53 protein-coding genes (2 of these 53 running past the window's edge) are annotated in these 57,671 nt (G+C 34.5%); 29 read left to right on the top strand and 24 right to left on the bottom strand.

The window, feature by feature from the left end; translation table 11 throughout:
* Nucleotides 1–978, bottom strand: partial view of a molybdopterin cofactor-binding domain-containing protein gene (locus P2W75_RS09540; RefSeq protein ID WP_276380199.1) — the 5' end (the start) only. 3,609 nt of this gene lie to the left of the window's left edge; the window shows 978 of its 4,587 coding nt (coding positions 1–978); its start codon is at nt 976–978; its stop codon lies off the left edge, out of view.
* A 528-nt stretch (nt 979–1,506) separates the two neighbouring features.
* Here P2W75_RS09540 and P2W75_RS09535 point away from each other — a divergent pair.
* Nucleotides 1,507–5,556 (top strand): PAS domain S-box protein, encoded by a 4,050-nt coding sequence (locus tag P2W75_RS09535; protein WP_276380198.1) that lies wholly within the window; start codon nt 1,507–1,509, stop codon nt 5,554–5,556.
* 2 nt (nt 5,557–5,558) lie between these two features.
* Here the strand turns inward: P2W75_RS09535 and P2W75_RS09530 are convergent, their stop codons facing one another.
* The 3 genes from P2W75_RS09530 to P2W75_RS09520 all read right to left on the bottom strand — a co-directional run bounded on the left by P2W75_RS09530 (nt 5,559) and on the right by P2W75_RS09520 (nt 7,401).
* Complete coding sequence (locus tag P2W75_RS09530; protein ID WP_276380197.1) at nt 5,559–6,308, bottom strand: DUF72 domain-containing protein; 750 nt, start codon at nt 6,306–6,308, stop codon at nt 5,559–5,561.
* A gap of 135 nt (nt 6,309–6,443) precedes the next feature.
* Nucleotides 6,444–6,800, bottom strand: coding sequence for a hypothetical protein (locus tag P2W75_RS09525; protein ID WP_276380196.1), 357 nt, complete (start codon nt 6,798–6,800; stop codon nt 6,444–6,446).
* 223 nt (nt 6,801–7,023) lie between these two features.
* Nucleotides 7,024–7,401, bottom strand: coding sequence for an STAS/SEC14 domain-containing protein (locus P2W75_RS09520; protein ID WP_276380194.1), 378 nt, complete (start codon nt 7,399–7,401; stop codon nt 7,024–7,026).
* Between the two features lie 210 nt (nt 7,402–7,611).
* On the opposite strand from P2W75_RS09520, the gene P2W75_RS09515 reads away from it, so the two are divergent.
* Nucleotides 7,612–8,241 carry a ferritin-like domain-containing protein gene (locus P2W75_RS09515; RefSeq protein WP_276380193.1) on the top strand — a complete coding sequence of 210 codons (630 nt, stop codon included), beginning with the start codon at nt 7,612–7,614 and terminating at the stop codon, nt 8,239–8,241.
* Nucleotides 8,242–8,330: 89 nt separating this feature from the next.
* On the opposite strand, the gene P2W75_RS09510 is transcribed toward P2W75_RS09515, so the two are convergent.
* On the bottom strand, nt 8,331–9,461 hold the full coding sequence (locus P2W75_RS09510) for a glycosyltransferase (protein ID WP_276380192.1): 1,131 nt from the start codon (nt 9,459–9,461) through the stop codon (nt 8,331–8,333).
* Nucleotides 9,462–9,700: 239 nt separating this feature from the next.
* Here P2W75_RS09510 and P2W75_RS09505 point away from each other — a divergent pair, with 239 nt between their 5' ends.
* Nucleotides 9,701–9,946: a hypothetical protein gene (locus tag P2W75_RS09505; RefSeq protein WP_276380191.1), complete on the top strand. Its 246-nt coding sequence runs from the start codon at nt 9,701–9,703 to the stop codon at nt 9,944–9,946.
* A 43-nt stretch (nt 9,947–9,989) separates the two neighbouring features.
* Here P2W75_RS09505 and P2W75_RS09500 read toward each other — a convergent pair whose 3' ends face one another.
* Nucleotides 9,990–10,163 carry a hypothetical protein gene (locus tag P2W75_RS09500; protein WP_207296441.1) on the bottom strand — a complete coding sequence of 58 codons (174 nt, stop codon included), beginning with the start codon at nt 10,161–10,163 and terminating at the stop codon, nt 9,990–9,992.
* 298 nt (nt 10,164–10,461) lie between these two features.
* Between P2W75_RS09500 and P2W75_RS09495 the strand changes: the two genes are divergently transcribed.
* Together P2W75_RS09495 and P2W75_RS09490 are read left to right on the top strand one after the other, a co-directional pair.
* Complete coding sequence (locus P2W75_RS09495) at nt 10,462–10,701, top strand: hypothetical protein (protein ID WP_276380190.1); 240 nt, start codon at nt 10,462–10,464, stop codon at nt 10,699–10,701.
* Between the two features lie 184 nt (nt 10,702–10,885).
* Nucleotides 10,886–12,055 (top strand): zinc-dependent alcohol dehydrogenase, encoded by a 1,170-nt coding sequence (locus P2W75_RS09490; protein WP_276380189.1) that lies wholly within the window; start codon nt 10,886–10,888, stop codon nt 12,053–12,055.
* 130 nt (nt 12,056–12,185) lie between these two features.
* Here P2W75_RS09490 and P2W75_RS09485 read toward each other — a convergent pair whose 3' ends face one another.
* Together P2W75_RS09485 and P2W75_RS09480 are read right to left on the bottom strand one after the other, a co-directional pair.
* Nucleotides 12,186–12,857 carry an SRPBCC family protein gene (locus P2W75_RS09485; RefSeq protein WP_207296438.1) on the bottom strand — a complete coding sequence of 224 codons (672 nt, stop codon included), beginning with the start codon at nt 12,855–12,857 and terminating at the stop codon, nt 12,186–12,188.
* A gap of 53 nt (nt 12,858–12,910) precedes the next feature.
* Nucleotides 12,911–13,489, bottom strand: a complete 579-nt coding sequence (locus P2W75_RS09480; protein WP_276380188.1) for a flavodoxin family protein — start codon at nt 13,487–13,489, stop codon at nt 12,911–12,913.
* Nucleotides 13,490–13,727: 238 nt separating this feature from the next.
* On the opposite strand from P2W75_RS09480, the gene P2W75_RS09475 reads away from it, so the two are divergent.
* Complete coding sequence (locus tag P2W75_RS09475; RefSeq protein WP_276380187.1) at nt 13,728–15,125, top strand: MFS transporter; 1,398 nt, start codon at nt 13,728–13,730, stop codon at nt 15,123–15,125.
* Between the two features lie 9 nt (nt 15,126–15,134).
* On the opposite strand, the gene P2W75_RS09470 is transcribed toward P2W75_RS09475, so the two are convergent.
* Entirely contained in the window at nt 15,135–15,764 is a 630-nt protein-coding gene (locus P2W75_RS09470; RefSeq protein ID WP_276380185.1) for a DNA-3-methyladenine glycosylase, read from the bottom strand.
* A 227-nt stretch (nt 15,765–15,991) separates the two neighbouring features.
* Here P2W75_RS09470 and P2W75_RS09465 point away from each other — a divergent pair, with 227 nt between their 5' ends.
* Nucleotides 15,992–17,017, top strand: coding sequence for an SDR family oxidoreductase (locus P2W75_RS09465; protein ID WP_276380184.1), 1,026 nt, complete (start codon nt 15,992–15,994; stop codon nt 17,015–17,017).
* 13 nt (nt 17,018–17,030) lie between these two features.
* Here P2W75_RS09465 and P2W75_RS09460 read toward each other — a convergent pair whose 3' ends face one another.
* Nucleotides 17,031–17,555, bottom strand: coding sequence for a hypothetical protein (locus P2W75_RS09460; RefSeq protein ID WP_276380182.1), 525 nt, complete (start codon nt 17,553–17,555; stop codon nt 17,031–17,033).
* Between the two features lie 153 nt (nt 17,556–17,708).
* On the opposite strand from P2W75_RS09460, the gene P2W75_RS09455 reads away from it, so the two are divergent.
* A complete protein-coding gene (locus tag P2W75_RS09455) occupies nt 17,709–19,133 on the top strand; it encodes an amino acid permease (RefSeq protein ID WP_276380181.1) in 1,425 nt (474 codons plus the stop codon).
* A 373-nt stretch (nt 19,134–19,506) separates the two neighbouring features.
* On the opposite strand, the gene P2W75_RS09450 is transcribed toward P2W75_RS09455, so the two are convergent.
* Together P2W75_RS09450 and P2W75_RS09445 are read right to left on the bottom strand one after the other, a co-directional pair.
* On the bottom strand, nt 19,507–19,785 hold the full coding sequence (locus tag P2W75_RS09450) for a type II toxin-antitoxin system RelE/ParE family toxin (RefSeq protein ID WP_276380180.1): 279 nt from the start codon (nt 19,783–19,785) through the stop codon (nt 19,507–19,509).
* The gene (locus P2W75_RS09445; protein WP_276380179.1) at nt 19,778–20,023 is read right to left on the bottom strand and encodes a CopG family transcriptional regulator; all 246 of its coding nucleotides are present in this window, start codon (nt 20,021–20,023) and stop codon (nt 19,778–19,780) included. The genes P2W75_RS09450 and P2W75_RS09445 overlap by 8 nt, the downstream gene beginning before the upstream one ends.
* Nucleotides 20,024–20,435: 412 nt before the next feature.
* On the opposite strand from P2W75_RS09445, the gene P2W75_RS09440 reads away from it, so the two are divergent.
* The 5 genes from P2W75_RS09440 to P2W75_RS09420 all read left to right on the top strand — a co-directional run bounded on the left by P2W75_RS09440 (nt 20,436) and on the right by P2W75_RS09420 (nt 24,183).
* The gene (locus tag P2W75_RS09440) at nt 20,436–21,068 is read left to right on the top strand and encodes a ribonuclease H family protein (RefSeq protein ID WP_276380177.1); all 633 of its coding nucleotides are present in this window, start codon (nt 20,436–20,438) and stop codon (nt 21,066–21,068) included.
* 182 nt (nt 21,069–21,250) lie between these two features.
* Nucleotides 21,251–22,231 carry a hypothetical protein gene (locus P2W75_RS09435; protein WP_276380176.1) on the top strand — a complete coding sequence of 327 codons (981 nt, stop codon included), beginning with the start codon at nt 21,251–21,253 and terminating at the stop codon, nt 22,229–22,231.
* A gap of 80 nt (nt 22,232–22,311) precedes the next feature.
* On the top strand, nt 22,312–22,740 hold the full coding sequence (locus P2W75_RS09430; RefSeq protein WP_276380175.1) for a hypothetical protein: 429 nt from the start codon (nt 22,312–22,314) through the stop codon (nt 22,738–22,740).
* Between the two features lie 11 nt (nt 22,741–22,751).
* The gene (locus tag P2W75_RS09425) at nt 22,752–23,438 is read left to right on the top strand and encodes a hypothetical protein (RefSeq protein ID WP_276380174.1); all 687 of its coding nucleotides are present in this window, start codon (nt 22,752–22,754) and stop codon (nt 23,436–23,438) included.
* Nucleotides 23,439–23,445: 7 nt separating this feature from the next.
* Nucleotides 23,446–24,183 carry a hypothetical protein gene (locus tag P2W75_RS09420; RefSeq protein ID WP_276380173.1) on the top strand — a complete coding sequence of 246 codons (738 nt, stop codon included), beginning with the start codon at nt 23,446–23,448 and terminating at the stop codon, nt 24,181–24,183.
* 70 nt (nt 24,184–24,253) lie between these two features.
* Here P2W75_RS09420 and P2W75_RS09415 read toward each other — a convergent pair whose 3' ends face one another.
* Entirely contained in the window at nt 24,254–24,658 is a 405-nt protein-coding gene (locus P2W75_RS09415; RefSeq protein ID WP_276380172.1) for an XRE family transcriptional regulator, read from the bottom strand.
* A 182-nt stretch (nt 24,659–24,840) separates the two neighbouring features.
* On the opposite strand from P2W75_RS09415, the gene P2W75_RS09410 reads away from it, so the two are divergent.
* Nucleotides 24,841–25,401: a hypothetical protein gene (locus P2W75_RS09410; RefSeq protein WP_276380171.1), complete on the top strand. Its 561-nt coding sequence runs from the start codon at nt 24,841–24,843 to the stop codon at nt 25,399–25,401.
* 13 nt (nt 25,402–25,414) lie between these two features.
* Here the strand turns inward: P2W75_RS09410 and P2W75_RS09405 are convergent, their stop codons facing one another.
* Nucleotides 25,415–28,609 (bottom strand): CheR family methyltransferase, encoded by a 3,195-nt coding sequence (locus tag P2W75_RS09405; RefSeq protein WP_276380169.1) that lies wholly within the window; start codon nt 28,607–28,609, stop codon nt 25,415–25,417.
* A 710-nt stretch (nt 28,610–29,319) separates the two neighbouring features.
* Here P2W75_RS09405 and P2W75_RS09400 point away from each other — a divergent pair.
* The 4 genes from P2W75_RS09400 to P2W75_RS09385 all read left to right on the top strand — a co-directional run bounded on the left by P2W75_RS09400 (nt 29,320) and on the right by P2W75_RS09385 (nt 33,212).
* Nucleotides 29,320–30,507: an ATP-binding protein gene (locus P2W75_RS09400; RefSeq protein ID WP_276380167.1), complete on the top strand. Its 1,188-nt coding sequence runs from the start codon at nt 29,320–29,322 to the stop codon at nt 30,505–30,507.
* A 9-nt stretch (nt 30,508–30,516) separates the two neighbouring features.
* Nucleotides 30,517–30,879 (top strand): PleD family two-component system response regulator, encoded by a 363-nt coding sequence (locus P2W75_RS09395; protein WP_276380166.1) that lies wholly within the window; start codon nt 30,517–30,519, stop codon nt 30,877–30,879.
* 2 nt (nt 30,880–30,881) lie between these two features.
* The gene (locus P2W75_RS09390) at nt 30,882–32,828 is read left to right on the top strand and encodes an ATP-binding protein (protein WP_276380165.1); all 1,947 of its coding nucleotides are present in this window, start codon (nt 30,882–30,884) and stop codon (nt 32,826–32,828) included.
* A gap of 135 nt (nt 32,829–32,963) precedes the next feature.
* Nucleotides 32,964–33,212, top strand: a complete 249-nt coding sequence (locus tag P2W75_RS09385) for a hypothetical protein (protein WP_207296425.1) — start codon at nt 32,964–32,966, stop codon at nt 33,210–33,212.
* Between the two features lie 380 nt (nt 33,213–33,592).
* On the opposite strand, the gene P2W75_RS09380 is transcribed toward P2W75_RS09385, so the two are convergent.
* Complete coding sequence (locus P2W75_RS09380; protein WP_276380163.1) at nt 33,593–33,757, bottom strand: hypothetical protein; 165 nt, start codon at nt 33,755–33,757, stop codon at nt 33,593–33,595.
* On the opposite strand from P2W75_RS09380, the gene P2W75_RS22600 reads away from it, so the two are divergent.
* The 11 genes from P2W75_RS22600 (at nt 33,705) to P2W75_RS09330 (ending at nt 44,338) form a co-directional block, all read left to right on the top strand.
* Nucleotides 33,705–33,842: an SPW repeat protein gene (locus tag P2W75_RS22600; protein WP_373921637.1), complete on the top strand. Its 138-nt coding sequence runs from the start codon at nt 33,705–33,707 to the stop codon at nt 33,840–33,842. The genes P2W75_RS09380 and P2W75_RS22600 overlap by 53 nt on opposite strands.
* A gap of 141 nt (nt 33,843–33,983) precedes the next feature.
* On the top strand, nt 33,984–36,176 hold the full coding sequence (locus tag P2W75_RS09375; protein WP_276380162.1) for a hypothetical protein: 2,193 nt from the start codon (nt 33,984–33,986) through the stop codon (nt 36,174–36,176).
* A gap of 108 nt (nt 36,177–36,284) precedes the next feature.
* Nucleotides 36,285–36,827, top strand: coding sequence for a ferritin-like domain-containing protein (locus P2W75_RS09370; protein WP_276380161.1), 543 nt, complete (start codon nt 36,285–36,287; stop codon nt 36,825–36,827).
* A gap of 98 nt (nt 36,828–36,925) precedes the next feature.
* Nucleotides 36,926–37,714 carry an SDR family oxidoreductase gene (locus P2W75_RS09365; protein WP_276380160.1) on the top strand — a complete coding sequence of 263 codons (789 nt, stop codon included), beginning with the start codon at nt 36,926–36,928 and terminating at the stop codon, nt 37,712–37,714.
* A gap of 233 nt (nt 37,715–37,947) precedes the next feature.
* Entirely contained in the window at nt 37,948–38,754 is an 807-nt protein-coding gene (locus tag P2W75_RS09360) for a phytanoyl-CoA dioxygenase family protein (protein ID WP_207296420.1), read from the top strand.
* 153 nt (nt 38,755–38,907) lie between these two features.
* Entirely contained in the window at nt 38,908–39,594 is a 687-nt protein-coding gene (locus P2W75_RS09355; RefSeq protein WP_276380159.1) for a CDP-alcohol phosphatidyltransferase family protein, read from the top strand.
* Nucleotides 39,594–40,025 (top strand): GtrA family protein, encoded by a 432-nt coding sequence (locus tag P2W75_RS09350; protein WP_207296418.1) that lies wholly within the window; start codon nt 39,594–39,596, stop codon nt 40,023–40,025. The genes P2W75_RS09355 and P2W75_RS09350 overlap by 1 nt, the downstream gene beginning before the upstream one ends.
* Before the next feature lie 14 nt (nt 40,026–40,039).
* Nucleotides 40,040–40,612: a DUF4833 domain-containing protein gene (locus P2W75_RS09345; protein WP_276380158.1), complete on the top strand. Its 573-nt coding sequence runs from the start codon at nt 40,040–40,042 to the stop codon at nt 40,610–40,612.
* A 231-nt stretch (nt 40,613–40,843) separates the two neighbouring features.
* Nucleotides 40,844–41,527 (top strand): SDR family NAD(P)-dependent oxidoreductase, encoded by a 684-nt coding sequence (locus P2W75_RS09340; protein WP_276380157.1) that lies wholly within the window; start codon nt 40,844–40,846, stop codon nt 41,525–41,527.
* A 12-nt stretch (nt 41,528–41,539) separates the two neighbouring features.
* Nucleotides 41,540–42,964 (top strand): SDR family oxidoreductase, encoded by a 1,425-nt coding sequence (locus tag P2W75_RS09335; RefSeq protein ID WP_276380156.1) that lies wholly within the window; start codon nt 41,540–41,542, stop codon nt 42,962–42,964.
* A 261-nt stretch (nt 42,965–43,225) separates the two neighbouring features.
* Nucleotides 43,226–44,338, top strand: coding sequence for a S41 family peptidase (locus P2W75_RS09330; protein ID WP_276380155.1), 1,113 nt, complete (start codon nt 43,226–43,228; stop codon nt 44,336–44,338).
* 522 nt (nt 44,339–44,860) lie between these two features.
* Here P2W75_RS09330 and P2W75_RS09325 read toward each other — a convergent pair.
* From P2W75_RS09325 to P2W75_RS09285, 9 genes are all read right to left on the bottom strand, one after another.
* Nucleotides 44,861–45,526 (bottom strand): outer membrane beta-barrel protein, encoded by a 666-nt coding sequence (locus P2W75_RS09325; RefSeq protein WP_276380154.1) that lies wholly within the window; start codon nt 45,524–45,526, stop codon nt 44,861–44,863.
* A 15-nt stretch (nt 45,527–45,541) separates the two neighbouring features.
* Complete coding sequence (locus P2W75_RS09320) at nt 45,542–46,834, bottom strand: TolC family protein (RefSeq protein WP_276380153.1); 1,293 nt, start codon at nt 46,832–46,834, stop codon at nt 45,542–45,544.
* A gap of 10 nt (nt 46,835–46,844) precedes the next feature.
* Complete coding sequence (locus tag P2W75_RS09315; RefSeq protein ID WP_276380152.1) at nt 46,845–49,958, bottom strand: efflux RND transporter permease subunit; 3,114 nt, start codon at nt 49,956–49,958, stop codon at nt 46,845–46,847.
* A gap of 162 nt (nt 49,959–50,120) precedes the next feature.
* Nucleotides 50,121–51,263 (bottom strand): efflux RND transporter periplasmic adaptor subunit, encoded by a 1,143-nt coding sequence (locus P2W75_RS09310; RefSeq protein WP_276380151.1) that lies wholly within the window; start codon nt 51,261–51,263, stop codon nt 50,121–50,123.
* A gap of 10 nt (nt 51,264–51,273) precedes the next feature.
* On the bottom strand, nt 51,274–53,973 hold the full coding sequence (gene mgtA / locus P2W75_RS09305) for a magnesium-translocating P-type ATPase (RefSeq protein WP_276380150.1): 2,700 nt from the start codon (nt 53,971–53,973) through the stop codon (nt 51,274–51,276).
* An 11-nt stretch (nt 53,974–53,984) separates the two neighbouring features.
* Nucleotides 53,985–54,545, bottom strand: coding sequence for a hypothetical protein (locus tag P2W75_RS09300; protein ID WP_276380149.1), 561 nt, complete (start codon nt 54,543–54,545; stop codon nt 53,985–53,987).
* Between the two features lie 2 nt (nt 54,546–54,547).
* A complete protein-coding gene (locus tag P2W75_RS09295; RefSeq protein ID WP_276380148.1) occupies nt 54,548–55,291 on the bottom strand; it encodes an MgtC/SapB family protein in 744 nt (247 codons plus the stop codon).
* Nucleotides 55,292–55,691: 400 nt separating this feature from the next.
* Nucleotides 55,692–57,059 carry a HAMP domain-containing sensor histidine kinase gene (locus P2W75_RS09290; protein WP_276380146.1) on the bottom strand — a complete coding sequence of 456 codons (1,368 nt, stop codon included), beginning with the start codon at nt 57,057–57,059 and terminating at the stop codon, nt 55,692–55,694.
* Nucleotides 57,056–57,671, bottom strand: the 3' portion of a protein-coding gene (locus tag P2W75_RS09285; RefSeq protein ID WP_276380145.1) for a response regulator transcription factor. The gene runs 68 nt beyond the window's last position; only the last 616 of its 684 coding nucleotides appear in the window; the start codon falls outside the window, past its right edge; its stop codon occupies nt 57,056–57,058. The genes P2W75_RS09290 and P2W75_RS09285 overlap by 4 nt, the downstream gene beginning before the upstream one ends.

The following is a 57,671-nucleotide window of genomic DNA, read 5'->3' as shown; positions in this document are numbered from 1 at the left end:
AAATGTGGTGTCCAAATATTCATTTTTGTAAATTCCGTAAGAAGTGTTAGCATGAACCAGACGGATATTTTCGTTATTTTTTAGAATTTCAGCTAATTCCGATAATGTAGCAGGAGTTGCCCATCGATTAGTGGAAACTCCAGAAGCTGGCTGTTGAGCTTCAATAGGAAAGGGAATTTCTAGATTGCCAGGAAGCTGAGCTTTACTGACAGGATCTAATTTACAATCCATTTTCTTTATTTCATCAGTTTTACTCCAGTCAGAAGCAAAAGTTTTCATTCCCGTAAGTATGGAGCGATAACCTGTACAACGGCATAAATTTCCATCAAATGCCTGTTCTATTTCTTTTTTAGTTGCCTTTGGATTATTGTGTATGAATTCAGACATGTTCATTACAAATCCTACACTGCAGTAACCGCACTGGCTTCCATTGTTTAATGCCAATTGATAGGCCACGGGATTTATACCTGAATGTGTTTCTTCGGATGGAAATTCAGCGATTTCTTCTACGATTTTTACTTCAGCAACAGAAGTTCCGCTTTGAGTACTTTTGGCAATAGCTTCTTGAACAGCAATACGTTTGTTTTCGGCTTCTTTTTTGGCTTCATCGAGTACTGGAGAGTCGTCTTCGTCAAGCGTAACATTAGTACGTGTCGAACTGGATTTTTGCACTAAATGTTTAGGATCGGGTTTACGAGCGGCACCAGTTCCTTCGATAGTGGTAACCGAAAGTCCGCCTATTGCACAAACGGGTCTAAGGCAAGAGTTTATCGCTAAGTGATTGGCTTTTTGTTCTTTATCATCCCATTCAGATAAAATAACCGTACAACCGCCGCAGCCTCCTTGTCCGCATGGTTTTTTGGGTCCGCAAAGACCAACATTTGGAGATCTCAAATAATCAATTAATAGCAAATCTGGTGAAGGATTTTCTATGGTGGTAGGTTTTCCATTTAGAAAAAAATGTACAGTATTTTTCATAGCAATAGATTTGGTTTTTATTCTTTTGTTTTTTGAAAGTGTAATAGAATTGAAAAACTTGTAATACTGAAATAGCTATTTATGGGCTTATAGTTTAATTATTTATATCACCGTTTTTTGATTGAGATTTTAAATAATTAATTGGTAAGGGGATATAGAAACTAAGATGTAATTAATCTGTTTTTATTCAGAAGTATTATATCTAAACTTATTTAAAACCGTTGCTTTATTGAACCAGCATTGCTGGATTCCGTAAATATTTGATTGTTAAATAATAACAAATATAATATGGTGTTTTAAATGGAAACCAAGTACTAATACCTGTTTTAAGAATAACTCTAATAAAAAATATGTTCCTGAACATAAGGGAAGTAATTAGAAATTACATTTGTTCAAACTCAAATAAAAACTATATATAGATCACATAAACTATCTTTTTTTTCTATAATTTCCTCGTGATATTTTCTTTAATTAAGCGTTTTAATTTTTAAGAATTAGGCTGCTTATTAAATAAACACTACCTTTCCATTGAATTTAATAAATAGCAGTACGGTGGAGTCATTAGATATTACAGATTATAAGTATACATTTTTAAAAACGGGTGGTGATTTAGGTAGACTTATTAATGATTTCAAATGGCACAATACAACTCTTGGATCTATTGAATTTTGGAGCGAAAATCTTTGTTCTTCGCTAAGTATTCTGCTTGGTTCTTCTGTTCCTTCATTTTTGGTATGGAGCGATGAACATTATTTTTTTTACAATGATTCCTTTCGTCCCTTCTTAAAAAATTTCGTTGTTGATTCTGATATTTTAGGCAGCCCTGTAAATGAGGTGCTGCACTCAGAATGGAAAACGGCTGCTTCTACATTGAATACTATGGCAGCTAGTAAAATAGCGAAATATGAAGACAATATTACCACATCGCTCATTCAAAATGCTATTGTAAAAGATGTCTATTTAACTCTTAGTTATAGGGCTGTATTTGATAAAAAAGGAGCCACAAAAGGTTTTTTTGTAACCTGCATCGAAAGTTCTGCAGCTATACCGGCGCTTATACAATCCAGCAGCGCTAGATCACAGCTAAACAGCGTATTAATGCAGTCTAATGCTGGAATCGCACAGGCGAATATAGAAGGCCGTATTATTGAAGTTAATGAACGTTACTGCCAGATGCTTGGTTATAGCCGTGAAGAGATTCTAAAAATGAATTTAGGAGAACTTACACATCCTGATGATTTAGAACAAAATAAGATTTTACTGCAAGACTGTATTGTGAATGGGAATGATTTTTTGATGACAAAACGGTATGTGTGTAAAAACGGAAATGAAATCTGGGTCAATAATAGTGTTTCTCTCGTTATTGATTCTGAAAATAGAAAATATTTAACGGCAATTGCTATTGATATTACAGAGCAGAAAGAAAAAGAAAAAAAACTGATTGCCAGCGAAAATCGCTTTAAAAGCCTCGTGGGCAAAGCACCTGTTGGGACTGCTTTATTTCGAGGCAGAGAATTTTATCTAGATCTTGCCAATGATGTAATGCTTGGTTACTGGAAAAAAGACAATGCTATAATTGGAAAGAAAATAACAGACGTTCTTTCCGATATTACCAATAATGAGTTTTTTGAACGTTTAACACAGGTGTATGTTTCAGGTTCCGTTTACAAAGCTTCTGGTGCTTTAATTGTAAATAAAAAAACAGGCGAAAAGAATTATTTTGATTATTCCCTAACACCGCTTTTTGATGAAAATAATGCTGTTTATGCCATTCTTCATATTTGTTCAGATGTTACCATAAGTGTTAAAGCGCAAAATCAGATTGCAGAAAATCATAATCAGCTCGCCTCTATATTTGAGCAGTCTCCCGTTGGTATTGCTACTTTAACTGTTACTGAAGAACTTGTTTTTCAAAGTGCAAATGCTTTTTATTGTGAGCTTGTAGGACGCGAAAAGAAAGAAATAATAGGTAAGCCACTGCTCGAAGCCCTTCCCGAAATAAAAGGACAGGGATTTGATGGGCTTTTAAGAGAGGTTATAAATTCTGGTAAAGCTTATGTAGCCAATGAAGTCGAAGTTGAACTGTTCCGAAATGGAAAACTTGAATATGTTTATGTAGATTTAACCTATCAGCTGCATCATAATCTGGAAGGCCAGCCTAATATTGTTTTGGTAATTGCTACAGATGTAACCAATCAAGTGCTAAGCCGTCGAAAAGTAGAGGAAAGTGAAGCGAAGATGCAGAGCATTATTGCAGCAGCTCCAGCAGGTATCGGGTTGTTTGTAGGACGTGATTTGATCATTGAAAATCCAAATCAGACTTTTATTGACATTGTGGGTAAAGGACCAAACATTGTGGGACTTCCATTAAGAGAAGCAATGCCGGAACTGATTACAGAAGGGCAGGCTTATTTGAAAATTTTAGATGATATTTTTGAAACAGGAATTCCATTTATTTCTCCAGCATCATTAGTAAAAATAAATCAGAATGGGGTTTTAAATAATAATTACTATAATATCTCGTATACGCCGATTTATAATAATGAAGGGGAAATTTATGCCATATTGGACATCGCAATTGATGTAACAGCTCAAGTAAAAGCACAGCAAGAAAAAGAAGAAAGTGAGGCTCATCTTGAATTATTACGAGATACAGTTCCAGCCATGATATTCTATTTAGATAAAGAAATGCGTTACTGTTCTTATAATTCTGTTTTTATGGATTGGTTTTCAGTTGGTAAACAAGAAGCAATTGGTAAAACAGTACGAGAATTCATTGGAGAAGCAGCGTATGCTAAAACTCTTCCGCATTTGACTATAGCCTATGGCGGAGAGCAGGAACGATACGAAATGTTTGCTCCTTCAAGAATGGGCGTTGATCGCTGGCTCAGTATAGTGTATACTCCTCACAAAAATGCACAGGGAGAAGTAATTGGACTCATTGTTCATGCAACAGATATTACACAAAGTAAACAAACAGAAATTGCGCTTAGAGAAAGTGAATCGAAACTTTTAACGGTTATCGAAGCTGCTCCAGTGTCCATTTGTCTTTTTGTCGGAGAAGATCTACGTATCGAAAATCCGAATCATCCTTTTATTGCAAATGTCAATAAAGGGAACTCTATACAAGGAATGTCAATTCGAGATGTATTTACAGACGCTCATTCAAAGGAATTAATTAATGATGTAGAAAGAGTATATCGAACTGGAGAAAACTTTAATGCAGACGGAATTCCTGGTATTCATTTTAAAGATAACCAGCCTACATATTATAATTTAAGTCTCACACCGTTATTGGATGATGCTGATAATGTTTATGCTGTTCTTTATGTAAGTTCTGATGTTACCAAAGAAATTACATCAATTAAAAAAATAGAACAAGCAGAAGAAGCCCTGCGTGCAGCAGTAGAAATTGCCGAAATGGGTACTTGGTCTATTGATGTCGCTACAGGTGTAACCACTGTTTCATCACGTCATGCTGAAATATTTGGATTTAAAAACACTACCATGCCAGTTGAAGAAGCAAGATCGGTAATTAAAGAATCTGATCTTGAAAGAGTTGCTCAGGCTTTGGCTGCTGCTAAGAACAAAGAAACAGGAGGAAAATACGAATCAGAATATAAAATTATTAATGGGATTACCGGACAGGAACGTATTATACATTCTGTGGGGCAGACGTATTTTAATGAAGAAGGTAAACCACTTGTAATTAGCGGTACTGCTAAAGATATTACGCTTCAAAGAGAAATGCAGTTAGCATTAGAAAATGAAGTAAAGTTAAGAACCAGCGAACTGGCAAGTGTACTCTATAAACTAAAAGAAACAAATAAAGAACTAGAACAGTCTAATTACGCACTCAAACACTCAAACGAAGAACTTGCTCAATTTGCCTATGTAGCAAGTCATGATTTGCAGGAACCATTGCGTAAAATCAGGTTTTTTGCCGATATGCTGGAAAATGGAAGCTCATCACTCAATTCTGTAGAAATAATTAAAAAGATAGGAACTTCTGCAGAACGTATGAGACAGCTTATAGGTGATTTGCTAACTTTTTCGCGTTTGATTCAGCCAGAAAAAATATATCAGCCAGTAGACTTAAATGCTGTAATTGGAAATATATGGATTGACTTTGAACTTATGATTAAGGAGAAAAATGCGTCAATTAAAATTAAGGAATTGCCAGTTGTACAAGCTTCTGGTTTACAAATGAATCAATTGTTTTACAACTTGGTTAGTAATTCTCTTAAGTTTACAAATCCAGAAGTTACTCCAGAAATTACAATTAGTTCATCAATAGTAAGTCCCGAATTTGTTTCTGATTTTACCAACAGTCCGCTCCAGCCGTTTAATTTTCATCACATAATTTTTAAAGATAATGGGATTGGTTTCGAGAAAAGTTTTGAAAATCAGATTTTTGAAATTTTTAAACGCCTCCATCCGCAAAATATATATCCAGGATCTGGAATTGGTCTGGCATTATGCCGAAGAATTGTTATGAATCATCAAGGAGTTTTGCATGCAGAATCAGAACCAGATAAAGGCAGTTCGTTTCATGTTTTTCTGCCAGTTATGATCTAAATTTATTTTTCACTATGCTGCATGATTTCGATTGTTTTTTTTAGGTGTAATGCATTAAAAGCGGCATATCCTTTTTCATCATTATCGAAAAATATAAAAACATCTTTGGTTTCTAACCATTTTATACATTGATCTGCCCATTCTTTTAAAGTTTCATCAGAATAACTTCCTTGATATTTAACAGAAGTAGGACCATGCAGGCGGACATAAACAAAATCAGCGGTAACTTTTATAGGTGAAATATGACCGGCTAATTCATAAATACAAAATGCACAATTGTATTTTTCTAAAAGCTGATACACTTCGGGCAGATACCAGCTCGAATTGCGAAATTCAAATACATATCGGTTTTTGGGAGAAAGAGCCATTAAAAAATCTTCGAGAAGTCTTAAATCGACTTTTAGAGAAGGAGGAAGCTGAAATAAAACAGCACCTAGTTTTTTCTCTAAAAATTTAACTTTCTCCATGAAAATCAGCATACTGTCTTCTGGATCATGAAGTTTTTTCATATGTGTAATAAAACGGTTTGCTTTTATCACGTACACAAAATCTTCAGGTACTTGACTTTCCCAATTTTGAAATGTTGCATCTGATGGCATTCCGTAAAAAGTATTATTAATTTCTACAGAATTGAAGTTATCGATGTAATAAGAAAATTGATCTTTTACTTTTACGTTTTCAGGATAAAATGTATTACGCCAATGTTTGTAAGCCCATCCAGAAGTTCCTATATGTATAAAGTGATTTTTCATGATATTCAAATTATATCTTGAAATTAAAAAATATCAAGTCGAAAATTTTACAAATCAATTTGATATCATTATAGGATTGTCACTAGTTAAAATAATTTAAAAACCCGTTTGAAGATTCTTCAAACGGGTTTCTTTTTATCTGTTTCGATTAGGATCTGTACCAGATTCGTCGTTTTCATTAAAATCTTTCCGATTCAGATCTTCATCGGTGTTGTAACTTTCCTCTTCTTCGAGTTCATCATTATCATCATCATCAAATTCTTCATCGAATGCGTCACCTCCCGGATTTTCATTATCGATTGTAGGATTGTTGATTTCATTTTGATCAAAGTCATTGCCGTAATCAGGCTCTGCATTATCGCTTATGGAATGATCTGAAGGCGGTGCATCAATGTCAATATCATCATATTGGTGATCGTCTTCATATCGTGTTTCGTCATCTTGAAAATATTGGTCTTCCGGACTGTAATTTTCTCTGTTATCTAAATTCATATCTTTATTTTTTAGTTGTTCCTTTTTTAGAATCAGAAGTTTTTGTGGTACTTTTTTTAGTGCTTTTTTTATCAGTTTCTTTAGTACTTTCAGAACCTTTTGCAGCATTTGAAGTTTTCATAATAATAGTTTTTAAGTTGTTATGGGGTAAAAGTAAGTCGCTCTTCTATTTAAAATTTATACTACATACTTACTGTAATTACATAATTTACAGCTTGTTGTTTTATAGTATTTCCTTTTTTCCTGTTTCTACCCAATTTAAAGCTTGTTGAAATGCGTCTTTTTTAAAACCCTTAAACTCGCCTGGAACGAAATAACTGAAACTATTCGTAAATGAAATTGCTTTTTCAGAATCAGTTACGATCGCAGCACGATTCCATTTTCCAAGATTTTTTAAACCTAGCAAAGCATCTTCCATCCAGGCTGCAGCAGTAAAATTTTTAATTTCGGTATCGATTAAAAACAGAAAATTTATTTCATTGATTTTTTCTGCAAGTTTTGTTACCTCAGGTACGAGAACATTTTTATAATCGTCGGCTGTTACTTCTCCAACAGCTCTAAAAGCGGCAGTATTCGCCGGAGCATCAATTATCTGTATCATAAGTATTGCATTTTTCTATTCTTAATAAAGTTAGAGAGACTTCTACAAAAAGATTTTATAAATCAATAATCCTTTTTTATAGAATATCTATCTCATAAACAAATGGTTATGAGTGATTATTTTGTAAATATCAATTCCAATTTTGTAAGAATGAATGGAATTAGGAATCTAAATTTGGAACAGTTTAATTATTTAAAAAAAAATACTATTATGAAAACTACAGAAACTAAAAAAACAAGTACAAAAAAGGCTCCTGCAAAACAAGCTTCTTCAAAACAAACTTCTGCCAAACAAACACAAAAGGGACAAACTGTAAAAGCTAAATCCGATGCTGCAGAAGGTTTAAGAGAATTATTTATAGATTCTTTAAAAGATATTTACTGGGCTGAAAAAGCATTAACGAAAGCACTTCCAAAAATGGCTAAAAATGCAACTTCAGAAAATCTAATCACTGCTATTAACGAGCACTTAACGGTTACTGAAGGTCAAGTAGAAAGACTAGAGCAAGTTTTTGAAATTTTAGGAGAAAAAGCAGCGGCAAAAAAATGCGATGCTATGGAAGGTCTTATAAAAGAAGGCGAAAGTATTATGGAAGAAACACAGCAAGGACCAGTACGTGATGCAGGAATTATTAGTGCTTCGCAAAAAATTGAACATTATGAAATTGCTTCTTACGGGACACTTGCCGCATTTGCTTTAACTTTAGAGGAAGAAGAAGCTGCAGCTTTATTACAGCAAACTTTAGAAGAAGAAAAAGAAGCTGATACTATTTTAACGGAAGCGGCTTACAATACTATCAATTTTGATGCATCTGAAGAAGATCAGCAAGATGAAGAATAATTTGTTAGCTTTCTTTAAAGTAAAAAACCTGTAATCATTCATTTTGATTACAGGTTTTTTATTTAAGTCAATAAATCAAATGCTTTAAATTATTTGGCAAAGAATTTAATAATAGATTTCATTTGATTTACTGTCGTTTCCCAAGAAGTAGTATCTAATACTTTTCTATAATCTGATTCAAGATTTTTTAAATCTTTATTAGCTAAATCCTGAATTGCTTTTTTAAATTCCTCTGCTGTTTCAATTAAGGTGATACAATTATTACAATTACGTGCTATATCGACGATTTTTGTAGAAATGATGGGTTTTCTTGCGGCCATATATTCTAAAGTTTTGGCAGGATTGATGTATTTTGTTGTGTCATTTAGTACAAAAGGCATCATTGCAATATCAAAAGCTTTTAAATAATGAGGGAGCTCGTCATAACATTTGGCACCTAAGTAATAAATGTTTGAAGCTTGCGGCAAAGTCGATTCTTCAATTTTTCGTACAGGACCAATCATAACAAATGAAACATCAGGAAGTTTCTGAGCGGTCTGTTTTAAAAGATTCAAATCGAGTCTGTCATCAATGGTTCCATAAAATCCTGCGATAGGAGAAGGGATGTCGCCAATATCAGAAGGAATAGAAATGTTCTGCAGTGCTTTTGAAAAATGACGTTCGTCTACAGAACTTGGAAAATAATGTACATTATTATGAATTTGTTTTTTCAATTCATATAATGATTCGCCGTTAGTAAATACAATATCGGCATTTGCCATTAAATATTTTTCCTGATCAATTAACTGTTTGTCTGCATTTTTTACTGTAGAAAGTTCGTTCATACAATCGTATACAATTGTATCAAATTGGAATGATTCTAATAACGGACAAAAAGCTGGATCATAAAACCATCCCATTGGAATATGTGTGTTTTTAATGTATAAAGGCAGAATTTCTGCTATAGATTCTATGCTGCCAACATTCGGTTTCAGCACATGAAGTCTTTCTTTTATAACCGTTAAATTCCCCGCTTTTTTAATTTTGCTATTGTATGAAGGTTCTTCAATGTAAAGAATTTTCATAGTTTCTGCCATACGATTTACAATGTGCTGCGGACGTTGATAAACGCATTGCCATTCGATATTACTGAAAACAATCATGTCATATTGCTGCGCTTGATCTCCTAATAAAGCCGTTTCTACATGAGGATTTATTTTTACTGTTAAATTGCTGTCCATAATTCGATTTAATATGTTAGTTAGTGAATTGTAATGAATATAAATAAAAGGCAAATGTAGTTTTGATTTCAGCTGGATTCTTACAAATTAAATCGTTATAGTTCTATAATTTTCATTTTAAAATATTGATTTGAAGGTACAAACAGTTGTAAAAATTATAACGTTGAACCAAAATAGTGTAACTATTACTAGTTTAATAGTAGGAATTTTGACTAGTTAATTTTTTAAATCAAATCACAATGAATACTAATGTTTATAATCGTAATCAGGAACCTGTTTTGACATCTATTTTAGGAAATCAAATGTATTTTTCTGAAAATGACGAAAGAGAAAAAGGTGAGACAGAAAGACATCCGGCTCAAAAGCCCAATACAGGAGATTGGGGAGACGAAAGCGATTTTGAGGAAACAGATCGCGAAGAAAATCTGGGCAATGACAATAGCGGAGGTGCAGGAAGCACAGGAAGTGAATCGACTAACAGTTAAAAATAAAAAGAGCGGTAATTTTTACCGCTTTTTTTATTTACTATTAGGCATGAACCAAAACCGAATCCATAAATTTTCCTGTTATTATAGTTCCTTCATCGTCTTCCCATTGGGTAATAATATTTTCTATAAGTTCAGGTTCAAAACCAATTACTTTCATAACCGGTCCGCCAAATTCCTGTTTCACATTCTGACCTTTTTTAAATTTCGTTTCCATAATTGTTTTGATTTATACTACAAATTTCTAAAAAAGACATTTCATGTGTCTTATATTTTTCAGATCAGAATTTATAGATTTTAAATTGAAATAGGTCTAATCAGTGATTAATTGTGCATATCGTGCTTCTTAAGACTCTTTTGGTTCCATTTGAATTTATGGCAATCCTATAATTATGAGATCCTTATAGTATAAAAAACTATTCATTTTCTTTCTAAAATTTGCAACGAAACATAGGTTAAGTGTTTCATAAACAAATTGTTAATTAAAATTAATTGTTATGAAAAATTTATTTTTAATGGGATGTATGTTTTTGTGCTTCAGTTATATGTCGGCACAGGAGACAAATCCGCAGAAGAAAAAGTCTTCTACTAAAACGGATACTGTTCATCATAAACAGAACAAACAATATCCATCAACACGGAAGACTGATACAATCAATAAACAACGTACAGATAAAAAGAAAGGAACTCAAAAGCCAGTCGACAAGACTACAGTTCCACAACGAAAAGACACTATTAGTGGCACAAGACCATAAATATGTGGTATTTTTTCAATTTACTGTTATGATGAAGGCCTATCGACAGATAGGTCTTTGTTTTTAGTTTTGGATTTAAATTACAAAACAAGTTCTATATTCTGTAAGAATTATGGTTAATGATGTAATCATAACTTTTTTGTTTATAGTTACTTAGTATAAATTAATTTTAAAGAGTATTATTATGAAAGCAGCTGTTATTCATGGACCCGGCTCAATTAAATACGACACAGTCGATGATCCAATTTTGAAAGAAAAAGATGATATAGTTTTGAGAGTAACTTCTACAGCCATCTGTGGCTCTGATTTACATATTTATTCAGGAGGACTTCCACAGCCACGGCCAATGGTTTTAGGCCACGAGTTTATGGGAATCGTGGAAGAAACAGGTCCGTCAGTTACACACTTAAAGCGTGGTGATCGAGTGGTAGTTCCGTTTCCAATTGCGTGCGGAAATTGTTTTTTCTGCAATCATGATTCACAAGGAAACTGCGAACACAGTAATCCAGAACATTATGGCCCAGAAGGAGGTATTGTAACTCAAAAAGGAGGAGCATTATTTGGTTATACAGATTTATACGGCGGTTACGATGGCGGTCAGGCACAATACGTTAGAGTTCCTTATGCGAATTATGGGCCGCGAGTAGTGCCAGAAGATTTATCAGATGAACAGGTGCTTTTCCTGACTGATATTTTCCCAACAGGATACACTGGTGTTGACTGGGGAGAAATAAAAGGCGGTGAAACAGTTGCTATTTTTGGGTCAGGCCCTGTTGGTATTATGGCTGCTAAAAGTGCTTGGCTTAGAGGCGCTGGATTAGTGATTATTGTAGACACATTGCAATACCGTCTGGATAAAGCAAAAGCAACTACAGATGCCATTACTTTGCTTTGGGAAGACGGACCAAAAGATGTCATTGAGCAAATTCGCGCTATGACCAACGGACGTGGAGCTGATGTCTGCATTGATGCCGTTGGTTTCGAACCAGACCGCAATATAACCGACCGAATTAAAGCTACCATTAATTTTGAAAAAGGTTCTATAAAAGTATTAGAAGCGTGCATGAGCGCTGTAAGACGGAACGGAATAGTATCAGTATTAGGTGTTTATCCTGTTAATTATGATAATTTCCCCCTAGGACAGTTTTTTGACAAAGGAATCGTTTTAAAAGGAGGTCAGGCGCCTGCACACAAACACATAGACAAACTTTTGGATTATGTTATTCAAGGAAAAGTAAAATTGGATGATATAATTACCCACAGACTTCCATTATCTGAAATTTCGCATGCCTATGATATTTTTAAGAAAAGGGAAGACGGCTGTGTTAAAGTGGTTTTAGATCCTTGGAAATAATTTAAAAAAGGTGAAGTTATATTTTTTAACTCCACCTTTTTTTAGCCTATAATAAAAAACGCCTTCCCATTACAAGGAAGGCGTTTTTCTGCAAAAAAATAAATACAAGAAACAGCATCGTTTTTTTATATTATTCTTGGTTAGATTCCAAATACACTTTAAGATTCGAAATATCATCTTTAACCAGCTTTTCAAAATATGGGTTTAAAAGTTTCGCCGCACTTTCTCCTGCAATTCCAAGAGGTGCATGATACGAGATAGTTACGTCTATTTCGGTTGCTTTTCCTTTTGGTTTAAAAACAACTTTCCCAGCATTTTTAATGGTAGATTCTTCAATTGAATTCCAACTCAAAAGTTTATCTTTTTCATCTTTGATAATCTCGGCATTCCAAGATATTTTTCCAATTCCTCCAGGACCTTTTGCTGTCCATTCCGAAATAGTAGAATTAATAGGTTTAACCGAGTCAAGATGATTCATGAACTTTGGCAGGTTTTCAAGATTTCTCCAGAAGGCATACACTTCGCTTACAGGTTTATTAATAACACTGTTTATTCTAATATTTACATTAGACGCTTTATCGTGCATTAAATGTCCAGCTGCATCGTATACAGGACAATATCCAGAAATACCACGTAAAAGCATTGCTCCGCCGGCACCTGCCTGTGTAATATTTTTTTGTTCTTTCGATAATGCATTGTATAGAAGATAAGCACCGCTGGTTACCATTAAAATTCTTTCTAGTTTTGATACATTATTTTTTAATAATGGTTTTGAGTTTTTAGTCAATGTGGTAGTGTTCATAGCTATTTGTTTTAAAATATGGTTTGTGAAATATGATGTTTTATGTGTTGACATTATGATAGATATTTAGCTAAAGAATCTGCCATGGCTGCAGCATCTTCGGTGTAATTTTTAGCATAATATTGTTTTAACTGTGATTTTGTTTTTTTAGAGTCTTTGCTGTGTCCTTCCCAAATAACCCCTAGAGAAGTATATGGTGGAATTACAACACCTACACACGAAAAGAAATTGGCAATGTTTCCTGTAATATGTTCTACACCATCTGAATCTCCTGTAACAATTACGCCTCCTAGTTTTCCATCAAGCGGAGAATCTTTTCCAGAATTTATAATGTCATAAACCTCATCCAGACGCTCAATACAGCGCTGTAATTCAGAAGAATGATTGTTCCACCAAATAGGAGTCGCAAATAGAAGAATATCAGCTTCTAAAATTTTTTCATAAATCTGCGGCCAGTCGTCCTCAATATCCAGATGAGTATAACTGCCCGGAAGAATTTGATGGTCAACGAGTTTAATCACTTCAAATTCTATGTTCTTTTTAGAAAGAAAATCTCCAAAAAATTCAACAAGTATTTCAGTATTCGATAATCCTTTGTTTTTTAATGTGCCTAATAAAATAACTGCTTTCATAATTATTTTTGTTTAACTTAGAGTAAATCTAAAAGTTTAGGTAGTGTGTTGATTTTTAGTTTCTAACAAATTTCTAACTCCCTTTTGACTTTTATTTACAGGATTAAACATTTGATTTATAGATTTTGCATTAAAGACTTTGGTCTGCAGTTTCTGTAAATGCTTTTAAAAATTATATAACCATGCTTTGTAAGAGTGTTTTATTTTTGAGGTATAATTCCAAAGCTTATTTTAAACAATGCAGACAATTAAAGAAGTAAAAAAAGAACAAAGCGCAGTCCACCTGCTTCCGTGGGTCACAGCAACGGCAATGTTTATACAATCATTAGATGGTACAATTCTTAATACTTCACTGCCATCGATCGCAAAAGACATGGGATATACACCAACAGAAATGCATTCGGTTATTGTAACCTATACTTTAACACTGGCTATGTTTATTCCGCTTTCAGGCTGGCTGGCAGATAAGTTTGGAACCAGAACGATGTTTATGATTGCTGTATTCTTATTTATCATGGGATCGTTATTTTGTGCTCTTTCGGTAGATTTACAATCTTTTAATATGTCGCGAGTTGTTCAGGCAGTTGGAGCTTCGATGATGGTGCCTATCGCGAGGCTTGCCATTTTGTATCAATATCCTAAAAGCGAACTGCTTAAAACCATGAATTTTATAACCGTGTTTGGATTATTAGGAATGGTTGCAGGACCTAGTTTAGGAGGTTTTCTTTCTGATAATCTAAGCTGGCATTGGATTTTTCTGGTAAATGTTCCCATAGGAATCATTGGAATTTCGATGGCTTATCGAATTATGCCTAATTTTAAGCACGCCGTAGGAAGGTTCGATTTTCGAGGATTGGTTTATTTTAGTCTGGCTTTGATATTCATTACCATGGTTTTAGAACTTATTGGAAACGGCAGAACCCACATGCTGGTTATTTTGGGATTATTGTTTTTATCAGGACTACTTTCTTTATTTTATTACATTCACTATAAAAGAACCGAAAAACCCATAATTGATCTTCGTTTACTCAACATCAGAACTTTAAAAATAGGATTAAAAGGAAGTTTGATAACCCGATTAGGAATAGGCGGACTTCCGTTATTGCTGCCCCTTATGCTTCAAACCAGTTTTGGTTATTCGGCTTCTGTTTCTGGGTTGTTGCTGCTTCCATCGGCTTTGTCAAATGTTGCCGTAAAACCGTTTATGGTAAACATTATAAAATTCTTTGGTTACAGAACTGTATTAATAAGCAACACCATTCTGTTGGGAATTATATTAATTATTCTTGGTTTTGTGACTAGAGAAACACCGCTTGGGTATTATATTCTGCTGATGATTTTCTACGGAGTTTTCACTTCAATACAAATGTCAGCCATGAATACGATCACACTTTCAGATTTAGATCAGGATACGGCCAGCGGCGGAAATACCATGCTCGTTATCATGCAGCAGCTTTCGGTAAGTTTTGGCGTTTCTGTAGCCAGTTTGGCTCTTTCTTTATTTCAATCAGGGATTTTTGAATTAAATACAGTAAAAGCGTTTCAATATACATTTATTACGCTGGCTGTTTTTACAATTCTATCTAGTTTTACTTTTTCAAAATTAAGCAAAACAGATGGTGCAGGATATATGTAAAAAATATTCTCAGATTTTATTTGGCTTGCTGACATATTTATTTCCTTTTACGAAAAACCGCCAAGGCAGGAGTGCATGATCATCGGCATAATCAACGCCAACACGCGGTACACTGGCAATTTGATTATCGTCGTAGCGAATTCCGTGATCTTCAATCCAGATTTCATCGAGGTCTAATTCTTTTTTATTAAAAGTACTGTCAATTCCTAAAGCTTTAGCTGCAGAACCAGGTCCAGAGGAAATACGAGCATTAGAAGCGCTTAAACCACGCCTTTTTTCTATAACATCTATTCCGGCAAAAGGCTCAACTGCCCGAATTAAAACAGCATGCGGTTCATCTTCAGAAGCGGTGACCACATTAAATAAATAATGAATGCCATAACACAAATACACATACGAGACACCGCCATGATTATAAAGCGTTTCCGTTCTGTTAGTGCGCCTTCCGCCGTAGGCATGCGAAGCTTTGTCGACAACGCCCATATAAGCTTCAGTTTCAACAATAATTCCGGCAGTTATTTCTCCATTTATTTGAGTATAAAGTACTTTACCAAGAAGATCTTTAGAAAGAAAAAGAACATCATGGCTTTGGTAATAGGAAAATGGCAGTTTTGAAGGCTTGCTTTGAAGATTTTTCATTAGATAAAGTCGAAAGAATTTAGAAGATTGCAAATACTTGTTATGGTAAATGTACTCTTCATATGGTACAACTTCAAAATAGTCTGTGACATTTAACATTCGTTACGGACTTAACTATGAATTGAAATTTTACAAATTATCAGATTAAATCCTATAAAGAAAAAGAAGAGATAGATTGTATTTTCATAGTGAGGCAGAAATCTATTTTAAATCTATACCGCAACATCATGATAATCAGTATTACTCTTCGTATTTTAAAATCACTTTCTCTTGTATTTTTCTTTTCCGTGTTTGCTGTAAGTTGTACCACATGGAAAGTGGGCAATTCTGGACAGAAGAAAATTTCCAGCAAAACCTATGTTATTATTGGCGCGTCAAGCGGAATGGGGCGCGGTGTAGCAGAACAACTTGGAAAATATAAAGCCAATGTCGTCATCGCGGCACGAAGAACAGATCTTTTAGAAGAAGTGGCTGACATAATACGCAAAGCAGGCGGAAGAGCCGTAGTCGTAACTGCAGATATGAGTAAACCCGAAGATTTGCTAAGAGTAAGAGAGGCTGCCCTAAAAGAATATTCCAAAATAGACGTTTGGATAAACATGGCTGGAGTAACCGCAATAGGACGTTTTTGGGAAGTTCCAATTGAAGATCAAATGCGGGTGATAGATGTTAATTTAAAAGGCTTTTTCTATGCCAGCAGAACAGCAGTCGATCAATTTAGAAAACAAGGAAATGGCGTCCTGATTAACGTGGCCTCGGTTATGGGTGAAATTCCGCTTGCTTATCAAAGCGGATATTCAGCAACCAAGGCGGGTATACGAAGCTTAGACCTGGCTCTTTGCCAAGAACTTCGGCTTAACGGATATGATAAAATAAAAGTAGTGACAATTGAGCCTTGGGCAGTTGATACGCCAATCTGGAAACACGCGGCCAATTACACAGGTGTAGAACCCAAAATGGCTATGATGGATGATCCTGAAAAAATCGTGAATGCTATTTTAAGAAAATCATTAAGACCTAAAAAAATAGTCCCAGTGGGATGGAAGGCACAAGTTTCGTCATTTAGTGCCAATGTATTTCCAAGATTTTCTGAACGACTTGGAGGTAATATGGTTCAGAAATACATGATTGAAACAGGACCAGAAACGCCAAATACGCAAGGTTCAATCTACGAACCCATTCCAGAAGGACGCGGTATTGACGATGGTGCCAAAGAAAGAATGAAAGAATACAAAAAGAATAAAAACAAATAAGCATTCTTCTGCCTTAATCAAAACCGTTATAAGCATCAAATTTATCGGTGGCTGTCTGAAGAATAGCTTCCTTTTGATATACAGTATTATAAAGTTGTTTCTTCTGTTTTGCAAGTGCAATAAGTTCATCGCTAGCCTTTTTGCGTTCATTTTCCTTTAGTGTTACCAGAAGTTCTCGTTGTGCAATTTCCTTGCGGTCGAAGGTATGCAATGCTTTCAAAGCTTCGTAATATTCAATTGTGGCAGTTTTTAGCGGTTCACTTTCGGGAATGTCATTAGTGGGAAGCTTCTTAAGGTCATTAATCAGGTTATCAAACTCTTTGGTCTGTTGGTCTACAGCAGCTAATGCATCTTGGTAATTATTATCGATCACATATTGCATCTTTTTTTCTCCCCAGCTGTCTTTCCCAAGAATAATTTGAAACAATCTGCGTTCCGATTGGGAAAGAGATTTCTTAAAATCGATTGCTCTTGATGATTCACATGAACTCATCATTACCAGTAGAAAAAAAGGAATAAAAACACTAAACTTCATCATTACAGCTTTTAAGGGTTTTAAATTACAACAAAAAAATAATCAAATTATTATCAAAAGCAATGTAATCAGATAATCTATTGCTTATATTTTTTTCTTTTCTAAATTTGAGGTCTATACATTTGTGGAAACATTTAACTCCTTAAAACCTAATTTGTGAAAAATAATCAAGATACTGCACAAGAAACACAGCTAAAACGTGGACTCACTAACCGACACATTCAGTTAATCGCCTTAGGCGGATCTATAGGAACAGGCCTTTTCCTTGGTATTGGTCCAGCCGCTGTATTAGCAGGACCATCTGTTATTTTAGGATATGCCATTGCCGGAATTATCGCTTTTTTTATCATGAGACAATTGGGCGAAATGGTGGTTGAAGAACCTGTTTCAGGAAGTTTCAGTTATTTTGCTTATAAATATTGTGGTTCGTTTGCCGGTTTTGCCTCAGGTTGGAATTATTGGATTTTGTATATTCTAGTAAGTATGGCCGAATTGACAGCTATTGGCGTTTATGTACAGTTTTGGTGGCCAGAAATTCCGCTTTGGGCATCTAGTTTGTTTTTCTTTCTCGTTATTAATGCTTTGAATTTTGCTTCTGTAAAAGTATACGGAGAAACCGAATTTTGGTTTTCTATCATAAAAGTTGCTGCGATTATCGCTATGATTCTTTTTGGAACTTATTTATTGGTAAGTGGAACAGGAGGAGAGCACGCCACAATTCATAATTTATATAATGACGGAGGTTTCTTTCCAAAAGGTTTTTTTGAGAAAACGGCAAAAGGAGATTTTCAAGGATTATTGTCTGCAATGGCGTTGATTATGTTTTCTTTTGGAGGTTTAGAACTTATTGGAATTACTGCAGCCGAAGCCGAAAATCCAGAAAAAAACATTCCGAAAGCAACCAATCAGGTTATTTATAGAATTCTGATATTTTATGTGGGGGCATTGGTTATTTTATTTGCTTTGTCGCCATGGAGACAGATTACAACAGACAGCAGTCCGTTTGTAATGGTTTTTCAAAACCTAAACGGAATGGAATTTACATTATTTGGACAGAAAATCTTTTTTACAAAACTTATTGCCAATGTGCTTAATTTAATTGTTTTAACTGCCGCTTTATCGGTTTATAATAGCAGTGTTTATAGTAATTCACGTATGTTATTTGGTTTAGCAGATCAAGGAAGTGCGCCTGGTTTTTTAAAGAAACTAAACAAACATTCAGTGCCGGTTAATGCCATTTTAATTTCTTCCTGTTTTGCGGCTATCTGTATTTTAATAAACAAAGTAATTCCAGAAGAATCTTTTGGTATTTTAATGTCTTTAGTAGTGTCTTGCTTGGTGATTAACTGGGTTATGATTTCGTATACACATTTAAAATTCAGGCAAACGAAAGACAAGGAGAACACCAAAACCAAGTTTGCTTCTATATTTTATCCCGTAAGCAATTACATTTGTTTTGCCTTTTTATTGGGTATTTTAGCCATAATGTGGTTGACGAATATGAAAATATCCGTAGAATTAATCCCGATTTGGCTGGGGATTCTTTTTGTGTTTTATAAGGTTTTTAAAAAGAAAGGATAGGTAAGTTTTAAAAATCATACTCCAAGAGTATTTAGCTGAAAAACTTCGCAAATCTCTAAACATTTGCGAAGTGTCTTTAATGTAAGACTTCGCACAGCGAATTGCAAATTCGAGTGATCAGGATTTCATGAAGCTGATTTAATAATTTAATTTTTATACTTAAAATCTAATTAAACTCAAAAATGGAAATCGTATTTATTATTCTGGTAATTTTTCTATTATTTTATGTCCCAAAATATTTTAGGAAACGTAAATAAAAAAAGGTATTTTCTTTTTTAATCTTTTATGATATAATTTGCGTGCACGGATTGAAAATCCGCGCGATCAGTTTTGCGCAAAGATGGTTTGGAAATTTTGCTTGTAATTGGACTTTTCAAAAATCTTGCCTTCCGATAATGGTAATAATCTCTACCCGTTTATCTCCGGTAATTTGGTAGTATATAGTATCTACACCGCAAACACAATAACGATATCCTTTTTTAATGTGATCAGCAGATGGAAATAGAAAAGGGTTTTCCTCTATTTTTTCAAAGCAATCATAAAACATATTAAAATAGTTGTCAGCTTGATTAATCCCAAACTTACCAACTCCATAATAATAAATTCTTTTTAAATCTTCTTTGGCTTCGCTACTTAAATGGTAGCTATACATCAGGAAGATCTTTTTTAAATTCGGCTAACATTTCTTCTCTAGTTTGTTTTTTTACAAATCCGCTTTTTTCTCCCTTATCTATTTTTGCTCTTACAAACTCAAAGTATTCTTCTTGTGAACGAGCCTGCTTAATTAAATAGTTAATAGCTTCACTTTTACTACTAAATTCTTCTGCATTAACCTGATTTTTTAGCCACTCGTCATTAGGAGCAGTTAATGATATGCTTTGTCGTGTCATATTACAAGTTTTTATATTGGTGTAAATTTACACCAAATTTTAAAAAGAAAAGCATATCTAGATGAAATAGTTTTTTCGAACTCTATTATACAACAATAGCGCGGATTTGCAATCCGTGCCCGCTCCTAATATTGATAAAAGCTAGTTTTATGTTAAGATATACTTTGCGGGTATGGATTGCAAATATGCGGGATTATTTCATACTCTTTAAAATTAAAATAGGTATTTATACTCTATTTAATTATTCATTTAAAAATTATTTTGCAAGTTATTTAATGGCTTCAATTTATGGAAAACCGTAAAAGAAAATGAAAGCGGTACTATAAATTTGGCATTGTTTATTGATCAAAAAGATATAGAATAAGTAAACTCGTATTATCTTATTATTACAAAATTTTGAAGAGTTGAAAATATGGCAGGCAAGAAGTTTTACGTAGTTTGGGAAGGGAGAAAAATTGGAATATTCGAAAGTTGGGATGAATGCAAGGAAAGTGTTCATGGTTTTGCAGGTGCAAAATATAAATCTTTTCAAACTTTAGAATTAGCACAGCAAGCATATTCTGAAGAATATGACGACTATAAAGGAAAGAAAATTTTTGAATCGGAGTTGTCTAAAGAAGAATTAGAATTGATAGGTGAACCTATTCTAAATAGCATCTCTGTAGACGCCGCATGCAGTGGCAATCCAGGTTTAATGGAATATCAAGGGGTTGAAACTGAAATTAAAAGGATAATTTTTAAACAAGGTCCTTTTAAAGATGCCTCAAATAATATGGGTGAATTTTTAGCTCTCGTACACGCATTAGCTCATATGAAAAAAAATAATGATATCCGTCCTATTTATTCTGATAGTAAAATAGCCATAAGTTGGATTAAGAATAAAACTTCAAGAAGTAATATTGAACAAACAGAAAATAATAAAGAAGTTTTTGAACTTATGAAACGGGCAGAAAAATGGCTAATATCAAATGAATTTAGCAATGAAATATTGAAATGGGAAACAAAAGCTTGGGGTGAAATTCCAGCTGATTTTGGTAGAAAATAAATTAACTTAAATTAAATCTGTCTATCATAGTTGGCATGAGCAAGATGCTCATACTAGAAGGTTAAATTGTTTTAAAATCGGTGTGATCTATTATTGAGAAGGTTTAGATTTTAACTTATCCTCTTATATGTTGTTTAGCAGTAGATGAAGATATCCTGATTATATTAATAAAAAAGACATCCGTGAAAGAGATAATCATATTAGTACCGCGAAATCTTATTTTCGAACAAACAATAGAATTCATTTCTACGTTTAAGGAAAGAAATGAGATAGGACGTTATATTTTTGATTTTAACGATATGCGAAGAATAGATCCGTTTTCCCTTCTTTTTCTTAGTAGTGAATTGCGATCATTCAAAAAAAATCACCCTCATTGTGAATTTGTTGCAAGAAACTATAGTCATTGTTCTTACGCTGCACACATGGGCTTTTTTCAGTCATTCGGACTTGATTTTGGAAATTTTCCTGGTCAAGCGAGACAAAATGAACGTTATATTCCAATGAAGATTTTTGATGTTCCAGAAATTAAGCAAACTGCAAGAGATTTAGCTATTCACCCAGGTGAGTTTTTAGAAGATTTCGCGAAGGACATAAGTGGAGTGCTAACTCAGAATCAAAATCCAGTGTTAGGTGAAATATTAAAATATAGCATTCGAGAGATTTTACGCAACATAGTTGAACACAGCGAATCGGAAAGATTTGGCTTTTGCGCACAGTATCTACCTTCTCTAGATCGTGTATCGTTTGCAGTGTTAGATCGCGGTATAGGCATAAAATCATCTTTAGGTAATAATCCGCGTTTAAATTTAAAGTCAAACGAAGAGGCAATTAAAGAGAGTTTAAAGCCTGGGGTTTCGGGAAAAGTGTATGCTGGTCAAAAAAATAAGCCAAAGGGGGATTGGGGGAATTCTGGCTACGGATTGTATATGACAAGTAATATATGTAAAGCTAACGGAAGTTTTTTTATCGCAAGTGGCGATTCTGGAATTTATTTATCTGGATCCGATGAAAAATTGCTTGACATAAGTATCCAAGGTACTGCATTAAATTTGACTTTAAATTTGAAGCAACCCGTAGAATTGAAAGATCTACTAAAAGAATTAAGAGATAATGCAGGTCCAAATCAAATAAAAGCTTCAAAGTCAAGTATGAATAAATCTTAAGAATTTATATGCTCATAGCAGCTGTGGTTTTTATCAAGTTTAAATTATACTATTAATAATTACTATTTAGGAAACAAAATATGGAAGAATTAAATATTGATTATATATTACAAAATGTTGTAAATTATATTCTTAGCAGTGATCACGTTGAGAAAGAAAATCTAGTTTTTGAATTACAATATAGCTATGATAACTATCAGCAAAATTTAAATGATCCTTATGAGAGACAAAGAGATCATGATAGATATCATAAATATATTTTAACAGATATTAAAAGGTTTGCATTGTTAATTTCTGTTTTTGAAACATTTGTTTTGCCAACATTATATCTTAAATCTGTACTTAAACAAAATTTAGAAATAAAAGAACTTGAAATTATTCAACTTGAAGATTTTGAACCCAAGATTACTACTAAAAGACCATTCAATTCTCTTTTTAGTACTTATGCTTTTACTGACTTAGGTTATTTACTTTTTGATGATTTGTTTTTAGAAAGTGATTTTATTTAAAATTATTTATTATGGATTTACAAACTGAAATAGAGAATTGCATTAAGAAGCTTTTCTCAATTGGAACAAGTTCTGTTTACACTTTACCCACTAATAAAGGTAATTTGTATGAATTATACTTGTATTTATTAATATTTGAGACATTGAAAAATGTTAGCGGAAATAATGCTACAATAATAAATCCAAATGGCTCTTCAACGTTTAAATTTAGAACAAGTCCTGGAATAGTAAAAAACAGTAAGTTTTCTTATGCAGTAATATTGAAAGGATCAAAAAAATTTGAATTGAGAAATGGTATTGAAATAATTGGTATTAATATAAACCATGAGATGGATATATTATTACTGGAAAATCAGCAAATAGATAATGTAAGACCAAACAAACTAAAAGGAGAATTGGTTTTTGCATTAGAATGTAAGAATCATTCCGCTTTGTCATCTCTTAAAGGTGAAGTTAGGAAATTTTTAGGTGCAATAACTGATTTAACAAGTTTTGATCATAATTTGGCAGGATGTATACATTGTGGAATAGGATTTAAACCATATTTTACAACTCCACTAAATAATAGTCATGCAAATAATTCACTAATGAATTACGCAAATAATTATGGTTTAAATCCAAAATTTAATTTGTATCCTGGAAGTATAGAAGAGTCTAATTTTATTGGTGAAATTCAAACATTATATAACTTACTATAAGTTGAAAATGATAGATAAAATAGAAAAGCTTTTTCAATTCATTTCTAATAATAGAAAATATAATAAAGCTTTACAGGAAAGATATTATCGTTCGATTATTTTACCATATAAAGACGAAAAGGAAAAAATAATTTCTTTATTATACAACATTGCAAACACTCAAAGTCAACCCAAAATAGATAACCTTGCTGAATTTTATAAATCAATTATAACTGATGAACATTCGTTGAAGTCATTTAAAGAATTCGTTGAAAAAATTAATCCAAACGGGAAAAATAATTTTGAAAGCGTTTATAAAGGAATGCTAAATCAAAAAGGATGGGGTTCGAAAACTTCTGCATTAATTTCAAAAAGTATATTTCACTTACATAATGGACAATATTCAGAGGATTTAAAAATTTGGAACGATGTTCCCAAATTAATTGATGAAAAAGATAATTTTTATCTCCCTGTTGATACTGTAATAATTGCTATTTTTAAAAAAATAAACCCTAATAAAAATTGGAATTTTACAAATATAAACTTACTTCTTAAACATAAATATGACGGATATCAAATTGAAATTTGGGATGATTTATGGTTTTGGGGATTTATAACGCAAAATGGAGGTAAAAATAGAAAATTCGAATGGAATGAAAACAAATACTGGGTATTAAAAGAAAGTGACAAAGACAAAATGAAAATAGAAGAAATAAAAAATAAATGTCATGAGTTTTTAGAAATTTTTAATTGCAAGACTGAATAAAAAAAATTACCAAGCATCATAGATATGAAAAAAGAGACTTAAAAAGTCTCTTTTTGTTTAAATATATAGATTACTTATTAATCAACTTCTCAAGCCTAACCATCATTTCCTCTTTCTCCTTCAACATCCTTTCATACAAAGCAATTTTTTCTTCATGCAGTTTTAAAATTTCTTGCAATGGATTAACATTATAAGTACCACCAGAATTGCCTATGAATGCTTCATCATTAAAAGTATTAGAAATAATATTTATCGCTTGTTCTTCATCAAAATTCTGAAAAGCTTCCACAGGAATTTTTAATATGGCTGAGATTTGTTTCAGTATACTATCTTCAATCACGTCTTTTTGCTCCAGCATCGAAATTTTCTTTTGGTTCCAGTCTTCGCCCAGATCATAAGCCAATGCTTCCTGCTTGATGTTAAGCATTTCTCTAAAACGTTTTACGTTTCTTCCCTGATGTATTTTCTGTTCCATAATGAATATCAATTTTCTAAAAGCTCAAAGATAAAGCCGTGTAGTTAAAAATCCTGAGTTTCAAAGATAGGAAAATATACTAGAAAACCGCATCTGTTTTTGTAAGATAATATATCTGTTTTCGGAGTAGATTATTCTTTCTAAAGAATCGAATTTCGTTGAATATTTTAAAACTACAGACCATGAAAAAGAATAAAATATCCTTCGATAAAGGTTTTTGGGCAGGATATGAAGCGGGAAATCCATTTAAAGCAATTATTACCTTTTTTGACTTTGCACATCTTCATTACTATAAGCAAAATTTAACCGAAGCGGTAATCTTCTGCTACAAAACAGAAATCTATAAACAGAACAATCCATCGGATATTTTTGTTTTATATACCGCTTACAGCTTTTTTATTAAAGTCTGTTACTGCCTTAAAAAGAAAAGCAAAAAATGGAAAGTAGCAGCATCTTTACGTTCCGAAACCGTTTTTCATTTTTCTTCGCTTACAAAAGAAGAATACGAAAATCCTTTTATGGTTTTTCAAAAAGCATTCGCCGAAAAAACACTCGAAGATTTTGAATTATTTCTTTATCAAATGCTCGAACTTTCATTGTCGCCACACGCAGGAGATCCATATTTTGATTTAACGACGCCTTATATTCATTTTGTCAGAATGCTCGATGCAGCAGAATTAATCAGAGAAAGAGGCGTCGAGAAAATCAAGAAAGAGAATCAGATTACTTGCGTTACACAATAATATATTTCTAATTTTATCTATTTTGAACTGGCAGATAAATGCATATGGTTGTGCCTTTTAAAGGTTCGCTTACGGCTCTCACAAATCCTTTATGACGAGCAACAATTTTGCTCGCTATTGTTAATCCCAATCCGCTTCCGTAATGTTTTTCATTGCCGTGCAATCTGTAAAAAGGTTCGAATATTAACTTTTCATATTCTTTGGTAAAACCGCTTCCATTATCGCTAACCGTTAGTTTTACATATTTTGAATCAGAATGTGCCTCGATAGTCTTAAGTTCTTCTGGTAAAGCCTCTTGCGAACTTATTTTAATGAGAGGGACTATTTCTTTCTGCGCATATTTGATAGAATTGGTTATTATGTGATGAAACAGTTTGTGTATGTAGGAGGGAACCACAGAAAGGACTGGCAGTAAATCGATATGAATATCTGCTCTGTGTTCCGTAATTATGGTTTTCAGTTCATGAACGGTTTTTTTAACCAAAACATTTAAATCAGTATTTTTGAATGGTTTGTCAGTACAATTAATTTGCGAATATTCTATTAAATCTTCCATAAGCTGATTAAGATTAACCGCAGAATTTAAAAGACGTTTCAAATGATGTCTGCCAGATTCCGAAAGTGTTTTTTCAGTATCCAAAACCTTTTTTCCAAACATATATATTTTGTTTACAGGCTCGAGCAAACTATTGCTAGCCGCACGTGTAAAGTATTCTAACTGCTTTTTGTTATTGGTAATTTCCTCACTTTTATTTTTTATAGCTTCTTTGCTTTTTTCTAGATCTGTAATGTCTTCCAATGTAATAAGAATCATTCCGTCAGGAACAGAATTTTGTATTTTTGAGGCATTTAAAATCATTATTTTCTGGGTATTATCATCTATATTAAATACTATTTTAAAATTCTGGATGGTTTCCTGACTCGATAATTTTTTTAAAACGGCTTCTTTAAATTCAGGAATGTTCCAATGAGCATTTCCTAATTCAAAAATAGAAAGGCCTTCCGCTTCTTCTGGACTGGTGGTAAAGAAGCTATAGAAAGATGCATTAGCACTGGTCACTACTGCATTTTTATCTATAATAAGCATTGGCTCGCGCATTGTATTTACTACAGATTCATATAAATTACGGATTAAAGAAAGCTCTTTGCTGCGGTCCTGAAGTTCGTCGTTAACGCAGGCAAGTTCTTCATTACTCGACTGAAGTTCTTCTTTAAAATGGATAAGTTCTTCACTGCTTAATTTTATTTCGTTTGAATGATGCACTGATTTTTCAGTAATGGTGTGTATGTCTTTTTTAAATTCATTGTTTTCACTTTGTTCCGAAGAAAATAAAGGCATTTTGCGAAAAATAATTAGAGACAAATCTGAGTATGAAGGAAGATAAACGACTTCGAAGGAAGCCAGGAACTTTTGTTTCTTTGAAGCGGTATTTGTGCCTAAGACATTTTTCTTTTTATTTCGAGATTTTAGAATGGCATTTTTTAATTCAAAAGCCCATTCATCGCTTACCATATTTAAAATATTAAAACTTGGTTTTCCAGATGCTTGCTGTAAAAATGAACTTGTATCGCCATGAAAATGAACTATTTCCATTTCACTGTTTATTAGCACAGCAGATGGAGAATAGTGTTGAAGGATATCGGTTGCAATTTTTTCATAATTAATTTCAGCTATTTCGGTTTCTGAAATACTTGTATCGGCAGTATGAATAGGTTTTGTAATAGGAAAGGAGGATTCTATATTTAGTTTTACATCGTTTCTTCTTCCGTATATTTTTTCTTGCTCTTCTACTGCTTTAAATAATGAGGGAACTTGATCTGCTGTTTCAGATTCTCCTAAAAAAAGAAACCCTTTGTTACGAAGAGAATAGTGAAACGAAGCTAAGATTTGAGTTTGTAAATCAGCATCAAAATAGTGCAGAACGTTGCGGCACGCTATTAAATCAATTTTAGAAAAAGGGGCATCTTTAGTAAGGTCATGAACAGCAAAAACACACATATCACGAATAATTTTATTGACATGATAACCGTTGTCTTTTTTGGTAAAATATTTTTCAAGTACTGCTTCGTTTATGTTTTTAACATCTTGTATGTTGTAAATTCCGGAACGGGCTTTTGCAATGCAATGTTCAGATAAATCTGAAGCAAAAATTTGAACGTGAATGTGAAGATTTTTAGTTTGTTCTAAATATTGATGCAGGCTGATGGCGAGCGAATAAGCTTCTTCGCCAGTAGAGCACCCAGCCGACCAAATTCTTATTTTTTCTTGATTTTGATTTTCAATTAGAGAGGGAAAAACACTTTCTGAAAGTTTTTCAAAACATGGGGCATCTCTAAAAAAATAACTTACCGAAATAAGCAGATCGTTAAACAAAGCGGTTTGTTCGGAAGTATTGTCTTTTAATATGGTAAGATAGGCCGTTAGGGTTTCTTTTTTGGTAATTACCATTCGTTTCGCAATCCTTCGCCTTAAAATGTCGGGTCTGTAATAATGAAAATTGGTGCCTGTATGCAAATGAATAGTTTCAATTATTTCATAGAGAGATTGAGTTTCTTCGATTGTAACTGTTTCGTCATTTTCTTCATAAACAGGATGGGAAAGATAACTCTTTTGTATCTGGTTTAATTGAGAAGCAATAGAATGATAAGGAACAAAATAATCGATAAACTCTTCTGTGTTTTTATTTTGAATAAGTCCTTTTTTATGTACAGCTGCCAAAGCTGTTCCGCCAAGTTCTTTGACTTTTTTAAGGCCCGCAAAACTGTCCAATGATACAGCAGAAATAAGAACTGCAATGGTGTGACTTTTATATATATGAGCAATTGACTCATAAAACAGATCAAGACAGTTGTGGTTTATACTGCTTCTATTTTTAGGTTTTAGCTTTAAAATGCCATCTTCGGCTATCAAAAAATTATTTTCGGGAATAATAAAAATGTGATTGGGCTGAAGATTAATTTCATTTACAATTTCAACCACTGGTATTTTGGTGAGAGGCGAAAGAATTTCTTTTAAATTTTCTGTTTTGGGATAATCTAAAGTTTCAAAAATTAGATATGCCATGCCGGAATCTGGTGCTAAATCTGAAATTATATTTTTCAATATTTCAATTTCTGATCCTTTTGTGCCTATTCCAACAACTGAAAAATGATTGTGTAAAGTTTCTTCATTGTGAGTTTCTATATTTTCTTTTACTATGGTAAGCATTTGATGTTGATTTTATTAATATACAAGTGAAAATGTTTTCTTCGCAAAATTGAATGAGCGAAGAGGGCAATATTTTAGAAAACAGTTATTTCATTGGAAATAAGTGTTTACAAAAAATTGCATTCAATAAAATGTAACTTGTATATTTTGGTCATGCATCAAAATGCAGGAAAACTATTTGCAGAAAATACAGCTGCAAATAGATGCTGTAAACCAGCCCATAACAACGTATAGAAAATATAGGCATTAATGTTAAATTTATGATGGCAAATGCATCTAAATCTTATAAGTCTTACCTATTACTTTCTATAGTAGGCAGGTCTAAATTGACCTGTTATTCAATTAGGGTGTCTTTGGATAGTTTCAAAAGTAGAATTATTGCGGGCTTATGTTTTACATTATTTTGATTTAAAACTTCATAATTTACATTTTGCGCTGTATTCTTTTCTTGAAAACCTGCGATGAAGTGCTGTATTTTCTAGTTTTTATCTTTTTGTTTAGTCTCTATCGCCAAACCAATAACCTATTGTTAAATGATGAAATAGCGTAAAATTATTCTTAGAAAAATTGTAAATTGCTTTCACTTATAGATATTGATTCACCAGTCTATCTGATTTCACCAAATATTAAATCATTCATCAGTCTTCCGATTGTATGGTATGTTATACTATTTGAGGACTGATTAATATAAAAATAAACAGTCCCCCCAAATGAAACAGAAAAAAGAAAATAATCAAGAAAAAAAATTAAAATCTGAAAAAACCGACTTTTGGAAAGCCAGAAGCGAACTGGCAATGAGTATTAATAATGCAAGTATTGACGGAATGATCGCCCTTGATACTGATTTTAAAATCATCAGCTGTAATACAGTTATCGAAACATGGACAGGTTTTTTGCGTGATGATATAATCGACAAACCTTTTTACAGCGTATTTTCAGAAGCCAATAAAACAGTTTTTAATACTGCTTTCGAGAATGTCTTGGAAGGAAGAAAGTTTTTTCTGCCCCCTGAAGAATTCTACTTAAAAGGATATTTTGAGACACATGTAGTTCCTCTTCAAAATTGTTCCGGAGAAATAAATGGCATTTTACAGATTATTCATGATGTATCACACAGAGTTAAAGCCGAAGATCAGCTGAGAGAACTGAATGACCAATTGCTTCTAAAGTATACAGAATTACAGTATGCTAATGAAGAAATGGCAACATTTGCCAAAATCGCTGCTCATGATTTGATGGAACCTGTTCGAAAAATCTACATGTTTGCTGAACAGATAAAAAAGAATGAAGCCGTAAATTTATCCGACAGCGGCAAAGGAAATGTCAGACGAATGCAGACTAGTCTTCAGCGTTTAGGACTCCTTATGGATGATATTGTTAGTTTCCTTACGCTAAGCACTTCCAAAAAAGAAATGCAGCATGTTGATCTTAATACGATTCTGTCAAAAGTGCTCGACGGTTTACGTCATGAAATACAAGCAGCAGGTTTATTAATTAACGTGGGAACACTTCCAGTTATAAAAGGACATTCGAATGCATTAGAGCAGATTTTCAGACAGCTGATATCGAATGTTATTAAATTTATCCGAAAAGATGTCGTTCCTGAACTTTTAATTACCTGCGAGAAAGTTTTGGGAAAAGAAATTTCTTTTAAAGAAGCTCGTCCTAATGAAAGCTATTATTGTATTGCGTTTAAAGATAATGGGATTGGGTTTGAATCCAGATTTAGCGAGCGTATTTTTGAGTTGTTCCAGCAGCTTCATCCGCATGGTGCCTACAAAGGAAGTGGAAAAGGATTGGCAATCGCTCTTAAAGCTGCCCGGCTGCATAAAGGATTTATAAAGGCCGATAGTGAACCTGGTCAGGGAAGTACTTTTTACTGTTACCTTTCTCAATAACTGCATAAAATGACAAATAAAAAAAAAGTAATATTAACAGAAGATGATTCGGCTATTCAAGATGCCATTAAGATGATTTTGCAAAGCGCAGGTTATGCAGTAACGGTATTTTCAAATGGAGATAATCTGGTAAAAGGTAATTATGATATTCCAGATTTATTTATTCTTGACAAACAATTATCAGGCGTAGACGGATTAGACGTCTGCAGTTTGATAAAAAGTAAGCCTGATACTGCAAAAGTTCCTATCATAATAATATCGGCAAGTCCACAAGTAGCACCTGCAGCTTTTAAAGCAGGAGCAAATGCTTTTTTAGAAAAACCTTTTAAAAGACGCGAAATGCTGGAACTCGTTAATGGTCTTATTACATAATTATGAAGAAACATAAATCGTTACATGAGACGAACATCAAGCCTAAAACAGATCGTCTTAGTACAGAAAAACAGTTACAGCTTTTACAAACTATCATCGATAATTCGCTTGATATTATTCAGGTATTTCAATCGGTTAGGGATCAAAATAATAAAATAGTCGATTTTATCTGGATTATGAATAACAAAGGAGGCGTAGCCCAAAACGGTGACGTTATTGGCTCTTCATTACTGTCTAAAAATCCAGGTGTGATCCCGAGTGGTATTTTTGATAAAATGGTCAGTGTAGTTGAAACCGGCGAACCCGTACAGCATGAACAGTATTATCATTATGAACAGTTTGAAGGCTGGTTTTATCAAGCACTTGTAAAATCTGATGATGGATTGGTAATGACCAGCCGTGATATTTCCAAACAGAAAAAAGCAGAACAGGGAATGAGAGAGCAGTCTCATTTTATAAATAGTATTACAGAAATGATGCCCGATGTTGTATCAGTAGTTGAATTTCCTTCTAGAAATATTCTTTATGCCAACCGCGATACGCTTACCTGGATAGGTTTTGAAGTAGATGAAATACAAAAAATGCCTTTTAAAGACCGTATTAAATTGTTTCATCCTGAGGATATACCTGCCATTCAAGAATTTTATGAACGATTTCATACTCTTAAAGACAGGGAGGAAAATAAAGTAGAATATCGCATTAAAGATAATAATGAACAATGGGCCAGAATTTCGCTGAGAGGACAAGTATTTGCCAGAGATAAAAATAATAATCCCAGCCAGCTGTTGTTTGTTGCACAAAATATAACAGCTCAAAAAAATGCAGAAAAAGAAATATTAAGCTTAAAAGACGAAATAGCAGAACATGCTGAAGATAAATACCGTACGCTTTTTAATTCAATTGATGAAGGATTTTTAATCCATGAGATGGTGAGAGATGAAGAAGATAGAGCTGTCAACTTTAGATTGATGGAAGTAAACCCTGCATTTACACGTCAGACAGGATTAGGAAATGACACTGTAGGGAAACTTGCCACCGAGTTTTTACCGAACCTCGAAAAATCCTGGATTGATACTTATGACAGAGTGGCCCGAAGCGGCGTGGCGGAGCGTGTTGAAAATTATAACCAAGCAACTCAGCGATGGTATAATGTTCATGTTTCGAGAGTAGGTCATGGAAACCGACAGGTAGCTGTATTATTTGACGACATTACAGAACGTAAGGAATCTGAAAGAATACTTCAGGAAAACCAATTCCAGTTAAAAGATCTGCTTAAACAACGCAGTGAATTTATCGTTGTAGCCAGTCATGAACTCAAAACACCCGTCACCAGTATAAAAGCCTATGCAGAAATCGTACAAGAAAGACTTGAGGAAATAGGAAATCTTGAAGATAGTGTGCTGCTTGGTAAACTAAACGAGCAGATTGATCGTCTTACCATACTGATTAATAATCTTCTGGATATTACTAAAATTGAACAAGGAAAAATGCCGATTCATTTCGAATATCTGGCTCTAGATACTATTTTAGAAGAGAGAATACAAGAAATCCAGAGAACTACTAATCATAGAATTGAATTGATTATCGAACAACCGTTACAGGTAAAAGGAGATAAACAGCGCATTGGACAAGTAATAACCAATCTCTTGTCTAATGCGGTAAAATACTCCCCAAAAGAATCTCTTATAACTGTTGAAAGTAATACTGGGAAAAATGATGTTACGATAAGCATTGCAGACGAAGGCTACGGAATTCCCGAAAAGGATCTTGATAAAGTTTTCGACAAATTCTTTCGTGTCACAACCAATAATATGGATACTTTTCCGGGTATGGGATTAGGATTGTATTTGGCAGCTCAAATTGTGCTAGAGCATGGAGGCAGAATATGGGTAGAGAGTATAGAAGGTAAAGGATCTGTATTCTATTTTACTTTACCGTTAATAAACTAGCATATCATTTTATTTTAAATGTAAATTATTGATTTGATTATCAGATGTATATTGTAAAAATAGATTTGAATTCTGTAAATACGCCTTACTATGAAAGTCTACTTTGCGCTATATTAATTTTTAAAAACTAGAATTATGTTACTAGAAAATGAAAACACAGAAAGCGCTACTGCTAAGGCAATTGAGGAACAGACTTCTAAGCTGCCATCAGATTTGTTTTTATATGCTTCGCTAGCTTCAATGGGAACTTCTTTGGCATTAAAATGCCTGGGTCATAAACACACGGCACTCTTTGTAGGACAATGGGCGTCGCCTTTTCTGCTGCTGGGTATTTATAACAAACTGGTTAAGCAAAACGGACACGATGCTGAAGATAAATCGTAATGCTAATTTTTAACTACTGTATTAAAAAATAAAGCTGCCATAATAATAGGCAGCTTTATTTGTATAGTTGAATTTCTGAAAGCTTGTCAACTACGAAAAAAGGATGAGGAAAACTGTTTGTAATTGATTAAAGATAAATATGAGCTACTACAAGCCGAGAATTGTATAAGTATCTTAAGAAATCTTGTAAAAAAGTGAATATATAAGGCTTTTAAATTTGCCTTTCGTTTCATCAAAATTTAATTAAAAAAATATTTAGATATGTCATCTATAGATTATAATCAATCACAAGCAGGAAAAAGATACCTCATTCCCATTCTCATGCTCATCGTTCCATTTCTTTTTAAACTACCTCACTCATCAGTAGAAAGTATTATACTTTACAGTGCATCTGCAACTCTGATTTTAAATGGAATGATAACCAAATGTGGTACCGGATTTATAAGGGTAATACCATTAAACGTGTATCTGCTTCTGTATGTATTGACAGGTATGTTTCTGGCAGTGTCACCTTGGATACTGAATTTCTCACATCGTATATTCATGCCTCATTTAATTTTGGGAACAGCTGCCATAATTCATGGTCTTAAACGCCGTTCCGAGTTTGAGGAACATTCATATGAGGAATAATAAACGCTATTCCATATAGTTTTGCTAATGGTCTGATCTAATTTTTGAATTAAATTCTTATAAACTTTTGATTGTATTATGTAAGTAACCAATTGATTTAAATCTCAAATTTGATATTAAGTTTAATTTAAAAGCGTACTTATGTTGAATTCTGTTACACCATGGACGGCCACGGTACAGGCTGATATAGTTAATGCCAGTCTTTTACATGAAATGCAATTATCACATTACAATTTGCAATTTTATAATGCAGGTGATTCGATCTGGCTCACTGTTCAATGGCCAGATGCAGGACGTATTGCATTTCGAATGGCTTTTGGAATGAATAGTGTCTTTTACAAAGCAGATCTCGTTACTGAATCCAAACAAATTGTTATAAACGCATCAACGCGTCTTGGGCGTTACACAATCACAGTTTCATTTCCTGAATCTGATCCGCCTGTAATTCGATACACTACCCAGTTTACAGCAGCATTTTCTCTTTTAATTCCATTCTGGCCACGAGACATTGTACCGTTAACCGCAGATGGCCGAGTGGAAAATACCTCTGGAATTATTCATACACATCAGGTAGGATCTCGTTCTGGGCATATATATTTTAGTATGACCAAGCCGCAGAATGGTTCTGTATTTTATTTTCAGAATCTTAGTGCGATGTCTCATTATTGTGATGCGTCTGAAACATCACTTGCCGATACAGTAGGAGGTAAGTGGCCAGAAATTGGTTTTGAATTCCCTGTTAATAAAGAGAAACCTATTCCAGAAAATGTAGAATTTACCATTTCGGATGCTTTTATAATCCTTAATGAAAATATTGTAAAAGATGATCTCCAAGCTACATCTGAGTTTTTAAATTATCTCGCAGTTCTGTATCCGCATATTTCCAAACCTGAAATTTCCTATCAGGACTGGCCTTGTATTGCAGAAAAAGTCCTTGAACAGCTTTATCTTAACAAAGGATGCTGGATGATGGCCAATGATTCTCCTTATTTAAATGCCTATGTACAAGACTATAAAACTCCCGCAGAAATTATGGTGCAGCTCGCCGTTAAGCTTCCTCTTCATGAATATCTTGTGTGGTCAGAAAATAGCCATCCGCTTTATGATGATCTGGATAAAGGACTTGAACAGTTTTATGATGAACGTGTAAAAAGCGTAGTCCGCTGGCATCCGGCATTAGTAGATCAGCTTGACAAATCTGAAGAACAAAAACAAGAAATGGTCATGGATTCCTGGTATCTGCATCATCCGCTTTTAAACCTCGCCCGTCTGGCACACAGAGGGGACAAGAAAGCTGAAAAGCTTTTTCTAAATTCGGTTGATTATGCCATAAAAGCAGCCCATCATTTTGATTACGATTGGCCTGTTTTCTACAAAATGACCACTTTTGAAGTAATCAAAGCAGAAACAGCTCCAGGAAGAGGAGGTGAAAAAGATGTTCCCGGATCTTATGCGCATGTAATGCTCATGGCTTATAAATTGACAGGAGAGAAACGATTTCTTACTGAAGCCAAAAGAGCTTTGAAGAGTTTGGAAGGACTTGGTTTCGATATTTTTTATCAGGCCAATAATACAGCTTTTTCTGCTGGAGCTTTGGTAGAATTATACAGAGAAACCCAAGATGAACAATATCTTAAATTGAGCTATTGCTGTTTAGCAGGTGTATTTAAAAATGTTCAGCTTTGGGAATGTGATTATGGATATGGGAAAAATTTTCCGAGTTTCTTTTCTGTTTTTCCATTAAATGATGCTCCATACACTGCGGCTTACGAAGAATTTGAGGTATATGCGGCACTTCATCATTATATGGAAGTTACAGATGGAATTGATATACTGCCTTCTCTAAAAATACTTATTCCAGAGTTTATTAAATATGCAGTTTCCAGACTTGCCTTTTATTTTCCACCCCTTCTTCCTGCTGAAATGATCGCTGAGGAAATTAAAACAGGACAAGTGCAGAAAGAACTGTGGGTACCTTTGGAAGACATACATGATGGCTGGGAAAACTCAGGTGAAGTGGGACAGGAAGTATATGGCACCGGAATGTCATTTGGAGTTATTCCTAGACAGTACTTTAGAATCAAGGCTCTAGATGCTGTAGGTTTTATCGATTATCCAGCAGTAAATTTTCGCTTTGGCAAAACCAAACTCACTTTTCGTTTAACAGGTAATCCGAATTTTAAAGCTTCTATGAGATTGCAGGGACTCTCTAAATCTGCTTTATCTAAAGTTAAAGTTGAGGTAAAACAAGCTTCGAAATATAATGAAATCAAAGCTTCTAATGATAACAAATTTGAATTTGCGGGCGATTCAAGTATTCGTATAAGCTGGTAAAATATCAAAATCAACTATCAGTATTAAAGAAACAACATATGGAAATTGTAAGCCTTAGACCTCATTTCCAGATTATGTAACGGAATAGTGATATAATAAATAGAAATTATGAAAGCAGATGCAATAACACTAGAAAAATTATGGATGGAAGAACTGAGAAGACTTTTGGGTTGTGAGCGTCAGAGTTTAAAATTACTGCCTAAAGCTAGAAATAATGCCTCCTCTCCAAACCTTACTTCTGTAATTGAAGGATACATTGAAATTACTCGTCAGCAGATTATTAGAATTGAACAAATTTTCGGGATCAAAAATAGTAAAGCAAGAGGAAGAAAAAGTATAGCAGTGCAACGACTTATCAATGAAGGACAAAATGTACTTTATGATACAATTTTAGGACCAGTAAGAGATGTGGCCCTTATTGCTACAGTCCAGAAAGTAATCCATTATCAGATCTCACTTTACGATAGTTTAGCAGCATGGAGTCATAAGCTTAATGAAAATCGAATTGGTGATATGCTTGCAGTGGCATCAGACGAAGAAAAAACAGCTGACCATTTGTTTTCAGAAGCGGCCATAACCACTATTAATTATGATGCAGCGATAGATGAAAACAGAAAAAAAACAACGTCACGATACAATCCAAAACTATAAAGAATTCTAATATTCAATAGAGGAAGTACGGTGACAATTATGTTTTTCCGCTGAATGGTTTACGATTAATTTTTATATTTGAGAATAAAATTGATAAAATGAGCGAAAATAAAAAACCGTATGCCTTAATAACAGGTGCAAGCAAAGGAATTGGAAAATCTATTGCTTACGAATTAGCTAAACAAGGTTATTCGTTGCTGCTGGTTGCAAGAAGTGAACAGGAATTACAAACATTATCTGATGATCTTCAACTCAAATATGGTATTTCTGCTCCTTTTTTATCCATTGATCTTTCAATAAATGATGCATCGCTTCAAGTAACGAACTGGGTAAAAATGAATAACTATCCAATTGGTATTTTAGTAAACAATGCTGGTTATGGTGTTTGGGGAGATTTTAGCAAGTCTTCATTAACCGATCAACTTGGCATGATGCAGCTAAATATGAATGTAATAGTCGAACTTTCACATTTATTACTGCCAGCACTTTCACAACAAAAACAAGCTTATATTCTCAATATATCAAGTACTGCGGCCTATCAGGCTGTGCCTACGCTAGCGGTGTATTCGGCTACAAAGGCTTTTGTTTTATCGTTTACACGTGCTTTGCGTTTTGAACTTGCTAAAACTTCAATTTCTGTAACTTGTTTTAGTCCAGGTCCCGTTAATACCGGTTTTGCTTCGAGAGCAGGATTAGAAGCTCTAAATAAAATGGCTGAAAAGTTTAATATGCAGCCAGATGAGGTGGCAAAAATGGCAGTAAAAGCCATGTTCAGCAAAAAATCAGAAGTTATTCCAGGTTTTACGAATATCATTTCTGTGTATGCCAATCGTATACTGCCAAAGGCTTTTATCGAAAAAACAGCTGCTGGGATTTATAAGGTTTAAATTTTTTTTTCAAAAAAACTAAAAAAAAATCATTGCAAAAGAAAATTTATATTATCTTCGTATTAAATATCTACTAATTCGATAGAATATGTCAAGTAAAAGAAATTTGTTTAATTTTCCTAAAAGCCAAATGCAGGCAAACATGCGAATGTGTTGTTGTTGCTGTTGTTGCTGTTGCTAGTCTTTTAGATAAAATTTCAAACTTATTATTTCATTTATTAAATATATTTATCATGGTATCTTCTTATAAAACTTTCACACTTGCTAATCAATTAACTGATGAGCAAATCAACTTTTTCAACCAATATGGCTTTATCCACTTCAAAAATTTTATAAATCCAGAAACTGTTTCAGCAATCATTAATGCTTCGAAAGAAGTAGAACAAAAATGGATTGACAATGATCTTCAAAAAGTAAATGGTGTTCCCATTAAATATGGAAAAGATTTAGATGGATCTCCTATAGTACAGCGTTTTGCTTTTATCAATCAACATCATCAAACCTTAAGCGGTCTTTTACTTGATCCAAGATTTAACAGCTTATTACAACTCGCAGGTGATGATGCAAGATTAGGTACTGAAGAAAAAGATGGAATGGTTTTCAATCATTATATCAACGGACCAGAAAGTAAGTTTAGCAAAATGGGATGGCATACAGATGGTTTAAGAGACATTTTTTATGGTACAAAATTAAACCCAATGTTAAATGTGGGGATTCACTTAAGTACATTAAAACCCGAAAACGGCGGTCTTAAAATTATCCCAGGCACTCACAAACAAAGTATTTATCAAATGCTTTTCCGTAAAAAATACTTTTTAGATCATAAAGCCGATCCAGAAGAAGTTTCTATCAATCCAGAAGCAGGAGATTTAACCATTCACGATGGACGTTTGTGGCACAGAGTCGCAGAATCTTCTATCCGTGGCGAAGAAAGCAGAAGGAGAGTTATTTATATTCCAATTATAGCTGGAAAATATGCTCCTAAAAATGAAAATAGCCCAACGGTTTTCTATCAACGTTTTGCTGGTATTGTTAAATAATATGCTGTTTATTCTTGCATTTAGTTATCTGGTAAGATCAGGTAAGCTAAAAAAGACGACTGATTTTTTTAAAAATATTCAAGGAAGAATAAAGTTTAAAATTGTAAAACTAGAATTAACAATACTATTAGGCTTACTAAAATTAGGTTATTAATGGCAACAGAAAAACAGGTTGAAGGTAACAGTGAGATTCTACAACGAACATTTTCAGACCGTAAGCGAACTAATATTTTAAAAAGAGCAGAACAATTAACCATTGTATTTTTACTTCCAAAAGTACCTAAATTTATTTCGCCTAATTTACTCACTTTAATTGGTGCACTAGGTTCGGGATTAATTTTTTTAGCTTTTGTTTTAGGGGCTTATCTAACAAAGTGGTATTTGCTTTTAGGTATTATGGGTTTAGTTATAAACTGGCTGGGTGATTCTTTAGATGGAAGGTTGGCATATTACAGAAATATTCCACGTCGTTGGTATGGTTTTGCACTGGATATTATTGCTGATTGGATTGGTATTGTACTCATTGGTTTTGGTTATTATATTTATGCTGAAAATGGCACACAGATACTAGCTTTTGCTTTTGTGGCATTTTACGGCTGGTCTATCATCATCAGTCAGTTACGATACAAAATTACAAATGAATACACAATAGATTCCGGCTTTGTTGGTCCAACAGAACTTCGATTTATCATTGCTTTAATTTTAATTATAGAAGTTATATTTGATGGATCAATCACCTATTTGGCTGGCTCAATCACGGCTATTTTATTTGTAATTAATATAATAGACAGCTTAATACTTTTGAAGTTAGGGGATTTGAAAGATAAAAACCAATACTAATGTTTAAGAAAAAATCTATTTTCACTTTTCTTCAAGCACAAGTTGCGGCATTTTTAGGCGGTATTACTGATTACGGTTTAATGATCTTATTAACAGAAGTATTTAAACTGCATTTTACTTTTTCCATTCTTATTTCTGGAACCATTGGTGCCATAATCAATTTCAGCATCAATAGATTTTGGGTATTTAAAAATCAATCTGGTTACAGCAGTCCCATCAATAGCCAGCTTTTTAAATTTGCTGTGGTTGTATTAGGAAGTATTTCTTTAAAATCATTTGGTACGCTTATTTTTCAAAAGGCATTTCAAATTGATTATAGAATTGGAAGATTAATCACAGACTTGTTTGTTTCTTATGGATTTAATTATCCGCTGATAAAAAATTGGGTTTTTAGAGTAAACGAAAAACAGAATGTTATCGAATCAAATTAGATTAAATATTTATTATGAATCAATTTTTATTTAAATATTTTACAAAGTCATTAGTGCTTATGATGATTTTTGTAAATGTAATTTCCGAAGATTTATTGGCACAAAATCCATCGCCTTTAAATTTTCCAACACCAAAAAATATAGATCATATGCTGTTTTATATTCAGCGTGATCCCAATATAAATACTGCTATTTATGCTATAAATTATGAGGAAAATGGAAAAATAAACAAAAGCAATCCTATAAAAGCGTATTGGATTCGATATGCTGAGAAAGGAGAAAAAGAAGATTTTAATTATATACAACGAAAATTTGCATATGGTATAGAAAGTAAAACCTTAAATAATGAGGAGTTCGAACTCCGATTTGTATCGTATAAAAAGCTGCCTTTAACTTTAAAAAAGATAGATGCAGATCAAAAATACCATGTTTTTGTGCATTTAAATCAAAAAAAAATACAGGTAGAAAAAATATTTGTCCGTATTGAAGGAGGTTCTTTCTGGTTGCCAAATGTAAAGTATGCCGAAGTGACTGGAGTGGATGTTTCTTCAAATAAAATAATTACGGAAAGAATGTTATTAAAATAAGATTCCTATTACCAACTAATAGTGTTGTGAAATGGCGCCAATTGTATTCAATTGGCGCCATTTTAATTTTATGGCATGGAAATAATCTGTGTATTAAATTGAATCAGTATTATGGTATTAGTTTTGTTTAACTATTCTTGAATAAATGTTAAACAATAACTATCTTTATGGTATAAAATAATGCTTTTGAAGCTAATTTAGGCAGCTATAAAAACATGAAATGCAGAAAAAATGGAAAATATAGTAGTAATAGGAGGCAGCAGAGGAATTGGTAAAGCAATAGTTTTACAGCAGTTAGAAAAAAGACAGGTTTATAGTATCAGCAGAACCATTTCTGAAATTTCTCATCCCAATCTCATTCAGTATTCAGCAGATATTTTACAGGTTGCGCTTCCTGAAATTGAAAAAATAGATGCTCTGATTTATTGTCCGGGTTCCATAAACTTGAAACCTATTTCAAGTCTCCACATTGACGATTTTAGAAATGATTTTGAAATCAATGTTATGGGTGCCGTAAAAGTAATTCAGCACTTTTTGCCAGCCTTAAAAAAGGGAACAAATCCCTCTATTGTTCTTTTCAGTACTGTTGCGGTAAAATTAGGAATGCCTTTTCATGCCAGTATTGCTGCGGCAAAAGGTGCGGTTGAAGGTCTTGTTAAGTCTTTAGGTGCAGAACTGGCTCCTGCAATTCGTATTAATGCTATCGCGCCAACAATCACTGAAACGCCATTATCGGCTTCCATTTTAAGAAATGACCGGATGAAAGAAAATATGATAGAGCGTCACCCGTTAAAAAACTATTTAAAACCTGAAGAAGTAGCACAAATGGCGGATTACTTGATTTCTAAAGCCGCAGGCGCAATATCTGGACAGATCTTTCAAATGGATTATGGTTTAGTCAGTTTTAAAATTTAATGGGTTTATGACATGAAAATTCTACTAACAGGTGCAACGGGATATATAGGCAAAAGACTGCTGCCTTTACTGCTTGAAAAAGGGTATGAGGTAATTTGCTGTGTACGGGATAAAAGCCGTTTTTATTATCCTGAAACGCCTTCAACAAATATACAAATCATTGAAGTTGACTTTTTAGATCAGAAGAGTGTAGATAAAATTCCCGACGATATTGATGCTGCTTATTATCTCATTCATTCCATGTCTGGAGCTGTAAATTATGATGAGCTGGAAAGTATTGCCGCTAATAATTTTAAAGAAAAAATAAATAGGACCAGTGCTAGACAGATTATTTATTTAAGCGGCATTGTCAATGATAAATCATTGTCAAAACATTTGTCATCCCGAAAAGCGGTAGAGGAAATTTTAAAATCAGGAACCACTCCAGCTACAACACTTAGAGCGGGAATTATCGTAGGATCTGGAAGTGCTTCTTTTGAAATTATACGTGATTTGGTTTACAAACTGCCTGTAATGATTACTCCAAAATGGCTTAACACCAAATGCCAGCCCATTGCTATTGCTGATGTTTTGGAATTTTTAATGAAATCACTGCTGAATTCTAAAACGTACCATGAAAGCTTTGATATTGGCGGTCCTGATATTCTTACCTATAAGCAGATGTTATTGCAGTTTGCAGAAGTCAAAAAACTCAAAAGATATATTTTTACCCTGCCGGTCATGACACCCAAATTATCGTCTTACTGGCTGTACTTCATAACTTCAACTTCATTCAAACTAGCTTCGGCCTTAGTGAGCAGTATGAAAGTCGAAGTAATCTGCAGTGATACTAGAATTAATACTCTATTAGACGTAAAGCCTATTACTTATAATGAAGCGCTGCAGAAAGCATTGATTAAAATTGATGAAGATGCTGTGGCTTCTAGCTGGAAGGATTCACAGATAAGCGGACAATTTAAAGGAAGTGTTGGATACTATTTAAAAGTGCCTAAAAAAGATTGTTTTATTGACAGAAGAAAAAGAGAAATCACAGACCGAGATGCTGTTATTGCAAAAATTTGGTCTATAGGTGGAGAAACCGGATGGTATTATGCAGATTGGCTTTGGAGTCTGCGTGGTTTTATAGATAAGATTTTTGGCGGAGTGGGAGCTAGACGAGGCAGAACAAACCGACAAAATATTCATGTGGGAGATGTACTGGACTTCTGGCGTGTGGTTTATGCTGATAAAAAGCAGGGAAAACTAATCTTGTATGCCGAAATGAAACTGCCCGGCGAAGCATGGCTTGAATTTAAAATTTTCAACAACACCTTATATCAGGCGGCAACTTTCAGGCCGAAAGGATTGGCAGGTAAGCTGTATTGGTACGCTGTACTGCCTTTTCATGGCTTTATTTTTAACGGTATGATTAATCAATTAATAAATCAAGAAAAATAAAAAAAAGATACAACTAGAAATTAGTTGTATCTTTTAGTGATTCTTACTGAATAATTTATGAACCATTTTCCGTATAAATAAAAATAATATTTAATTTAACTCATTAATTGTCTTTCAATTGAGGTTAAATTGACTTAATTCTTGGTTTTGTACTTGGAAAATTTGTGAATAACGGAAAAATCTCGCATCTTTAGTTGAAAAACTCGTTTAGCGCCAGAACGTTAGCAGTAATTTGAATCAAAATTTAATCATTAAAAAAATATGAAAATTTTTAGCTATTTGATTTTGTTAATTTTCACCGTAAATATAACTAACGCTCAAAATCCGGTATCGTACCCAAAGGACACTACTATTTCAAAACCGGAATTAAACTTCGAAGTGTTATGGCATACTTTCGAAGACAACTATGCCTTCTTTAAATTAAGGAATATTGACTGGCATGCAACCTATCAAAAATATAGGCCACTGATAAACGTCAATACTTCTAATGATTCTTTGTATACGGTTTTTTCTCAGATGCTGGCTCCTTTTAATGACAATCATATCAATGTTATCGTTCCAGGAATAAAGCAATTCAAATCCGTGAAACCTTCGCAGTTCGTAAAAGAGTTCCCAACAGATAGTTTACGTACTAAGTTTTGGCAAATGGTAAATTCTTCCTTATCTCAAAAAAAATTTACAGCGTTGCAATACGCAGGTCCTGAATTTAATCATGTGCCTCTGTTCGCTTATTCGCTTTCAAATGGTATTGGATACCTGCGTTTCAATAGATGCTTCGTTAATCAAGATTCTGATAATGTGCCTGATGCAGTAGTTGCAGGTAAGCTATTGGATACGCTGTTTGCAAGTTTTAAAGATGTGAAATCAATTATCGTAGATGTAAGAGATAATATTGGGGGTAATGATGAATTTGCTTATGAAGTTGCAGGCAGATTTACAGCTAGTAAAGTAATTGGCATGCATAAAAAAACAAGAATAAGAAAAGGAGGATATGAAGATTTTGGGCAGCTTGAAACTTGGTACACTGAGCCTAAAGGTGTTTTTCAATTTACAAAACCTGTTGTAGTCTTAACGAATGACAAAACAGTAAGCGCCGGAGATTTATTTGCTTCGATAATGAGAGAACTGCCTAATGTAAAAATTGTCGGTTCAAATACACGAGGCATTTACTCAAATATGTATGGCTTTACACTTCCGAATGGGTGGCTTATTTCACTCTCTAATGAACGGTACTACGACAACAAAATGATTTGTTATGAAGGAATCGGTGCACCTGTTGACATTTATGTTCTAAATACTCAAAATGATTTGCTAAACAGGAATGATCCAGTATTAGACACAGCTATCAAAGAATTATTAAAGCTCCGCAATTAAATACACTACCCTTAACAGGGTTTCCCGTTATGCGAGGCAGTAAAAACATAATTTTTTTAAGCCGTAAAATATTAATTTTAATACTTTTAGAGTTGGTGGAGAGAACAATCTCCAGAAGGCTGCCATATCGGGAAGCCACCGACGTTTTCGGACATTTTAAAACCGATAGCAGAATATAAATATATTATAAATATTAAAACGCACAAATAATATTGAATACTACAGATCTTCGAATTACACGACTGGGCCAAACAAGATTTGCAAAATCTACATATTTTTATATAGAAAGGAGACAGCTATTGCTAGTTGTCTCCTTATGACTACGGAACAAATTACAATAAAATTTATGGAATACATGAAGATTGACATACGATTTAGTATATCCTCATTGGTCTTATGAACTTGTTATAGATGTTTCTTATGTGGATTGGGGTAAGAAAACATTTAATTCGCGTTTAATTTTGCCCCTAGTTTATATAAACAGATATGATAAGAATAATTTTTTTTAATGTTATCTAGCGTTTATTTATTTTTAAAAGTATATCCAATGGTAACAAAGAAACTTTCATTGTAAATCTTCCATTGTGAATTGGTATTAGCATTTTCGATAAGAGGAACAAATCCTTGAATGTATCTGCCGCCTAAACGAATACCATTTGAAAATTCATAGTTTAAACCAGCAGTGAATCCGGCATCCATTTTTTGGCTGTATTTACTTGGCGTTGTACCATTACCGTAGAGTGATTTATCAGTATATAAATTTCCATCGGCATTCTTGCGCTGCAGGGAAGCATTTAGTAAAATTCCAATGTAAGGACCTGCAAAAAGCTGTATTCCTTTGTAATAAAAAGCAGGACTGACGGGAAATAATTCAATATACTGGCGTTTAAACTTACTTTTATAATCGCCGTTTAGCGTATCATTTAACTGAAGTGAAATCAATTTCCGACTGTAAAATACTTCGTGTTTTAATCCAAAGTATTTTGATAATTTATTATCAAGAGTAATTCCAATGGTTTGGCCGGTTAAACTTTTTAGTACCCCGCCGGTTGATAAGCTGTCTACATTCTGACCATTTAACGAAGACCCGTTTATGCCGCTACTAATGCCAAAAGCAAGTCCTGTTTGCTGTGCGCTGACTTTTAGCAGAAAACAAAACAGGAATAAAATTATATAGATTTTTTTCATTGTTTCAGAATTATTTTAAAAATTAATATCCCAGATACCCGCTGTTTTTTCCAGTTCTACTAAAGCTGCAGCATAATTGTAAAGGGTTTCATGATAACTAAGTTGCGTTTCGTTATAAGTTCGCTGTGCATTTAATACCTCAAGCAAAGTGGTTTTGCCGCGTTTGTAACTATAAACCTTTCCGTCCAGCAGTTTTTTTGCATCAGCCAATAAACCGGTATCAAACTGTTTAACTTGTTTTTGTGCGGTGAGATAGGCAAACCATGCTTTTCGTACTTCAGTTTGAATTTGTAATTCCGTTTGTTTGTACAAAGCGTCGGCTTGTTGTACACTGAATTCGGCAGCTTTTAATTCTCCTTTGTTTTGATTTGAAAATTTAAGCGGAATTGTAATTCCGGCAGAAACAGCATTAGAAGATGGAGTAGGAGCTACAACGTTACTAACAACAGAAGCATTTTCTACGCCTAAACTCAAACCCAGATTTAAAACTCTATTGGCTTTGGTTAATTTTAAAACTTCTTGGGCGACATTTTTGTTTTTAAGAGCTGCAAGCAAATCAGTTCTGTTATTTTGAGCTGTAACAATAAGTTCATTTAAATCAAACATGCGTTCAAATTTTGTCAAATCACCCAAAGGCAAATACAACGTATCTACTTTTTGATTTCCCAGCATTGTACCCAATTCCAAAAGAGCTGATTTCCAATCGGCTTCACTTTGGTAAACATCATTCAGCATTGAATTGGCTTCCAGTTTACTTTGGCAGGCATCGATCTCCGTAATACTTCCTAATTTAAAACGAATGCTGTCTGTAGCGGCAATGTTTTTAAGGATTGTGTAGGAGTTTAATTGAACTTTAAAAACTTGTTTATGTTTTAATCCGGTTAAATAATTTAAAGTAGCTTCGGCTCTTAGATTTCTAAAATAATCTTCTAACAAAGTTTTGGTGAGTTCTGTGGTACTTTTGGCTACATTTATTCGGGCTTTTCGTTTTCCACCTAATTCAAGCGTCCAGCTTAATTCTGTAGAGAAACCGTAACCCATCTGCATTCTGCGCTGGCCATTATCACTTGCACCTACAGCCAGTTCTGGATCCGGAAAAACTTTTGAAGCTTCAGTATTAGCCTGCGCAATTTCTACATTAAATTTTTCGGCGGCATATCCCAGATTATTTTTACTGACGAGAGAAAGAAAATCAGGATAGTTCATTTTTACCGAAACGAATGTTGTATCAACCTGGGCGTTTGATACTGCCGAAAAAACCAGCAGTATCAAAAGTGTTACCCATTTTTGTTTTATATTTTTAGTCATAAATATCGTTTTATTGAGGATCTGTTTCATGCTGATTTGCAGTTTCTGTCATGTCAAATTTTTTCTCGATGAGATAATAAAGAGATGGGAGAGCAAAAAGGGTCAAAATGGTGGAGAATAAAAGTCCGTAAACAATTACCGTTGCCAAAGGTCTTTGTACATCGCTGCCTATACCTGTTGCCAGCGAAGCAGGTAATAATCCCAATACAGCTACTGTGGCTGTCATTAAAACAGGACGGAAACGTTGTTTTGCACCATTGGTTACAGATTCTATAAGTGTCATTCCATTTTTCCTGAGCTGATTGATATGAGAAATCATGATAACTCCATTTTGTATGGCAACTCCAAATAAAGCTATAAAACCTACTGCCGATGATACGTTTAAAGTCATACCGCGAAGATTTAAAGCCAGCATACCTCCAAATAATGCCAAGGGAACGATACTCATTAGCAATCCGGCCTGACGGAATTTTCCAAATGCACCATACAGCAGTACAAACATAATAGCCAATGCTAAGGGTACAATAATAGCCAGATGGCCGTAAGCACGTTCCTGATTTTCAAATTGTCCGCCCCATTTTATTTTAAATTCCTCGTGATTGTATTTTACTTCTTTTTCGATTTTGGCTTGCGCTTCTTTTAGAAAAGAACTCAAATCATTGCCTCGCAGGTTTAAGCGAACGGTAAGATGGCGTTTGTTTGTTTCGCGGGCAATGGTGCTTTCTCCCGTATTGAGTTTGATATCGCAAACTTGTGATAGAGGAATTTTTACGCCTTCGGAATTTGTGAGCATTAAGTTTCCTATTTTCTCCGGATTATTGCGGCTTTCTTCATTGTATCTCGCTGTAATATCATAAACTTTGTTGCCTACAAAAATCTGCGAAACGGCTTTTCCTCCCATAGCCACTTCAATAAGTTCAGATACATCATCTACATTTAAACTGTATTGCGCAATTTTCTGACGGTCTGCAATTACCTGTATCTGCGGTAAAGGCGGTTCCTGATCGATAGCCAGATCTACGGCGCCTACAACATCTTTTAGCGTTTTGATGATGTCTTCGGCAATGCGTCGGGTTTCTTTATAATCTTCGCCGTATACTTTTACCACCAATTCGCTGTGTGCTCCCGAAATTTTATCCATTACGCCATCAATCATAGGCTGCGAAAAACCAATATTATAACCGGGCATCGTCGCATATTCAGCCGCAAGTTCTTTGATTAAGTCTTCTTTCGTCTTTCCTGATTTCCATTCCCTGTAAGGTTTCAAACCCACACTGCATTCATAGTGAGAAGGCGTCCAGGCATCGGTTCCGTCATCATTTCGTCCTGCCTGTACCATCATATAAGTTACTTCTTCGTGTTTTAAAGTTCTGTGACGCAGGGTATCACTCATTTCTTTAGATTTCTCCAACGTGATTCCCGGCGGTAACGAAACCTGGAGCCAGATAGAACCTTCATCTAAAGGCGGTAAAAAATCCTTTCCAACAGTTATGGTAAGTATTAAAGCAAGTGCTAATATGGCTATTAAAGGTGCGAATACCTTTTTTGGCGCCTGCATTATTTTTTGAATTCGGTTATGATAAACGCTTGTTAATTTATCCAGCCACTTGTTATGATACATTTTTTGAGGCTTGCGGTAAATAAAATAAGCCAATCCCGGAATTAGTAATAAAGCCACTAATAAAGCACCGAAAAGCGCATAACCAACAGTAAATGCCATAGGCGTAAATAACTTTTTCTCTACTCTTTCAAAAGCAAACAATGGCAAGTATGCTGTGATGATGATAAGAGTGGCAAAGAAAATGGGACGCGCAACACTTTTTACGCTGCTGGCAACGCTATTTTCGGTGAGTTCTTTAGTTTCGTCATCTTCCCGTTTTTTCAGAATAGTTTCCATCATTACAATGGCACCGTCGACAATAATTCCGAAATCTATTGCGCCAAGCGAAAGCAGATTGGCCGGAATATTGGTGAATTTCATTAGAATAAAAGCAATCAAAAGTGAAATTGGAATTGTAATGGCTACCAGTAATGCGCCTCTCCAACTGCCTAGAAATACGATTAATACAATAATAACCAGCGCCATTCCTTCCAGCAATGTATGTGAAACGGTGGTAAGTGTGGTGTTTACTAAATTAGTTCTGTCCAGAAAAGAATGAATCTTTACTCCTTCTGGCAGATAATTTTTGTTAAGATCGGCTACGGCTTCGTTAACGCCTTTTAATACCACTGATGGATTTTGGTTTTTTAGCAAAAGCACAATTCCTTCGATATTATCTGAGTAATCAATGCCTCGTTTGTCTGTATAACCTAATGCGCCTTTGCGTTCCAGATTTCCGTATTTTAGTTTTCCAATATCATTAAGATAAACTGGAATTCCGTTAACGGATTTCACTACAATACGCCCCATGTCATCGAGGTTTTTCACCAGACCAATTCCGCGTACCACATACGACTGGTCACCGCGGTTAATGACGCTTCCGCCTACATTGGCATTGTTTTTTTCGATCGTTTCGGTTATTTCGCTTAGCGATAATCCGTATTGTTCTATTTTGCGCGGATCCAATTCAATTTGATATTGCGTTGTAATTCCTCCAAAATTGGTTACATCGACCACGCCCGAAACTTGTTTAATGCGAGGAACAATAGTGTATTCCTGCAATTCGCTTAGTTTTCGAAGATCGTAAACTTTACTTTCAATTATGTACCGATAAATTTCACCCGTAGGAGAGGTAAGCGGATCTAAACCCGGTGCTGCTCCATAAGGCAGTTCAACATCGTTTAAACGTTCCTGAATTCGGGTGCGGGCAAAGTAATCTTCTATGCCGTCATCAAAAACAATGGTAACCATAGATAAGCCAAAAGTACTTTTGCTTCGCATGACATGCATTCCGGGTAATCCGTTGATGGCACGTTCGATTGGGATGGTAATTTGCTGTTCGACTTCTTCTGCAGCAAGTCCGGGAACCTGCGTAACCACCTGCGAAGTGACATCGCCAATGTCTGGATAGGCTTCGACCGAAAGCTGTGTCCACGAATAATAGCCAAATAAGGAGAGGAGCAGAAGTAACGCCAGAATCAGCCAGCGTTTTGCTATTGTTGTTTCGAATATGTTTTTTTTCATTTTTTTTTAAAAGGTGCTGAGATACTAAGGTTCTGAGATACTAAGAAGCTAAGAGTTTAAGGTTTTATGCTTGCTTTGCGATTTTCTTAGCTGTAGATTAAAAGATTTCAATGATTTTAACTTTGCTCCCAATGGGTATCGGGAGTGTGCTAATTTTTCAGACTATTTTGCTTCAAGGAGATAAAAGGCTCCTTCGCTTATAATGGTTTCATTTGGTTGGAGTCCTGACTGGATTGCTATTTTCCCGTTTTGTGATACTCCGGTTTCTACATAACGGCGTGCATATTTTCCGTCGGCTAATTGTACAAATACAAAGCTTTTGTCGTTAAATTGCAGTACCGTTTTTGCTGGAACAAACAAGGTATTTACGGGTGTATCGGTGAAATTTACAGATACGTACATTCCGGGTTTAAGCAGATGATCTGCATTGGCACATTCAATTAAAACCTGAACACTTCGTGTCGTTTCGTCGATTATTTCGTCAACGTGGAATATTTTTCCTGTGATTTTTTTGTCAGGATAAGCTCCGGCCTGAATTTCGGCTTTATCCAATTCATGAATAAACCGAATGTCTTTTTCCTTAATCTGCCCTGCAACCCATACTTTTTTCAGATCGGCAATTTTGGCTTTGGGAGCATCTTCTTCTTTTAAAAATTGTCCCATAACCAATTCATTGGCAATCACTTCTCCTGCAATGGGAGAAGTAACTACTAATGGCTGTCCAAAAACTAATTTATTGATATTAACTCCAAATATTTTTAGGCTCGCAGCCGCATTTTGGTATTCTTTCTCGCTGACTTCAAAACTCGTTTCCGCTTCTTCGAGATCTTTTTGGGAACCTACGCCATGAGTTTTTAAATCCTGCTGACGTTTTAAAGAAAGCTTCGCGGTCTGATAACCGGATTTTGCCTGAAAGAAGTTTTTTTGCGCATCTGTAAAATCAGGTGAAACCATTTCAAAAAGCGGCGTTCCGGCTTGGGTTTTCATGCCCAGTTTTAAATATACTTTGGTTACCCTTCCGGAAAACGGAGGAGCAATTTCGGCATACGAGTTCGGAATTGCCTTAACTGTGCCAGCAGTTTGCAATTCAAATTTAAAAGGTTCGTTTTTTACGGTTTCGAGTTTCAATTTTGAAGCAATCATCGATTTTGCGGGAACTATGATGGTATCACCCTGTAAAGAAAAAGACTCGCTTTGTTTCGTTTCAGTTTTATTGTGACAGGCTGTTAATGCGGCTGCAGCAATTAGTGTTACTAAAAGATTGTTACATGCGAATTGTTTACTGTTTTTAGTTTTTAGTTTCATACGTTTAATTTTATAACCACTGATTGAATTTTTTGATAAACCATGTTTTAACAAATTGTGTAAGCAGACAATAGCAGGTTAGTATGCCAAATAAAAATGGGAAATAGCTTAAAGGAAGCGGCTGCATTTTTAACATTGGTGCCAATGGCGAAAACGGAATCGCGATACCAACCACCATAATTAATGTGGTTAATGCTACTACAGGCGTTGCTGCCCAGCTTTGTATAAATGGAATTTTTTTGGTTCTTATCATGTGTATAATCAATGTTTGCGAAAGCAATCCTTCTATAAACCACCCGCTTTGAAAAAACGATTGGAGTTCCGGGCTGTTTGCCTTGAAGTAAAAGAACATCAGAGCAAACGTTGCAAAGTCAAAAATGGAGCTGATTGGGCCAATGAAAAACATAAATCTCTGAATACTTGAAGCATCCCATTTTTTAGGTTTTTTCAAAAAATCTTCGTCCATTCTATCCCACGGAATAGCGGTTTGTGATATATCGTATAATAAATTTTGAGTTAATAATTGTACCGGAAGCATTGGTAAAAAAGGCAGGAAGGCACTTGCTCCAAGCATGCTGAACATATTACCAAAGTTGCTGCTGGCGGTCATTTTAATGTATTTAATTATGTTGCCAAAGGTTCTTCGGCCGTGAATAACGCCTTTGCGTAGTACCATTAAGTCTTTTTCTAATAATATAATATCAGCACTTTCTTTGGCGATATCGACAGCAGTGTCAACGCTGATTCCCACGTCTGCTTCCTTAAGCGCTGCGGCATCATTTATGCCATCGCCCATAAACCCAACGGTGTGTCCTTTTTCGCGTAATGCTTTTACAACTCTCACTTTTTGTAACGGACTTAATTTGGCAAAAATGGAAACATCATCAATACGATCTGTCAATTCCTTTTGTGTCATGGTTTCTAATTCGGTGCCCAGAACAATGTTTTTTACCGGAATCCCTACATCATTGCATATTTTTTTAGTTACAATTTCATTATCTCCCGTAAGGACCTTTACTCCAATCCCTAGTCCCTGAAGCGCTGCAATACTTGGTTTTGCTGATGGTTTTGCAGGATCAAGAAAACCAATAAAACCAGTTAAGGTTAGATTATTTTCATCTTGTACAGAATAGGTTAGAGGATGTTTTCCGTCAAATTCTCTTATGGCAACTAATAACACTCTTAAGCCTTCTTCGTTCATTTTTTTGGAAGTCTGCAAAACGGTATCATGCATCTTCTTATCCATCGGGATTACTTTATCGTTTTCAAGGTGAAGTTCTTTGTCTTCGCCCGGATCAAAACTGTGAGAACACAAATCCAGAATTTCTTCCACAGCACCTTTGCAGATTAAAAGATGATTTCCGTTTCTCATTTTCAAAATAACCGACATGCGTCTGCGTTGAAAATCAAAAGGAATTTCATCTACTTTCATGAAATATTCTTCTACTTTTAAATAATCATGAAGTTCAACATGTTCCAGAACTGCTTTGTCAAGTATATTTTTTAATCCCGTTTGATGAAAACTATTCAGGTAAGCCCATTTTAAAACTTCGTCGTCTTCAGTTCCCAAAACATTTAAATGTTTTTCAAGTACAATTTTGTCAAGAGTCAGCGTGCCAGTTTTATCTGTGCAGAGAATATCCATCGCACCGATATTTTGAATGGCATTTAATCGTTTTACAATCACTTTATGTTTGCTCATATTCATAGCGCCTTTGGCTAAATTGGCTGTCACAATCATAGGAAGCATTTCAGGAGTTAATCCCACCGCAACAGCAATGGCAAATAATAAAGCCTGCATCCAGTCTCCTTTTAAGAAACCATTTACCAAGAAAATTACAGGAACCATAACGAGCATGAAACGAATCAAGAGGTAGCTGACTTTGTTTATTCCGATATCAAAAGCAGTTTCAGGTCTGTTACCCAAAATAGTTTTGCTGATGCTTCCAAAATAAGTTCGGTTTCCGGTTGCCACCACAATTGCCATAGCCGTACCGCTAACGACATTTGTTCCCATAAAACATAGATTATTGAGTTCTATAGGCTGTTTAGTATCGGCGTCGCGTATGGGCAGAAATGTTTTTTCTACAGGCAAAGCTTCTCCTGTCAGCATAGATTCGCTTATAAATAAATCTTTACTTTGCATAATACGGCAGTCAGCAGGCACCATATCACCGGCAGATAAATAAACAATGTCCCCCGGAACCAGTTCTGTCATGGCAATTTCTCTTTTGCCTGTAAATTTTCGAAGTACGGTTGCCGTAGTTTTTACCATGCTCTTTAGCTTATCTGCAGCCTGATTGCTTCTAAACTCTTGAAAAAACCGAAGCAAAACACTAAAAAGCACCATGACAGCTACCATAATTATGGTCTTATAATCGGCTTCTCCCGGTGCAGCAAGCCAGACATCTACAACAAAAGATATGATGGCTATAACCAGCAGGATGAAAATAAACGGATTAATAAAAGCTTTAAATAATTGCTTTAGCCATGAAGGTGCCTTGTCATGCTGCACTTCATTGGGACCGTATTTTTTAATACGCTCATTTGAGGTTGGCGTGCTTATCCCTGCTTCTGAACTTTCGAGCATAGCATAGACAAAATTAGAATCGCTTCTGGAAGCGTTTCGCAATTTTGTAGTCGTTCCTTCGTTCATTCCGTTGTTGGTCAAGGAATAGAAGGGGTGCTTAATTTTCTCTTTTGCACTCATTGTTGTAATTATTAAATAGTATTGATTAAAAAGATTATGACTCCGCTGAAAATCATAACTATGGCTGAAATTTTGATTAAATGAATGGCCTTAACCGAATTGAAATATTTTAAAGACCAGCCAATTGACAGGAACAACATTAAACATGGAATTACGGTTTTGTAAATAGTAAGCGACTCAATCTTTAAGAGATTTAAGGCAAAACCCAGCACAAAAAGATATACTGATGAAGCAAGGGCAATGTTTAAAAAGTCATCTAAGTACGGAAAGGTTTTATGGTTTCGAATTATTTTTATTTTAAATTCGTGAATCATCTTTACAGCTATCGAAAACAGCATGGTTAAGGCAATCCACTTGTCCTGATTTTTTATACTGCTTGTTACTAATGCTGCAGTCCAGTACCCGTATTTTATAACCTGTAATTGTATCGTAAACAAAACAAACAATAACAAAACTGCCTTTTTTGATTTGGTAAAAGCAATCGTATTAACACTCATTTTAGACAGCAGCAAATTATCTGCAGTAATCCCTAAAGAGATTAAAAGAACTGCAATTTGAATGGATAATGTCATGATTAAAGATCTGTTTGGGTTCCCATAATTTCCCAGCTCACTTTTGTAACTTTTTCTTCAATCGTTAAGCGGCTGGCCATTTTTTCCATAAGACTATCCTGAGATGTAATTGCCTTTATCTCTGCTGTTATGATCACTATTGAGGGATCATGATTATCATCGCTTGTCAGTGATTTTAAAAGCAATGAATCTTCGTTTCCTAAGTTCTGCATCAGCATTACTCGCAGATGGTTTTCTACTTCTGTTTTGCATTTTATAGTAAAAAGATAATCTGTTGGAGTATTAAAGGATTTTAGAGACTGTAATCGGTTTAATGTTAAGCCTAATGGACGAAGCAGTATATGTGTAATCATTACCGCAGCGCTTACTATGATGGCTTCGCTGTATAAACCAATTCCGGTAAGAGATCCAACTGCCGCAGAACACCAAATCGTTGCTGCAGTATTTAGCCCCTGAACGCTCAATCCGTCTTTCATGATAACTCCGGCTCCCAGAAAACCAATTCCGGAAACGATTTGTGCGGCCACTCTGCTTGGATCGGCTCCATTGCCCAAGGAAACGGAAAGCAGAATAAAAGCGGTAGATCCAAGAGAAACAAGCGTATTGGTACGCAGTCCGGCATTTTTCTGACGCCATTGTCTTTCGATTCCTATTGCGGCTCCAAGACTTGCTGCAAGTGCAATACGGGTTGTAAATTCGTAAGTTGTAATCATGGCAGGCCTCCTTTCTTTTAGTCGGTTTTCCATGTATTTTTGAAAACCGAAAAATTGTATTTTTTGCTTTAATTTCTGATGGCACAAAACAACGGCGAGTACTGTTTCATAACCACGACGCAAAATTAGAACGGCTTTAAAAAAAAGGCCATTAGAGATGTTTTAGAAAAAAATTAGAATTTCATTAGAAAGAAATTCAAGTTGTTTTTGTATCAAAAAAACAGATTGGAAAATGATGATAAATGGAGGTGAGAAAATAGAAGAAAGAAAAGAAAGCTCCGGAGGAGCTGAATATTTATAGCACATTTTATTTTCATGCATATAAGCTCCAGAGGAGCGGCATATTTTCAAACAATATATATCGTTCCTACGGAGCTTGAAATCACGGGGTGTATAATTGCTATAAATATTCAGCTCCGCTGGAGCATAGAAACTAAAGCGAATTGAACTGTACGGTAAAAATTGTTCCTTCATTTTTCTTTGAAGAAACAGAAATTGTTCCTTTATGAAGCTGAATAATTTTCTTTGTTAACGAAAGTCCAATACCATTTCCGTCGGCGTGGGTTTTGTTTAGGCCCCTGTAAAATGGAGTGAAAATGTGTTCTAATTCTTCTGTTGAAATTCCGATTCCGTTATCAGAAAAGTTAAGTTTGATTTTATTTTTTTCAAATGAAATGGAGACAAGGCTCTGTTTATCATTAGAAAATTTACAGCCGTTTTCAAACAAATTGACAAATGCGACTTTCAGCAGATATTCGTTTGCATTGACCGAAATCTGATTATCATCTTCAAAATCATCTTCGAAATGAATGGCAATATTGTAATTCGGATTTGATTTCTGAACCTGCTGGCGCGAATCCAGTAAAACTTCATCTATACGAACCTGCTTAAACGCAATTTCAGAAGGATCGTAGTTTGCTTTTGCGAGATCCAATAAACTATTAGAGAGTTTCGCCAGTTTTTTAGCATCCTGTAAGGTGTTTAGGATAACTAATTTATATTCGTCAACATTACGTTCTTTATGAGTCGAAAGTTCTAATTCAGCAATAATGGCAGAAAGAGGCGTTCTTAATTCGTGCGAAATATTGGAAACAAAATGCTTTTGCGAATCAAAAGAATTCTCGAGTCTGTTCAGCATTTCATTAAAAGTCGAGGCCAGTTCCGAAATTTCATCTTTACTTTCGTTGGCATCCAATCTTAAGTCAAGATTTGTAGCCGAAATCATTTTTGCCTTATCGGTCATCTTAACAATGGGTTCAAAAGCTTTTTTTGAGAAAAAACGGCCCGCCATAAACAGAACCAAAATAGAGATGATGAAGACAATAATACAGGTCTCGATAAGGTTATAAAGTTTTACATATCCAAAACCATCGTATGCAGCGGCGGTTATGATGTATTTTTTTCCCTGAAATATATAGGTGGTTCCTATAACCTGCCAGTCCTTTTGATAGAATTGTATTTCGCCTTTTTTGGCGATTTCATCGATCATGGGTTTGGTTTCTTTTACCACATCTATATCGACAGCATCGTGGTACAATAGCTTAAATGAAGGATTGTAAATAGCAGCCTCGACTTCGTTTAGCGTTGCTCTGTTGTTTCTGTAGATGTTTTGCAGCGTTTTGCTGTCTATTTCGGCGTTTAAAATTAGATTTGCCTTGGTAATGGCTTCTTTCTTTAGCAGGGCATAAAACTCTTTTTCCCGGTTTTCTTTTGCAGAAAATATGATAATAGCAGCAAATACCAATAAAATAGTGGCAGTAACGAGGGTAAATAATATAGTCAGCCTGGTTCTGATTTTCATTCTGCTTTCAAAATAAATCCCATTCCTGAACGGGTATGGATGAGTTTTTTTTCGTAATCCTTATCAATTTTCTTTCTCAGATAATTGATGTAAACATCTATAAAATTTGTTCCGGTATCAAAAAGTGTATCCCATACTTTTTCGGCAATTTCCGTACGCGATAAAACACGTTCCTGATTTTGGAGCATGTATTCTAAAAGTTTGAATTCTTTTGGGGTAAGGCTTATTTCATTCTCATTTCTTTTGACACTTTTGGTCTGCAGATTCATTTCAAGAGCATCATATTTCAGAATAAATCCAGAACTATTAGCTGTCCCATTATTGCTTCGTTTTAATAAAGCCCTGATACGAACGAGAAGTTCTCTCATTTCAAAAGGCTTTGTGAGATAATCATCTGCGCCGGCATCAAATCCTTCCACTTTGTCATCTGTAGAGCCCAGGGCAGTCAGCATAATTATAGGCAGATCCGGTTTTATTTGACGTAATTCTTTGCATAAATCCAATCCGTCGAGTTTGGGCAAGATAATGTCAGTAATAACCAAATCGTAGTGATTATTAAGGGCTAACTTTTTCCCCGACAGACCGTCATAGGCCACTGCAGGCGAAAATCCA

It is taken from the genome of Flavobacterium sp. H4147 (genome assembly GCF_029360735.1).
Lineage (GTDB): Bacteria > Bacteroidota > Bacteroidia > Flavobacteriales > Flavobacteriaceae > Flavobacterium > Flavobacterium endoglycinae.
Note: the sequence above shows the minus strand (reverse complement) of the source record. Positions and strands in the feature narration are given on the sequence as shown.

Coding starts and splice junctions, on each gene's coding strand:
- P2W75_RS09530 (WP_276380197.1), bottom strand. CDS start 6,308: ATGAAAAATCACTTTATACATATAGGAACTTCTGGATGGGCTTACAAA.
- P2W75_RS09525 (WP_276380196.1), bottom strand. CDS start 6,800: ATGAATTTAGATAACAGAGAAAATTACAGTCCGGAAGACCAATATTTT.
- P2W75_RS09520 (WP_276380194.1), bottom strand. CDS start 7,401: ATGATACAGATAATTGATGCTCCGGCGAATACTGCCGCTTTTAGAGCT.
- P2W75_RS09515 (WP_276380193.1), top strand. CDS start 7,612: ATGAAAACTACAGAAACTAAAAAAACAAGTACAAAAAAGGCTCCTGCA.
- P2W75_RS09510 (WP_276380192.1), bottom strand. CDS start 9,461: ATGGACAGCAATTTAACAGTAAAAATAAATCCTCATGTAGAAACGGCT.
- P2W75_RS09505 (WP_276380191.1), top strand. CDS start 9,701: ATGAATACTAATGTTTATAATCGTAATCAGGAACCTGTTTTGACATCT.
- P2W75_RS09500 (WP_207296441.1), bottom strand. CDS start 10,163: ATGGAAACGAAATTTAAAAAAGGTCAGAATGTGAAACAGGAATTTGGC.
- P2W75_RS09495 (WP_276380190.1), top strand. CDS start 10,462: ATGGGATGTATGTTTTTGTGCTTCAGTTATATGTCGGCACAGGAGACA.
- P2W75_RS09490 (WP_276380189.1), top strand. CDS start 10,886: ATGAAAGCAGCTGTTATTCATGGACCCGGCTCAATTAAATACGACACA.
- P2W75_RS09485 (WP_207296438.1), bottom strand. CDS start 12,857: ATGAACACTACCACATTGACTAAAAACTCAAAACCATTATTAAAAAAT.
- P2W75_RS09480 (WP_276380188.1), bottom strand. CDS start 13,489: ATGAAAGCAGTTATTTTATTAGGCACATTAAAAAACAAAGGATTATCG.
- P2W75_RS09475 (WP_276380187.1), top strand. CDS start 13,728: ATGCAGACAATTAAAGAAGTAAAAAAAGAACAAAGCGCAGTCCACCTG.
- P2W75_RS09470 (WP_276380185.1), bottom strand. CDS start 15,764: ATGAAAAATCTTCAAAGCAAGCCTTCAAAACTGCCATTTTCCTATTAC.
- P2W75_RS09465 (WP_276380184.1), top strand. CDS start 15,992: ATGATAATCAGTATTACTCTTCGTATTTTAAAATCACTTTCTCTTGTA.
- P2W75_RS09460 (WP_276380182.1), bottom strand. CDS start 17,555: ATGATGAAGTTTAGTGTTTTTATTCCTTTTTTTCTACTGGTAATGATG.
- P2W75_RS09450 (WP_276380180.1), bottom strand. CDS start 19,785: ATGTATAGCTACCATTTAAGTAGCGAAGCCAAAGAAGATTTAAAAAGA.
- P2W75_RS09445 (WP_276380179.1), bottom strand. CDS start 20,023: ATGACACGACAAAGCATATCATTAACTGCTCCTAATGACGAGTGGCTA.
- P2W75_RS09440 (WP_276380177.1), top strand. CDS start 20,436: ATGGCAGGCAAGAAGTTTTACGTAGTTTGGGAAGGGAGAAAAATTGGA.
- P2W75_RS09430 (WP_276380175.1), top strand. CDS start 22,312: ATGGAAGAATTAAATATTGATTATATATTACAAAATGTTGTAAATTAT.
- P2W75_RS09425 (WP_276380174.1), top strand. CDS start 22,752: ATGGATTTACAAACTGAAATAGAGAATTGCATTAAGAAGCTTTTCTCA.
- P2W75_RS09420 (WP_276380173.1), top strand. CDS start 23,446: ATGATAGATAAAATAGAAAAGCTTTTTCAATTCATTTCTAATAATAGA.
- P2W75_RS09415 (WP_276380172.1), bottom strand. CDS start 24,658: ATGGAACAGAAAATACATCAGGGAAGAAACGTAAAACGTTTTAGAGAA.
- P2W75_RS09410 (WP_276380171.1), top strand. CDS start 24,841: ATGAAAAAGAATAAAATATCCTTCGATAAAGGTTTTTGGGCAGGATAT.
- P2W75_RS09405 (WP_276380169.1), bottom strand. CDS start 28,609: ATGCTTACCATAGTAAAAGAAAATATAGAAACTCACAATGAAGAAACT.
- P2W75_RS09400 (WP_276380167.1), top strand. CDS start 29,320: ATGAAACAGAAAAAAGAAAATAATCAAGAAAAAAAATTAAAATCTGAA.
- P2W75_RS09395 (WP_276380166.1), top strand. CDS start 30,517: ATGACAAATAAAAAAAAAGTAATATTAACAGAAGATGATTCGGCTATT.
- P2W75_RS09390 (WP_276380165.1), top strand. CDS start 30,882: ATGAAGAAACATAAATCGTTACATGAGACGAACATCAAGCCTAAAACA.
- P2W75_RS09385 (WP_207296425.1), top strand. CDS start 32,964: ATGTTACTAGAAAATGAAAACACAGAAAGCGCTACTGCTAAGGCAATT.
- P2W75_RS22600 (WP_373921637.1), top strand. CDS start 33,705: ATGTTTCTGGCAGTGTCACCTTGGATACTGAATTTCTCACATCGTATA.
- P2W75_RS09380 (WP_276380163.1), bottom strand. CDS start 33,757: ATGAATATACGATGTGAGAAATTCAGTATCCAAGGTGACACTGCCAGA.
- P2W75_RS09375 (WP_276380162.1), top strand. CDS start 33,984: ATGTTGAATTCTGTTACACCATGGACGGCCACGGTACAGGCTGATATA.
- P2W75_RS09370 (WP_276380161.1), top strand. CDS start 36,285: ATGAAAGCAGATGCAATAACACTAGAAAAATTATGGATGGAAGAACTG.
- P2W75_RS09365 (WP_276380160.1), top strand. CDS start 36,926: ATGAGCGAAAATAAAAAACCGTATGCCTTAATAACAGGTGCAAGCAAA.
- P2W75_RS09360 (WP_207296420.1), top strand. CDS start 37,948: ATGGTATCTTCTTATAAAACTTTCACACTTGCTAATCAATTAACTGAT.
- P2W75_RS09355 (WP_276380159.1), top strand. CDS start 38,908: ATGGCAACAGAAAAACAGGTTGAAGGTAACAGTGAGATTCTACAACGA.
- P2W75_RS09350 (WP_207296418.1), top strand. CDS start 39,594: ATGTTTAAGAAAAAATCTATTTTCACTTTTCTTCAAGCACAAGTTGCG.
- P2W75_RS09345 (WP_276380158.1), top strand. CDS start 40,040: ATGAATCAATTTTTATTTAAATATTTTACAAAGTCATTAGTGCTTATG.
- P2W75_RS09340 (WP_276380157.1), top strand. CDS start 40,844: ATGGAAAATATAGTAGTAATAGGAGGCAGCAGAGGAATTGGTAAAGCA.
- P2W75_RS09335 (WP_276380156.1), top strand. CDS start 41,540: ATGAAAATTCTACTAACAGGTGCAACGGGATATATAGGCAAAAGACTG.
- P2W75_RS09330 (WP_276380155.1), top strand. CDS start 43,226: ATGAAAATTTTTAGCTATTTGATTTTGTTAATTTTCACCGTAAATATA.
- P2W75_RS09325 (WP_276380154.1), bottom strand. CDS start 45,526: ATGAAAAAAATCTATATAATTTTATTCCTGTTTTGTTTTCTGCTAAAA.
- P2W75_RS09320 (WP_276380153.1), bottom strand. CDS start 46,834: ATGACTAAAAATATAAAACAAAAATGGGTAACACTTTTGATACTGCTG.
- P2W75_RS09315 (WP_276380152.1), bottom strand. CDS start 49,958: ATGAAAAAAAACATATTCGAAACAACAATAGCAAAACGCTGGCTGATT.
- P2W75_RS09310 (WP_276380151.1), bottom strand. CDS start 51,263: ATGAAACTAAAAACTAAAAACAGTAAACAATTCGCATGTAACAATCTT.
- mgtA (WP_276380150.1), bottom strand. CDS start 53,973: ATGAGTGCAAAAGAGAAAATTAAGCACCCCTTCTATTCCTTGACCAAC.
- P2W75_RS09300 (WP_276380149.1), bottom strand. CDS start 54,545: ATGACATTATCCATTCAAATTGCAGTTCTTTTAATCTCTTTAGGGATT.
- P2W75_RS09295 (WP_276380148.1), bottom strand. CDS start 55,291: ATGGAAAACCGACTAAAAGAAAGGAGGCCTGCCATGATTACAACTTAC.
- P2W75_RS09290 (WP_276380146.1), bottom strand. CDS start 57,059: ATGAAAATCAGAACCAGGCTGACTATATTATTTACCCTCGTTACTGCC.